Below are 43,731 nucleotides of genomic sequence, written 5' to 3'. Positions count from 1 at the left end.
AGGTAGGACTGTTTCATTTCATCTTCGATACTGATCGAGTCCAGTTCCAGAGCAATCTCAGACATTTAATATTCTTCCAAAATGAACAAAAGCAAGCCTAGCTTGTTGAAGTTTCAGGCAAAAAATTTTGCTGAGAAAACTTAAACAGAAGCTAACCATAACAAAGCAGTAATCCTACCACTCTGAGCGATTTCCTGCACGTTTATAAGATACTGCTAGGGTGTACCCGCTTTATCGAAATAATCGCTTAAATCCTGCTCCAAAGTCGCGAGAATTTCTTCCAGCGCATTTTGCCAGCCGGTTACAACGTTTTGCGGGGTGGTTTGATCAATTGAGGCATCTACTCTGAAGCCCGTTTGAAATAGCATCTTGCTCCGATCTGCATCACCTGGACTCATAAAAAATTGCATTTCCAAAACAGCTTGCGGTGAATGGCCAGCGCGATTATCACCATAGAGTTTGGTCACGGCAGCTTCCAGGACCAGATCGGCAGGTTGGGAATCATCGGTAATGACATCACTGAATAAACCGCTTTTAGCTAACCAGCGTTGTAACTGCGAGGTAAACATCACTTGAGGGTCAGTTAACAGCAGATGGCCCGCTTGCGGCTGGTATTCACTCTCGCCTACCCGAAACACAATATTTTCGGTGCGATAATGGGGTGCAATACGAATAGGTTTAATGCGTAACACTCGATTCTGAGCAAACTGTGCGGCAACATTACCTCGGTCTACATCAACTATATAAAAGCGTGGATCAACATTTTCCGCTTTTTTATCACCACCACCAAAACCGAAACAACCGGTCAAAAAACTAAACAGAACAATAACCAGCACTCTCTGCCATCTGTTAATCACGAAATGTTGTACTCCTGAATATTCCTGAAAATTTGCCGTTATAATAGCTGTGGTGACCATCCCTTCTCAAATAAATAAGGCGTCTGATGGACGAGATTAAAACCAAGATCCGCGATATTGCAGATTTTCCCGAACCCGGCATTTTATTTAAAGACATTACCCCACTTATGCAATCCCCTGTCTTACTGCGGCAGGCCGTTGAATTACTGATTTCCCCCTACCGAAACTCCAACATTACAGCCGTTGCCGGTATGGAGGCGCGAGGTTTTATTTTTGGTTCACTTGCCGCATCGATGTTAGGCGTTGGTTTCATACCACTGCGCAAACCTGGCAAGCTCCCGCATACAACGCATAAAGTCGAATATCAACTGGAATACGGTGAAGCTGGCCTGGAAATCCACGCCGATGCCGTGGCAGAAAATGACAATATTTTAATTGTTGACGATGTACTGGCAACGGGCGGAACTGCCAAGGCCAGCTGCGAATTAATTCAACTACTGGGTGGTAATGTGATTGCCTGTGTGTTTCTGATGGAACTTACCGCGCTTAAAGGCCGTTCTCTACTGACTAATTTTAATGTACACAGCGTAATTCAATACTGATGAAATTTTTACTTTTTTTGTTATTCACCACAGCTACCAGTGCCAACACGGTTTATCAATCTGCCGTTCATGAAGCAAATTGGCAGATAGACCAATCACCACTGTCCTGCACCTTAAAACATGATGTTACTGATTTTGGTCAGGCAGTGTTCCATCGTGAAAACGGTGAAGCATTGCAACTGTCGATTGCTACTCAGGATCATCCTGCCTCGCAGTCCAGTGCCGAGCTGGTAATTATTAATACACCCTGGCAAAACGATATTGTCAGTCAAAAATTAATGACCTTGCCGGTAATCTATGGCCAACGCCAGTTTAAGGTGGAAGGTAATGCGGCGAGAAAAGCCCTGTCAGCCCTGCAACAGGGCCAGTTTGTGCAACTGCAGTATGCCTCTCAAAGCAGCACTCAACCAGTCAGTGTCATTCTGTCAAATGTGCAATTTCTGCCAGCTATGCGAGAGTTTCAGGAATGCTCAGACAAAATGCATCCAGACAGCTTTGTCGATTTACAGTATTTCAATGTGTATTTTGAATCGGAAAAAGCCATTCTCGACAATACAGCCTCACAACGTATGAAACGTCTGGCGGAATATCTGAAAGTTGATAACAGTATCTCGCGCATTATTATCGAATCACACACCGACAGTTTCGGCCGTAAAGAGCTGAATACCGAACTCTCAGAAAAGCGCGCCGAAGTCGTCAAAACATTCTTGATACAGCAGGCCGAAGTTGATGAGGGAATTATCGAAACCCATTCTTATCGTGATAACAAACCTGTTGCTGATAATAAAACACCGGAAGGCCGTGCTAAAAACCGCCGTACTGAATTACGGTTAATCCGCTAAAGTTGATCTTTCATATCCACCACTGCTGGAGGCCATGAAAGATCAACTGGCCCTAGTGCCAGATTGATAGTAACTCCTGGGTTACCTGCTGATAATCAGACGCTTTGGTAATTGCCGAAATCATCGCTACCGATCCAACACCGGTTGAATGTAGTGCTCTGGCGCGTGGCACATCGATTCCGCCAATCGCCACCAGTGGCGTATGTCCGTCTAATAAACGTATCCACTCGGCTAAGCGGTCAAATCCCTGTGGTTGCCATGGCATCTGTTTGCTGTCGGTTTCAAAAATCGGACCCAATGCAATATAACTTGGGTTTACGGCCAAAGCCCTAGCCAATTCCCAATAGGAATGGGTGGAAATCCCCAATCTCAATCCAGCCTGTTCGATTTCCAGCAAATCAGCATCATGCAAATCTTCCTGCCCCAGATGCACGCCATAAGCACCGTTATTAATCGCCAGTCGCCAGTGATCATTTACAAAAAACTGAATGTCGCTATGTTGGCCAACGATATCAACCGCATTGGCAATTTCCATATTGAGAAACTCATTGTCAGTTTGTTTTAAGCGTAATTGGAGGGTCTTAATGCCAATGGTTAATAAACGATTAACCCAGTCCGCACTGTCGACCACTGGATAAATTCCCAGTCGATCCGGACATTCCGGGAAACTGAAACTCTTGCCAATCAGATCCGGTGTATAACTCAACCTGGGAATATCACGAAGCTCAAACGGTTGTCGTTGATGGGAGAACAACTTATAAGGCCCCAATGACTGTGATTCACGAATTCCGCGATTGATATAACTACGCGACAGAATCACTGCATCACGAATATCCGCACCTTGCGCCAGATAGCAGGCCAGACTGGATGCCAGTACACAGCCGGTGCCACGAACATTTTTCTTCAGTCTTTGCTGATAACAATAAAAATGGCTAAAGGCACTAGCAAAATAATCCGACACAAAACTTTGGTCACCATGCCCTCCTTTCACCAGACAAGCCGAAAGCCCCTCCTCAATCAACTCGCGCACCTGTTTTTCCACTGACCAGTCCGGGTTATCTGTAATGAAATTCATCTCAGGCAGATTAGGCGTTAGCAAAGTGATTTTGGGCAATACTGCTTTACGAACAAATTCAAGCACTTCAGGGGCTGCCTGCTGTCCGCCGCTGGTGGCTGCCATTACCGGATCCATCACTACTGGCACATCATGCAGCGTGAGAATTTTTTCAATGACTTTGGCAATTTCCAGATTGGGGATCAAACCAATTTTGATCGCCGCTATCTCAAAGTCAGCAATGCAACTTTCATATTGTTTAAGAAATTTATCCGCAGTTAACGGATTGAAAGCTCGCATGCCATTATGTGTTTGCTCGGTCAGGCAAGTCACCAGCGGCACCGGATGACAATCATGATGACTGACCGTCTGAATATCTGCTGTCAGCCCAGCACACCCCTGAGGATCCATACCGCCTATTAATAAGATTGCAGTTTTGTTTGTTTGCTCAAGCATGTTGTTGCCAGATGGGTTGATCCAGCGTCGGTGTACTGGGTTTGGCAAAATCGCGTTTTGGCATAATGCCCGCTTCAAATGCCAATCGTCCGGCATTAATGGATTGCTTAAAGGCTTCAGCCATTAACGCTGGTTCAAGCGCTTCGGCAACAGCCGTATTTAACAAAATTCCGTCATAACCCAGCTCCATGGCCTGCACTGCATCAGAAGGTTTGCCAATGCCCGCATCGACCAGTAAAGTCATGTGTGGCAGGCGTTCTCTTAATGTTCTCAAAGCATAAGGATTTAATAATCCCTGTCCAGTTCCAATCGGTGCGCCCCATGGCATTAACACTTCACAACCGGCTTCTGCCAGTTTCTGGCATAACACCAAATCATCCGTGCAATACGGAAACACCTTAAAACCATCAGCAATCAGGGTTTTAGTCGCTTCCAGCAAGGCAAACGGATCGGGTTGCAGATTAAAGCTGTCACCCAACACTTCCAGCTTGATCCAGTCGGTTTCAAATAACTCACGTGCCATATGTGCGGTTTTAATCGCTTCGGCCGCACTGTAACAGCCTGCTGTATTGGGTAATAAATGACAGCCTAAGGCTTCAATCATCTTCCAGAATTGCTGCCCGCTATTGGCCTGGCTGGCACTTTGCCGGCGCAGCGACACGGTAATCACTTGTGCACCTGATGCTTTAATCGCATCACACATCACCTGTGGCGAGGGATATAACGCCGTGCCAATAAACAAACGGCTGCTTAGGGTTTGGCCGTAAACTGTCCAGTCAGATGCCTGCATGTCAGCCTCCACTGATTGGCGACAGCACATCAATGCTATCGCCTGCTGATAATTGATAAGTTGCATGTGCAGATTTGGCGATAATGGTGTCGTTAATCACCACCACAAAACGCCCTTCTTGCCAGCCATGTTCGGCCAGGAATTTCTGCAAGTTGCTATGTGTGGTTAGCACTGGCTGTTCATTCAATGTGAGTTGAATGGGTTTGATCGACTCAGCTTGCATAACGCACTCCCGAATCTGTTTGTTCTGATAATTTTGTGAGTAATTGGTCAACCATCACCGGCCCCAGCAAATAACCATGCCGATAAAAGCCATTAAGCTGATAGCCCCACTCCTGCTGACGAATCGTCGGTAAATGATCCGGTAACGCCGGACGACAATGCGCCTGCATTTCCAATACCCGCGCTTCGGCAAAACCTTTATGAATGCTGTACAGCGCGGATAACAACTCCATTGCACTGCGCACACTGACCGGCGATCTATCTTCCGATTCAATGACCGTCGCACCAATCACATATTGATGATCCGGTCTGGGTGCCAGATATAGCGGATAACGCGGATGCATTAACCGCACGCACTGTTGCAAATTCACCTCCGGCGCATAAACACGCAGCACTTCACCACGCACACCCCGTAAATCACTTATATCCGCTTTGCTGCCATTACCCCGGCAATCAATCACCGAGCTAAATTGATCCAGTGAATAGCCCAGCGTTTGCTTACATAAAATCTCAAGCGTTTCTGTTGTCAGCGACTCAATCGGTTCAATGGTTTTCCAATCAGCATGTTCGGTCAGAAACTCCCCGACCTGCTGATAAAATTGCCGGTTATCCAGACAACTCTCCTCTGCAAAATACAAAGCTGAACTGAATTTCTCTGCTAATTCTGGTGACAGGTTCTGTAACTGCTGACGATCAATCTGCTGATAATCTGCCGGTTCCAGAATATGTTCTGCACGGCGTTGATAACGTGCCAATTCCGCTTTATCGCCCTCATGTGCCACGACTAAGGTGCCGGTTTTGGGATAAAAAACTGGTGTATCCAATTCGGCCAGCCACTTATTCCACATTGCCTGACTTTGAATCCCCATATCCCGAATGGATCTATCTGCAGTGACCGCTTCAGTAAACGGCGCAATCATTGACGCGGCAATAAAACCGGCACTATCTGTACCGACTTTATTATCTGCTGACAAAATCGTCACCGCATGGCCAGCCTGAATCAGCCGCCATGCCGTTAAACGACCTATCAGACCGCTGCCAATAATTAAAAACCGCTGCATAAAAGCGTGTTAAACCTGATGATAGATTTTGCTGCCACCGGCCTTAAACTCTTCTGACTTCTCGGCAAAGGCTTCTTTCACATCATGTGAAATCTTCATCGAGCAGAATTTCGGCCCACACATGGAACAGAAATGCGCCACTTTGGCACTCGGTTTTGGCAGGGTTTCATCATGGAAAGCACGTGCGGTATCCGGATCCAGACCCAGATTAAATTGATCTTCCCAACGGAATTCAAAACGCGCTTTGGAAATCGCATCATCACGCTCATGCGCACCCGGATGACCTTTGGCCAAATCGGCTGCGTGGGCAGCAATTTTGTAGGTAATAATGCCGACTTTGACATCGTCTTTATTCGGCAAACCCAGATGCTCTTTGGGTGTGACATAACACAGCATCGCCGTACCAAACCAACCAATCATCGCCGCACCAATGCCTGAGGTAATATGGTCATAACCCGGTGCAATATCAGTAACCAAAGGCCCTAAGGTATAAAACGGCGCTTCATGGCAGACTTCCAATTGCAGATCCATATTTTCTTTGATCTTATGCATTGGCACATGACCCGGTCCTTCAATCATGACCTGCACATCATGTTTCCAGGCAATATGGGTTAATTCACCCAAAGTACGCAGTTCGGCAAACTGGGCTTCATCATTGGCATCAGCTTGTGAACCCGGACGTAAACCATCACCCAAAGAAAACGATACATCGTAGGCTTTCATGATTTCGCAGATATCTTCAAAGTGCGTATACAAAAAGCTTTCTTCATGATGCGCCAGACACCAGGCCGCCATAATCGAACCACCTCGCGACACAATGCCGGTAGTACGATTAACAGTCAGTGGAATATGCGCCAGACGAATACCGGCATGAATCGTAAAGTAACTGACGCCCTGCTCGGCTTGCTCAATCAAGGTGTCACGGAAGACTTCCCAAGTCAGATCTTCGGCAATACCGTTTACTTTTTCCAGTGCCTGATACAAAGGAACAGTACCGATTGGCACAGGTGAATTACGGATAATCCATTCACGGGTTTGGTGAATATGTTTACCGGTGGACAAATCCATCACGGTATCGCCACCCCAACGGGTGCTCCACACCATTTTTTCAACTTCTTCTTCAATAGAAGATGTGGTGGCTGAGTTACCGATATTGGCGTTGATTTTTACCAGAAAGTTACGGCCGATAATCATCGGCTCGGCTTCAGGATGATTGATATTGGCAGGGATAATCGCCCGGCCTTCAGCCACTTCCTTACGGACAAATTCCGGGGTAATGTGATTAGGCTTATCGGCTGGCAGCTCGCCTTTGGCTTGCAAGGCTGCACGGCCCATGCTTTCACGAATGGCGATATATTCCATTTCAGGTGTAATCATGCCTTGACGTGCGTAATACATCTGGCTGACATTTTTACCGGGTTTCGCTTTACGTGGCAGACGGCGATTGGTGAACAACGGAATATCAAATTCCTGACCATCCTGATCGCGGGTAAAGTTAGAACTGAAAGCCGGTAAAACTTCGGTATCGTCACGCTCTTCAATCCACTTTTGACGAATCGGCGTTAAGCCTTTTTCCAAATCAATGGTTTCAGTCGGATCAGTGAAAATGCCCGAAGTGTCATACACCATAATCGGATCATTCGGCACACCCGGCAATTTGGGATCACGGTTCGGCGTATCAGTCAGGGAAATTTCGCGAAATGGCACCCGGATATCTTCACGGCTACCGGTAATATAGATTTTTTTAGAACCTGGCAGTGGCTTGGTTGTAATGCCGCTACGGTCTTTAATATCAATAACTTTTGGATTGGCTGCTGACATCTGATTTCCCCTTTTTGAATAAAAAAGTCGGGGGAAATGAAAGTGTTGCGCTTACGCGAACAAGGTGATGGAGATACACGGCGGCTACAGTTAGACATCAACGTACCGGTATTCCGGCTTGTTTCCTACGGAGGTTCTAGCCTCTTCAGGTTCAACGGGTTTCATCTCAGCCATTTCCGAAAATTCAGAGTGGCACCCCGACAAGTGGAAATTATCTTAATCCACTAAATTGCCATTAAGCAAATCAGTGAATTCAAAAATCAGAGCATGGGATAGAGAAAAAAGCCCGCACAGCCTAAGGCCACCAGAATAAAAAAGAATTTTCCAAACGAGATTCTGGACATCATCTCCAGCAAATCCGGCGGTTGGTTTGCTGAGTACAAAGGCTTGATATCGCGTTTAATCCGCGAAGATTTGGCTTTGGCATTGGTTTGTGGCTTTTCCCAGTAATAATCTCGATCCTGTAAACCCATCGTCAATTCCTCATGCCAGCCCGTTAAATTAACAATCTATTCAGGTCACCATCCTATGCCTAATGGTATGATTTTGATGTAGGCAATTTGGCTAATTAACGAACCGTTTCTCAAAACACAGATATTGATATGAGCAAAGACAAAAACATCGATGAGGAACTGGAATTATTTCGTAATGAAATGAGTGATGCCGAGCCAATCAAACACGACAAATTACTGCACATAAAACCACCGCCCCAACCTAAGATCCGAAAACACAACCCGGCCGATCTGCCAAACGATCAAAGTGAATTTTCCAGCCTGTTTGCCCCCGAAACAGTTGGTAATGAAGAATATCTGGAATACCGCGGCGACGGCATTCAAAACCGCCAATTTGCCAAACTCAAAAACGGCAAAGTGCATCTAGAAGCCGAACTCGACTTACACGGTCTCACCCTTGCCAAAGCCGAACCCACCCTCTCGCATTTTCTCGAACAATGCCAAGAGCAAAAGATTCGTTGCGTACGAATCATCCACGGCAAAGGCTGGGGATCACGCGATAACAAACCGGTGTTAAAAAGCAAACTGAATCACTGGCTCAGACAAAGTGATGCTGTGCTGGCATTTTGCAGTGCAACGATTGAGGATGGTGGGACTGGGGCATTGTATGTTTTGTTGAAACGGCAGTTTGAAAGGTGAGTATTTAATTGGCCGTTTATATATAGATATTTCAGACCATTGGCTTTTTAATTGTAATTTAACTTACTAACTATCTATTAATCAGTTTTATATGCTCAGAATTACATGGCTGCCCGATAATAATTATGAGGCCAACGACCTCATCAACATACTGTTATATGGAATCACAAGGGGTGAGCAATGTTTGAAGATTTAAATAAGGCTTTAGAGAAGTTGACTTCAGTTTCGATACCTATTGAAAGCGATAGAAAAGGCTTTATCGACAAACAGTGTCCAAATGAGGCATGCGAGTTCCTGTTTAAAGTCCACCATGAAGATTGGTCCAACCTGTTCAAGGATGAAGCTGTATGGTGTCCCTTATGCAGGCATCAAGATCCAGCTGATCAATGGTTTACCAAAGCCCAAGTTGAACACTCTGTTGGTCAGGCAAAAAAAGTTGTTGAAAATACTATCCATAATGCACTCATATCTGGTGCTGATAAATTCAACAGAAAACAAAGTAAGCATCAGTTTCTATCTGTTTCAATGAAAGTCACAGGCGGAAAGAAAAGCATATATGCTCTGCCCGCAGAAGCAGTTGAAGAAATGGAGTTGGAAATTGAATGTGAGAGCTGCAACGCACATTTCTCAGTAATAGGAAATGCCTTTTTCTGTCCATGTTGTGGAGAGAACTCTGTCACTCAATGCTACTCTGATGCTATCCGTAAGATTAGAAGCAAGAAAAATAACATAGAAATCATAAAGGCTGCATTAACGGATGTTGCTGGATTGGATGAAGCTGAGATTACATGTCGTTCTATATTGGAAAGCTGTATTTTGGATGGTGTCACCGCCTTTCAGAAGTATTGTGAAGGCCTTTATTCAAAATATGGCAAGCCGCCATTTAATGCTTTTCAACGCTTAGACCAAGGTAGCAGACTTTGGAAGGATGCTGTTAACTGCGATTATGATGATTGGCTGACCAATAAAGAGCTTGAGCTACTTAATGTTTTATTTCAAAAAAGGCACTTATTAGTTCATAGTGATGGAATAGTGGACTCGAAATATATCCAAAAATCAAAAGATAATTCTTATGTGGTAGGACAAAGAATTGTTATAAAAAATGATGATGTTGATTTATTACTCGGTTGCCTTATAAAACTCGGAGATAGCTTGATTGACACTGTTAAATCCGTATAACAAGTCAATTAAATATGCACCTTTGGTGCCTGACCCAACAACACTGTGTTTAAGATCTTATGGGTCTGACACGATTTAAACTTAAGAATCATAAAGGATTTCTGAGTAAAAGTTATGGCAAAAAAAATCAACATAAAAGATATTTTCAATGGACTTGGAATGCCAGATATAACTTATGTCGCACAAGAAAATGGAGAATATGAAGAAGACTTGAAACTTGGGATTGAAGAACGTGGGACTTTATGTCTTTTAACTGGCTCATCAAAAACTGGTAAAACAACTCTATACAAAAGAGTTTTTTCCATGATGAAAAAAGAGCCACTTATAGTACGATGTGACTCAACGATAAATGCAGAAGAGTTCTGGAAAAGACCACTAGAGAGAATAGATTTTGATAGATTAACGTCTCTTCAGCAAACAGATTTAACCGAGGTGTCCGCTGGCGGAAAAATAGGTGGGAATATTGGTTGGGCTTGGTTAGCAGGGCTTATTGGTGAAGTTTCATTAGGCATCAAAAAGTCCAGTTCTGAAACCGAAATACGGGAAAAAATTGTATCAAAACCTTCACCCGCCCACCTCATTCCATTATTAAAATTTTCAAATGCTGTCTTAGTTGTCGAGGATTTTCATTATCTCGATGAAAACGTTCAAAAAGAAATATTTCAACAGTGGAAAGCGTTCACCGATGAGGAGGTTTCTGTTCTAGTTGTTGGAACAACACATCATGGTGTTGATCTGGCTTATGCTAACTCCGACCTTGTCGGCAGAATTCAACAAATCGATTTGGGTCGATGGTCTGAATCTGATTTACTTCAGATTGCAAATAAAGGTTTTGACACACTGGATGTTAAAGCACCTAGTAGTGTGCTTAGTTTAATTGCCAAAGAATCATCTGGTCTTCCTATTATTACTCAGCAGACATGCGCACAGTTATTCTCCGACAAAAAGATATTCGAATTTAAGGTTGGAGCTAAAGTTGAATTTAATGAACAAGATGCTTTCGATGCTTTAAACAAAATTGCCTCAACGAAGTACAAACAATTTGATTCTTGGTATTCAAGACTAACTATAGGGCCAAGAAAACGAGCACGAAAGTACGACACCTATGAGATTCTGTTATTAGTATTTACGCTCGATCCTCTCAAATATGAATTAAAGCGACATGAAATAGATGACAGGATTAAAGAGTTAAACTTGTCATTTTTAAAAGTCCCTCCTGCACCGTCAATAAATAGTACTTTATCGGCTCTAGGGAAATTTCAAAAAAACAATGGGTTTGAACTTTTTGAATGGAGCAAGCGTGATCAAGTTATCTATGTTTTAGAACCAGCTTTTTTATTCTTTCTTCGTTGGAGAAATCCGAGAAATAGCCTTCCTAGTTTGATTGACATTATTGATGTTTTGTTAAAAAACTTTTCCAAGTAATTATTACTCAAGAAGAATCGGTTTAACAAAATCAAGGCGTCAAATCAAAAAGGGTCAGAGTAGATTGAAATTCCAGAAACAATGAATCAATGGGGTCAGAGTGTTTGATTTTGGGTGTCGAAATATGAAAGACGAATGAAGAAATTATCACGACCAATTGAGATCCGAAATGACGAGGAAACTGTTCAATCGGTTCGGCAGTGGGTTAACACTTTTGTGATGGAAATGAATCTTTGCCCGTTTGCAAAGTATGAGATGCTGAACAATCGGGTGCGCTTTGCTACCACAAGCGCGATAACGGAAGAGCAATTGTTGATGTCACTGCAAGACGAGCTGGAACTGCTCAATAGTGATCCGTCAGTTGAAACTACTCTGCTGATTCACTCAAATGTATTGCAGGACTTTTATGACTACAATCAGTTTTTGAGTAATGCCGATAACCTTCTTGTGGAAATGGGACTGGAAGGTACCTATCAAGTAGCCAGTTTTCATCCAAACTACCAATTTGGCGGTACAAATCTGGACGATGCAGAGAATTATACAAACCGCTCACCTTATCCCTTGTTGCATCTTATTCGGGAGGCGAGTCTTGAGCGAGCTATTGTGGAATATCCTGATGTCGATCAAATTCCAATACGAAACGTGGCGTTAATGAATAGTCTGGGACACAATAAGCTGCAGGCACTATTTGAGAGCCTATTTAAGCTTTAGGGAGCAGCAGTACTTTAGGGAAATCAAGCGGTTTGCAAACTTGAAAATATTCAAATCAAAAGGGTCAGATTCAATTGATACTCCACGCTTGATTAATTACTCACGAGATTGTTGGGTTTCGTAAACTCAACCCAACCTACCCTATTTTTAAAAATCCAGAGAGATCAAAGGGATCAAACTCGATTGAAATTCAATTCACAACAATCAATGGTATCTGACGTCATTAATTTCAATTTTTGTCCTCGCAACAGACATTAAGCATCATGGAATATTTCTCAGAACTGGGACATATTGGTCTTTTCATCTCGGCATTTTTAGCCGCAACGATTTTACCTTTAAGCTCAGAAATTGTTTTGAGTGCTTTATTGCTGAGTGGTTTATCACCTACGACGCTAGTAATCGTTGCAACAACAGGAAATGTTTTGGGTTCACTCACCAACTATGCTCTAGGTTACTGGGCTAGCTTGGTTGTGGTAAAAAAGTGGTTAAGAATGTCGGAAGATGATTTCGTGCGAGCAGAACAGCGCTTTGTTAAATACGGCATGTTTTCGTTGTGTTTTGCCTGGGTTCCAATAATCGGTGACCCATTAACCGTTATGGCAGGTGTTTTGCGGGTTCGCTTAAAGTGGTTTCTTATATTGGTTACTGCGGGTAAATTTCTGCGGTATGTCGTCATTAGTTACATGGTATTGAAAGTAAATTGAGCTAATAGAGTGCTTCAAGGGGTCAGCAAACTTTATATTTTCAAACTAAGGGCCGCTTCTGTTTAAATCCCTTTTACATCAACTACCAGGATTTTTGAGTGGTGCAACAATAGCCGCCACCCGATTGGGTTGGCAGTTGAGATAAGGTGAAGATGCGAGCCATTGATCATCGGGATAATAAGAGAAGACGAACTGACCGTCCTTGAGAATATCCACCACCTGGTTGGCGACATCCCTGTTTACCGCCGGGCAACCATGACTACGGCCGATGCGGCCATGTTGTTCAATCCATTGGTTGTTTACATAATCAGCGCCGTGAATAACGATTGCCCGCTCTCTGGCGCGATCATTTATACCGGGTTCCAGGCCATCCATACGCAAGGAATAGCCATGTCGACCGATGTAACTCTCTGAAGCTCTGAACAGACCGATGCTGGACTGATGGCTGCCTTGCTCGTTGGAAAAACTGGTGGCCACGTTGTCACCTGAGTTGCGACCGTGGGCTACCAGCTCCTCAAGAACCAGTGAACGGCTGTCCAGATCAAAAATCCATAGGCGTGGTTCGGATGATGGCAAGGAAAAGTCGATGACCGCCAATCGTGCCGCCTCTTCAACTCCGTGATTCACTGCGCAAGTCATCGCGGCAATGGCCTTGTCCAGTACGGCCCGATTCAGGTTTGGGGCTTGCATGGCCAAATCTTCAGTGAGTGGGGACAGGTCTGGATTGAAGTCTGTTGATTTGCTGTTTTTGTCTGATGCAAAAGACGGGATAGAAAGGACAAGCAATATGCTAAAGACGGAGGCTGCCGTCAGGTGCCGGGATGTGGGCTGTTGCATAGATGTTTTCCCCTAATAGTCTTCTGGTGCCCTATCAGGGCCGAATCAATATGCCAGAACCGGAATAATGGTGCGAACAGCACAATTAGTCCGCATCCCGAATCAACAATGTTATGGTTAGGGGGAATTCTAACAGGCTTGGTGAAGGGAGCAAGAAGGTTGTACATTTTGTTACAGAAGTGGTGTGCTTTGATTGCATGTCTTTTTGCCGCCACGGTATTGCCCAGCCATGTGTTGGCAGTGAGCAATCCCCAAAGCGATCTTGCTCAGATTATGTCAGACGGCGGACTTTGTCGCGTTCCGGATTCCAGCAAATCAAAATCCCAGGAAGAATGGTTGCAGAGCCTCTACGGCAATGGTTTCTCCGTCCTGTTGTGGACCGATCGTGATCGCTATGATTCTCTGCTCACTGCCCTTGCGGATCTAAAATGGGATGGTCTGGATCCAAGCATGTATGCCATCTTGCAGTTGGATGAATGGCGCTCAATCAGAACCACAGATGGCAAAACTCTGGCCTGTCGTGACTTATTGGCATCCACGGCCTATCTGGCCGCTCTCTATCACTTGCAATATGGTCTTCTCGATCGCGCAGATATCGCTCCACTCTGGCGTCTCGTTGAAAATGAAAGCACTGACAACGGAGCTAAGTTACTTGAAGACCTTGGTGTTATCGCACGCCGGGGCTTGCAAAATATCGCTGCCACCATTGATCGTGCCCGGCCAGAATCTCCGGCTTACCGCCAATTACGCTCCGCATACAGAGTGTGGCACCGACAACAGCGTGACATACACTGGCCATATGTGCCCGATGGCCCCTTGCTAAGGCCTGGCATGGAGGACACCAGGATACCGGTTTTGCGTCAACGGCTTTTGCCACAGAGCAGTTGTGATGTTGAGCAGCACGATTGCGATTCCCAAAGTTCTGATCACTACGATGCGGTACTGGTAAAGACAGTGGAGGAATTTCAGTCTCTCCATCACTTGAAGATAGACGGTGTCGTGGGTCCCGAAACATTAGCCGCTCTCAATCTTTCACGCAATTTCCGTGAAGAGCAGATAAGGATAAATCTGGAGCGCATGCGCTGGCTGGAACGGGAAATCTCGCCCACCTTGTTGCTGGTAGATATTGCTGGTGCCCAGGCTACTTTTACCCGCGATGGGCAGATCGTTTGGCAAGGCAGAGTGCAGGTAGGTACTGCCCGCCGCACGACACCCACCCTCAGCTCAACCGTGACCCATCTCACCTTCAGTCCCACTTGGACAGTGCCTCCCACCATTTACCGCCAGGATAAGCTGCCGGAGATCCGGCGGAATATAGCCTATCTCGCTAATAATCGACTCAAAGTGCTGGATCGTGATGGACGCGAGCTAAATCCCGCCACTATTGACTGGCAAAATCCAGGGCCAATTAAACTACGCCAGGATCCGGGACCGGATAATGCTCTGGGCCTGATAGTGTTCCGTTTTCCGAATCCTTTTTCCGTATACCTGCACGACACTCCCAGTCAAAGTCTGTTTGCCAGTCACAGACGTAACTATAGCTCCGGCTGTGTGCGCGTCGAAGGGGCAAAACAACTAGCGGATGAACTCTTCGCTGGCGCAAGTCAGGAAACCCATAACGCGATAACCGACTCAATTAAGCGTAGGCTGACACGCAATATCCCCTTGCCTGTCAAAGTACCTATTTTGATGGACTATTGGACAGCTGCAGCATATGAAGATGGCTGGGTGGAATTCAGACCTGATGTCTATGGCCGTGATGAAGAATTGATGGCGGCCCTGAAAGCACAGGAGAGAAGAATAAATGCCTTTTTCACTGATGTATCCCCCTGAAGATCACCCGGCATTTCAACATAAATATTTCTTGGATCAGATTTCTTAAATTTCACTCTATGCTGTAAACCAACAGGCGAATTTGGTGAAATTTTGGTCCACTTAATCGAATTAAAAAATAAAGGGGCTGCGCATTACCCTTTCTGGTCGATCTCGTGAAGTCTCATTCGACAATTCAGTAGCGGCAGATCTTCCACAGCTCCATGCTGGAAGTTCTGTTTCACTGCAATTAATAATCGATGTGAATGCATCAAATTAAGGAGATTATTATGTCGAATGAAACAGCTACCGTTCGATTACACCGGGTTTTGCGAGCTAAGGCTGAGCGAATTTATAAGGCGTTTACCGATAAAGGTGCTTTGGAACGTTGGCTGCCTCCCTATGGATTTATCGGGACCGTTCATGAAATCGATGTCCGGGTTGGTGGTGGCTACAGAATGTCTTTCACAAACTTTGGTTCCGGAAACAGTCATACGTTCACGGTCAATTTCACAGAACTAGTGGCGAATGAACGTATTGTGCACACTGATCGTTTTGATGATGAAAATCTTGCCGGTGAAATGGTGGTTACCATCGATCTTAAACCAGTGAGCTGTGGAACGGATATCAATATCGTCCAATCAGGGATTCCGTCGCTCATTCCAGTTGAAATGTGCTATTTGGGATGGCAAGAGTCGCTTCAGCAACTGGCCAAACTGGTTGAAGCCGATATTCCTGATTAGTTGCTTAAGTAGATAGCAAGGCTGATATCAATGTACTCGTTCCCGCGCAGGATCATAGGAATAGGTTGCCGACATACAAAGGAGCTCGCAGGCCCTAGCTTTATTACGGAGTCTGATGTTCTACTTTAGGATCTGGTGCATTTTTTTCATCGCCAATGCAATGCCATTATCTCGACCAGAAACCGATTGGTAACTTTGGCTGATGCCCTTAACTTGATGATTGCCAGCTTTCAGTGTGAAGGAAAATTTACCGCCTGCTGAACACTATCAAAAATTGCATTTATTACAGCTTCCACTCTAAGCACTCAGCAATAATTTCTAGTGAATTTATCTTGAAATTATTGAGCGAGATATAGACTGGAGTGGTATCACATCATCCACGGCCCCTAGATTTATTGCAGCTTTTGGCATTCCAAACACGACACAGCTATTTTCATCTTGTGCAATCGTATGTGCTCCAACGTCATGCATCTCTTTTAGCCCTCTAGCGCCGTCATCCCCCATTCCTGTCATAATGACACCTAACGCATTTTTACCTGCACACTGGGCGACAGATCGAAATAACACATCGACGGATGGTCGATGACGGCTTACCAGTGGGCCATCTATGATTTCGACATGATACTGAGCACCACTTCTCTTTAGCAGCATATGACGCCCGCCCGGGGCGATTAAAGCCCGTCCAGGCACTACACGATCACCAGTTTTGGCTTCCTTTACTTCAATCTGACATAAACCGTCGAGGCGTTTTGCAAATGCCTCTGTAAACTTTTCGGGCATATGTTGCACGACCACAATGCCTGGACTGACTCTTGGAAGCTCCGTCAGGATAAGTTCTAAGGCCTGAGTACCGCCTGTTGATGTCCCGATAGCAACGATCTTTTCCGTGGTCTGGGCCATTGCACGGACATTATTTGGGATGATTTCATCTGCAGTTAATTTGGGTTGTACAGGCAGTGGAGCTAAATTAGTGGGTTTTGCTAAACGTTTGATATTTGCTTTTGCAGCGGCTTTTACCACTGATATCAGATTATCTGACTCATCATGTAGATGTTGTTTAAGACCAATTGTGGGTTTTGTCACAATAGCAAAAGCACCAGCAGCTAATGCCTGAACTGTGGTTTCTGCACCTTTCAATGTTAACGTTGAACAAATTATTACAGGTGTCGGATGCTCGCTCATGAGTTTGTTCAAAAAAGTAATGCCATCCATACGCGGCATTTCTACATCAAGAATGATAACGTCAGGCCAACCACGCTTCATTTTATCCATTGCAAAAATCGGGTCAGATGCTGCTCCAATGACCTCTATTTCTTTATCTTTCGCTAGCAACTCACTTAGAACCATTCTTACGACTGCTGAGTCGTCAACTATCATTACTTTTATTGTTGCTGACATTTCAAACCTTATTTTATTACAGCCAGTTCAGCTCTCATAATCATACTGAATAGCCGAATGCGATATCCATACATGATTTAATGTTACTCAGAGAGCGCTATGCTTAAATTTAAGAAAGAGAAAGCAAGATTTTTTTACCACATTTCTATCCTTCATATCCGTCTAATGATTTCAATAATTCAGTCTGAAAATTTGGATGTGAATCCATCTGTTCAGAAATGCATCAGTTGCTACTAGTTTATTAGACTTAATAATCTTTACTTTAGCTTGCCATGCACCTTATACAATTAGTCAAAACTCCATATTGATGAATGACTAGCTTTGCTTTCCCCATGGTTGTGACGCATCCAAACATCACCATTCCAAACATTAAAAATGACATTTCTATGGCCATATCCGCCTAAATGATGGGCAATACAATCAAAGCCATGTCCTATTATCAACTTTTTCGCTGCTTCAATATTCTGCTGACCAATGTCAAGACCTGACGGCATATTTAAAGTTGAAAACATATCACCACCGCCAAAGATCTTAGCCTTGTACTCAGTATGAGGAGCCCCATGTTTTTTCATTTCGTGCATCAAAAGTAAAACCGCTTCATCTGCATAACGTCCATCTAGTTTTTGAGTTGGCTTACGTGCTCCTGAAGTGGGCAACATAAAATGACACATGCCGCCTAAACATAAGCGTTGGTGCCAAAATACAATTGCAACACAGGAGCCAAGCATTGTTCGGATTCGATGATTACGATTGCCAAAATAAGTGTCACCTGGTCGTAAAAAGATATCAATTATCTCCGATGGTATATTCGTCATCTAAGCTCTGGTGTAGATTGAAGGGGCTATCGCTTTTAAAGAATCACAAACACCTCCAAGCGTTTCTGAGTGCCCTACGATAAAAAAACCATCAGGGCGTAAATGTGGAAGCATACGTTCAACTACTTGTCTCTTGGTATCCAAATCAAAATAGATCATCACGTTTCGCAGAAAGATAACATCGAATAAGCCAATATTCTGGGGCAAAGACTTATTCAAATTAAGATATTGAAACTGTACTTTTTTACGAAGCTGCTCAGTAACCATCATGGAATTGTCGTACTTACCGACCCCTTTGAGGCAGTATGCTCGTAACAATCGTTCGGGTAGATCTTTTATACGAGTCATCGGATAAATACCTGTTTTCGCCTTCTCAAGTACTCTATTACTGATATCAGTAGCCAGAACTTGCCAGTCTGACTGTCCAAGTAAATCGTCAAGAAGCATTGCCACACTATAAGGTTCTTCACCAGTTGAACATGCAGCACTCCAAACTCGGAAAGTCCTGCCATGCTCACGCGATGGCAAAATTTGTTTTTGTAAAAAGTCGAAATGTTTTATTTCTCGGAAAAAATATGTTTCGTTTGTCGTCAACAAATCAACAGCGTACTGTAATTGAGATTCATTGCCTTTTGAGGTTATAAAGTTGAAATAATCACTAAAGCTATGATGACTGGTTTCACGTAGGTGTTTACTCAAGCGACTAGAAACTAAAGTTTTTTTGACGGGTGCAAGGCTAATTCCAGCAATGTCGTAAATCAAGTCTCTAATCTTGTTGAACTCACTATCTTTCAGTACCAAAACATTTGTAATAGCTGGCCGCGATTGTAGAGGTTCTCTTGATTGCATTTTATTTGTCACAACAATCCCTAAGAATCTGAAGTTTGTATTAAAAGTTTAAATTTTATAAAAAGATACAGACACTATCCTTTGCCAATTCTCCGCCGCTGACACCCTCTTTTTCATATTCATGAACAAACGGTATTAAATAGCCTATTGGTTGAGAATCATGTACGAAATCAAATAGGCCTTATGATAAAAACGCCAATCATTCAGCACCCTCGCCAACTTGAGTTGCAACATCCAGTTCATCTTGTGACAGGACTTTGTCAACATCTAAAATAATGACAAAATTACCCTCTATCTTTCCCATACCTTTAATAAACTCAGCTCGGATTTTTGCACCAAAACTCGGAGCAGCTTCAATTTGATTGGAAGGTATTTCAAGAACAGCGTTGACTGCATCAACCATCACACCAATAACTTGCGTCGTTTGAGCGTTATTTACTTCAATAATGACAATACAGGTACGTCGACCAATTTCGGTGTTTGTTTTACCAAATCGTGCTGCCAGATCGACAACTGGAACCACAGCACCACGCAAATTAATAACCCCTCGGATAAAATCCGGCATGCTTGGCACTTCAGTCAATTTGCCATACTCAATAATCTCTTTGATCGACAATATGCCAATTGCAAATATTTCTCCCTTCAGCATAAAGGTCAAATATTGATGTTGTTCTTGCACTTCGGTCACATCTGAGTATTCATTTACTACAATTGGTGAACTCATTTGTTTGCTCCATAATCTACGCTAGCGTTATCTAATATGAACCTTGTGAAACTCTCTGCTAAATGATGCTCATTAATCAAGACAATAAACATCGTTTAAATAAAAAAGAGTTGTCTTAAAATTCACAAACCGCTTCAAAAAAAACCGATATAGCTCCTAGGATTGGAGCTATATCGGGGGATAACAATATTAGAATCGAACAAAGCCTGAGTTTTCTTCAGATGAAGCTGCTTTCGTTTCTTTATTGCTACGATTAGAAGCTGATAAATTATTTCGTCCAGATGTATTCTTACGACTCGTAGTAGATGAATTTCCGTTATCTACTGTGAAAAACTCCATCAACTCTTTAAGCATTTCAGCTTGGCTGCTCATTTCTTCGGCTGTTGATGCTAACTCTTCACTGCTTGATGCATTTTGTTGAGTGACTTGATTCAGTTGATCCATGGCCGAGTTAATCTGTGAAACGCCTGTGGCTTGTTCAGAAGACGCAGCTGTGATTTCTTGGACCAGCTCAGCTGTTTTAGTAATACCAGGAACAATTTCGTCAAGCAGCTTGCCAGCTTTTTCGGCAAGATTAACACTACTTTTTGCCGTTTCACCGATTTCTTGTGCAGCGACTTGTGAACGTTCAGCCAGCTTTCTGACCTCAGCTGCTACAACAGCAAAGCCTTTGCCATGTTCACCAGCACGTGCAGCTTCAATAGCGGCATTCAGCGCCAAAAGATTGGTTTGGTATGCAATATCATCAATGATGCCGATTTTTTCAGCGATTTGTTTCATTGCTAAAACAGTGTCAGTTACAGCTTGTCCGCCTTCCACAGCTTGCGATGCGGCTTGGCTAGACATACTGTCGGTTATCTTCGCATTTTCTGTATTTTGATTGACCGATGCAGACATCTGTTCAATTGAAGCTGAGGTTTCTTCGACACTTGCTGCCTGCTCGCTGGTGGCTTGTGACATGGTTTGGGCAGTGGAACTTATTTCTTCAGAAGCAGAAGATAAATTATCTGTCGCGCTGCTTACTCCGGAAACAACTTCTGATAACTTCTGAACCATATTGTCAACAGAAAACAGCATGCTACTGTTATCGCCTTTCTTAAGCTCAACTTGAACCGTAAGGTCACCGGCTGCCACTTTAGAAACAATATCGGTAACGTAAGCAGGTTCGCCACCTAACTGATTCAACAGGTTTCGTATAATAACGATTGCAATAATGGTTCCAAGCAGTGCACTAACGACAATTAAGATGATTGTGACTAATCGCGCCTCTTCAAAGACACTATCACCATATTCACTGGCAGCTTGAGCGCCTTGGATATTTAAATCCACTAAATTTGATAATTCTGTAGAAAACTCGTCAAAGTATTTTTTTGAATCACCGGCCATTAATTCCATTGCTTCTTCAGTTCTCATATCTCGCGAGAGTACAAACACCTTTTCACTGATACCTATATAAGCGTTGAAAGTATTCTGAAAATTTGTGAATAATCTCTTCTCTTCATCTGAGACCATTAAAGGTTCGTAGAGATCTTGATTTGCTTTAATAACAGCCCGAAGCTGCTCCATGTTTTTTTCACGTTCAACCATTTGAGAAGGGCTGGTAGATAATATATGCCTTAATTCTTCGATACGATAATCCGAAGTAGCTGTATTCATTGTATGAATAGCATCAATACTAGGTAACCAGTTTGTGCTTATGATGGTGGATTGGTCATTGACTTTATCCATTTCAAATAATGAAACAAAGCCCAATAACCCCATAAGCAGAATCAAGGTGAAAAATCCAAGACCCAGCTTCATACCTACTTTCATGTTATTTAACATACTCATACAACCACCCCTTGCGTAAAAGATTTTTTAATTTTAAATATTGTAAAAGCCATACTTATAAAACGCTTATAAACGGACTTTCCCTCATTAATTTCCTTAAAATGTTCGTTTATTGGGTATTTCCCAAAGAGAAATATCCTTGAAGATGGATAACTAACAAGCAATCCATTCAATCCATCATCTTCGAATGGTTGATTTAAGAGACTCATTTTGGACTGACTCCTTTGTCATGAGTTAAAGCTAATTTGTCGGTTTTACGAGGTTCTGTAAAAGTCTCAAAATTAATTTTTTCAGCATGCATGGTCTTTTTAATTAATTCAGCTGCATCTACTATCAATGCAACATCACCACTGCCTAAAATGGTAAATCCAGCCAATCCTTGTGTCCCTTGAAATATTTTTCCCAAAGGCTTTATAACGGTTTGTAGCTCTCCCATTAATCGGTCAACAACAAAACCGGCTTTTTTACCATTAACTTGAACAACCACTACATTTTCTCTTTTGGCTGGAGTACCGTGAATGCCAAAAATATCGCGCATTTTCACGTAAGGTAAGGCTTCACCACGCAAATTAAGAAAATCGCCGTCAGAATGGCTGTTACGCCAGGCAGACAATTCGACACATTCGTCAACAACATCCAGTGGAATCACATAACTCTGATCGCCAACCCCAACAAGGAAGCCATCAATAATCGCCAACGTTAGGGGTAAACGGATTTGTACAGTCGACCCGACGCCTTCTTTGCTCTTTAGATTTACTTCACCACGCAAGGCATGAATATTACGGCGGACGACATCCATACCAACACCACGGCCAGACAGGTTGGAAACGCTTTCAGCGGTTGAAAAGCCGGGCTCAAATATCAGGTTATATACTTCTTGCTCGGTCATACTCTGATCTGCACTAACGAGTCCACGATCCACCGCTTTATTAAAAATCTTGTCACGGTTCAGCCCACTACCATCATCAGAAACTTCAATAATTATGCTTCCGGAATCATGATATGCATTGAGATGAACGGTGCCTTTTGCTGGCTTACCTTTTCCCAACCTGATTTGTGGAGCTTCGATTCCATGATCGATAGCATTTCGTACGAGATGGGTTAGTGGATCGCCAATTTTTTCAACTACCGTCTTATCAAGCTCGGTATCAGCACCTGAAATTTTGAGACTGATCTCTTTTCCAATTTCCTGACTGACATCTCTAACTACTCGATTGAAACGATTAAATGTAGCGCCAATTTGCACCATTCTTAGGGTGAGTACAGAGTCACGGACTTCCTCAACCAATCTTGAAATAGTGGCATTGGCCTCTAATAATGGCTGGATACCGGTGTTCTGAGCAATCAGGCTGGCACCAGCACTGGCGACAATTAGTTCTCCCACCAAGTTGATCATGTGATCAAGTTTATCCGCCTCGACACGAATAGTGTCCTTGGTGGCGGCTATGTTACTTTTAACTTGTTTTTGTTTTTCAAGGGCTGCCTCTACAACAGGCGTTTCAACCATTTTCTGTGATTCAAGTACTTCACCCAAAGGTTCACCCTCGCCGCCTTGTTGCAACTGTAAGGCTTTCTCTAACTCTGACTCAGTCAGCGTGCCGCATCGCACCAAAATCTGGCCAAGCGGCAATTCTTCTTCAGGTAGCGCGTCGATGAGGTTGATATATTCGTTAATCTTACTGCGAGGGGGAATAATTCGAATATCGCTTTCATCCTGTACAAATTCGAAAACACCTTCAATCTCTGCCTTTGTGGCGTCACTTTTAAAAGCAACTTCGAACCCTAAGTAGCATAATTCCGGGTCCATTTCGCCGACTGCTGGCAATGCATCACTTAATGTGACTAGATTGACAACTCTGCCCAACGTATTGAGATAGTGAATAAAGGCAAAAGGATCCATGCCGTTACGAAGCACTTCCTTGTCAAAACGCAGAGAGATATGCCAATTATCAGTGGCTACAGTATTTACTGATTCTTGATAAGAAATATTATCGCTGTCTGATGTGGTTCGTTTTTCCGGAACTGTGATTTTATCGCTGGGAGTATTTTCCAAGTAGCAGTTTAGTGAATTTGCCAGCTCATCACTTTTCTGCTGAATTTCACTAGAGTCGGTGACAGCATTGGAGATATTTTCAATGAGAACATTCAACTGATCACAAACTAATAAAAATAGCGCGACTAAGTCTTTGTCCATTTGAATTTCGTTATCACGCACCTTATCTAGAACACTTTCGGCAACATGAGTAAACGCAACAATGTGATCGAGTCCAAAGAGTCCTGCAGAACCTTTAATAGTATGAGCGGCACGGAAAATCGCATTTATCAGATCATTATCTTTCGGTGTTTCTTCCAGTTTTAATAGCGACTCTTCCATATCCTGCAGAAGCTCTCTACTTTCTGTCAGAAAAGTCTGTAACGCTTCCTCCATACTCATAATTTTTTCTCACTTTTTTCAGCAGTTTGAGCGGAAAGTAACAACACCGGATCGCCAAAAAATTGGTTTAAATGACTTATCTCCAAGAGATCAACCACTGGTTGACTATGCTCAGCCAATACCAGTTTCTTTTTCTTTTTTGAAGCCTCATTTTTAAAAAGAATTAAAACCTGTAGACCTGCAGTGTCAATCTCGGATACCCCCGACAAATCAATCAGTAACTCATTGGCTTCATTAAACTGTTTTACTAGACTTTCTTTAATGTCATTGATGTGGAAAATTGTCATTTCCCCAATGAGGCACATTTTTGTTTGATCTGCATTGAGTTTATCTACCTCTATCTGCATGTAAGCTCCCCCCCATTGATAATTAGTGAAGTTTATTCATTAAGGCATTATCAATTTCGATACAGCGGCCAACATCTGTGAAGGCTGAAAAGGCTTAACCATCCATGCTTTGGCACCGGCAAGCTGTCCACGCTGTTTCATTTCATCGCTAGCTTCAGTGGTCAGCATAATGACTGGGGTAAATTTGTATTCAGGTTTTTGTTTTGCAGCTTTAACAAATGTGATGCCGTCCATGTTGGGCATGTTTACATCACTGACTATCAAATGAATTTTTTGACCAGTCAGTTTCGACAATGCATCCTGACCATCACAGGCTTCGATAACATCATAGCCGGCACCTTTTAAAGCAATACCCACTACCTGTCTCAATGAAGCTGAATCGTCTACTATCATGATGGTTTTTGCCATGTATATCTCTCCATGTATTAAAAAAATGTAACTTCTTGCTCGTCATTCTTGGTGGATACTGTCCCGCCCTTGTGGACGGCTATTTGTTCGGGCATCGTGTATGAATTTTCTAAATCTAATAACCACGCTTCATCAAAAATCTCTGAAACATTACTGCCATCATCTAATTCATTTTTCAGTCGATTAAGATTATTGCGAAGGTTGTCTAAAATTTGTGAAACACGATCTTGAAATTGAAAAGCCACTAATACACTGCCAATTTCTTCTTGAAGTGACTCAGCTTCTCGAAACATGTTTTCATTTTGTTGACGAAATGTTTCCGTTGTATTTCGAAATTTGTCGAGTACTGATCCAATCAGCTGCTCGGCGTGCCCCACCATGTCAGCATCTTGTTTGGCGAATTCATTTGAAATGGCCACAGTATTGGAAATTTTCTGATTAATTTCATCCATCTTTTGCAGGATAAGTCCTCCGCTACCGGCGGATTGAACAGATAAATTTCGTACTTCACCAGCAACTACAGCAAAACCTCGTCCATACTCTCCAGCACGAGCGGCCTCAATGGCAGCATTCAATGCCAATAAATTAGTTTGGCTTGCAATTTTCTCAACTTCTCCAGCCATACCGCTTAAATCTTTAGTCAATTGGGATAAATCGTTTATTTCTGCCAATAAATTATTTTTTGCTAATAAAGCTTGATGGAAAGATTCAACTACTGACTGCAGCTTTTGCTCACTGTCGTTAAAGAGCTCTATCAAAGAATTGCCACTTCCACCTTCTATGTGTTTGCTGTTATTTGTTGTCTCTGACAGCATCTGTGAAATACGCGAAAAACGCTCAACTAACGCAGTAACTTCCTGCTCAGTAATGCTGCTGGCAAGTTGAATCTGACCAGACCAGATTGGAAGCAAGTCTCGGCATAATTTTCTTAAATTATCTTCCTGTTCAGGTTGTTGTGACATGTTTGTAGATAATTGTTCAAGATCAGTAATGCGGTCTTTTGCCTGCTGATACTTTCGACTTATAACTAACGAAATAACAACGGTCACTATCCAGCACCCAAGAACCATTCCGTAGATCGAATATGAATTCAGATGACTCGCTAACCATATTGCTACTCCTGCAAAAAAGCCCAACGCTAGCACAGGTATAGCAGTGGGCTTTATCCAAATATTTTTTTTAATCATCACAACATTCCTTGATTCTTTACATCTACAAATCATCTATCGGACAAGGCGAGAACAAACTTTAGACTTTCCAGTAATGTTAGTTAAATAACTTCGGCTGCCTATGCAATAAAGAAATTAAAAGCCGAAGTAGTGACCAAAACTTTTGCCCAACAAAGTGAAAATGAAAGACTAAGTAACAGTAACTTATCCCAATCATCCTGTGAAGCTCAGTAGCTTTCTCAAGGACTTCTTCCCACTTTACTAGACATAGATTATCGATAAAAAACAGATCAAATATTCGAGAATCAAGTATCTCACTCTGTTTTTTTGATTCAAAAAATATCTCGTAAATTTTGAATATCATTTCAAATTCAATGGGTTAGGATAAACTTACGAGTGGACCCTCAGATAAAGTCAGTTAATGCAGATTACTGTTGTATCTAGGCCCGCCTATCAAATTTTGATTTAGCAATGAACATGAGCTCTTATCGATTGGGAAGTTTAAAGCTTTGTCGTTACATTTATCAAACTACTCGTTCACAGTTTGAAAACTCTCATGCCACTCCTGCCGACAAAAATAAACAGCGAAAATTTATTACGTAAAAAGGGGTTCTTTTTCCCGTAAAAGAGGTATATTTTAGTCTTCGCAGAATTGTTGACTAAATTAGTCATCAATTGCTGAGTAATGTGAAACTTTTGCTCTGCAAGGCCGCTCTGAAAAATATGGATGTTAAGGATGGTGAATGCAATGGAAGCCATATTCCGACATTTAGCGCTTGATGAGACGAGTTTTCAGGAACGTAAGAACTTAATTCGCTTACGCACTGAAGACATTGAGCTTCTTTGTGCATTACATCTCCCCCTGCAAAAATACGAAACCGAGTTAATAAACTCGTTTTACGATCATTTGATGTCATTCGATTTTGCCCAGGAATTACTGGCAGATCCTCAAGTCAGAACCCGGTTACAATCCACACAAAAAGTTTACTTCCGTAAACTGACAGCCGGTGAATACAATCTGGATTACGCAAAAGATCGTATTCGTGTTGGTATCGCTCATGAACGAGTGGGTCTAACCACACAGTGGTACATCGGCTCATATGCCGTCTATCTTGAGCTGACAAGTCATTACATCACTAAAATTCTCTTTCAGACACCTGCCTTAATCGAACCATCCATCCACGCTTTGTACAAGGTTGCCTTACTGGATATCACGTTGGCGTTTGATGCTTATATGTATGCCAGTCATGAGTCGATACAGGCGGCAAGACAAGAAGTATCTGATAAATATGATGATCAATTACGGCTCCAAAAAACCATCGATCTCATTCAAAAAGCGTTTATTCTGAATGCCTCATACGACAGTGCCTTGGAGTTGCTGTTAAATGAGCTGATAGCGTTTACCAATAGTGATTTTGGTTTGATTGGCGATGTTCTTCGTGATGAGAATGACGCGCCTTATCTGAAATTGCGTGCGTTAACCAATATCGCCTGGAATGATGAAACCCGGGCGTTATATGAATCAAATCAGGCAAACGGACTTGAGTTTCATAATCTCGATAATTTGCTTGGCAACGTAATGACTACCGGTAAACCTGTCATTACCAACGCCCCCAACACCGATAGCCGTTCAGGAGGCATCCCGGAAGGTCATCCTGCGCTGGACTCTTATCTCGGTCTTCCTTTTTACCATAATGGCAGTATCGTCGGCATGATTGGGCTTGCCAATGCTGAAGGTGGTTATAACGAGAATACTGTTGAACGTCTCACTCCGATTCTGGAAACACTTGAGAGTCTGTATGAGGCGAGAAAAATACGCGATCGATTAACCGAAACTCTGGTTGAAAATGATAGATTGCGTCAGCAAAACGAAAAACAGATTGCGATTTTATTGCAAAAATCATCCGATGCCATTGGCATCATCAGTAAGAAAATGGTCATTACTGAATGTAATGATGCTGCTGTCAAACTTTATGGGATGTCGTCTCGTCAAGATTTGATTGGCCTGTCTCCATTAGAAATTTCTCCTGTCAATCAACCTGGAGGCCCCAGTAAAGAGCTTGCGAAACACTATATCTCCAAGGCATTGACGGAGGGTTATCAACGATTTGAATGGCTTCAGAACACTACCCAAGGCGAAAATACTCCTACCGAAGTAACGTTGACCCCGGTCATCTTCCATGGTGAGGCTTGCATACAGGTAGTCTGGCGAGATTTGACGGATATCAAAGCCAAAGAACATAGGATCAAACAACTTGCCTATTTTGATGAATTAACCGGGCTTGCGAACAAAAACCTGTTTACTGATCGTGTTAAACATCTGCTCCAACTATCAAAACGCTACAACTACACCATTGCTGTTGTTTACCTTGATTTGGTCAATCATGAAGATGTTAAAGAAACACTCGGCTATCACGTTGGCGATAGCTTGTTACATGCTGTCGGTCAACGTATCTCCAGCACCATCCGAAGTGCCGATACACTGGCACGTTATGTCTTTAATGAGCATGGTAAAAATTTCGATATCGATCACAGGGCAATAGATCGTGAGTTTGACTCGCTTGCCAGAATCAATGGTGAAGTATTTGCTCTGGCAGCGGTAGTCAACTCGGTTGATGCCGCGGCAATGATGGTCACAAGATTGCAAGATACATTGAAAGCACCATTTATTATTGCTGACTCAAAAGTGATGGTGAACACGAGAACCGGAATTGCTTTGTATCCTCAGGATGCTGATACCTTTGAAACACTTACCAGAGGCGCTGCTATTGCACTGGATATGGCAAAAGAAAAATTGCAATCCAGTTACTTTTTCAATGTACAACTTGGCGAAGGAATACAGCGACGTTCGCTTATCGCGAAACGGATTGAATATTCTTTGAAATTTGACCCAAATAGCTTCTCAATCAGAATTCAGCCACAAGTAAATACCCAGACTCTGCAACTTTCCGGCGCTGAAATCCTGTTACGCTGGGATGACAGCTCTCTCGGCAGTATTCCACCCGGTGTTTTTATTCCAATTGCCGAAGAGCGTGGCTTAATCAATGAAGTTACCAAATTGGTGGTTAAAAAAACCAGCAAAGCGCTGTTATCCTGGAAACAACACGGTTATGCGTTGTTTACTGACCATGGGATCCGGATGGCGATAAATATCTCTGCGAAGAGCATTGATGATTTAGTTTTCATTGATGAGTTTATTGCGAAGGTAAAACAGTCTGGCCTAACACCTGAAGATTTTGAACTGGAACTTACCGAAACAGGGATCATGCATGATCCGGAAACTGCGATAGAAGTTATTAAAAAACTCAAGTTGGAAAATTTTGTTCTGGCGATAGATGACTTTGGTATGGGCCATTCCTCGCTTAGCTACCTGCGAAATATTGAAGCTGATATTTTAAAAATCGATATGTTCTACATTCGCAATATGCTCAATGACAGTAAAAATATGGCCATCGTTAAAACCATCATTTCAACAGCACAGATTTTTGGTATGAAAACCTTGGCTGAAGGTGTTGAAGATTTAGAAACAGCTAATGCATTGAAAGTATTAGGCTGTGATTATGCCCAGGGCTACTTCTTTTCGTATCCCCTCACCATCAATGAGTTTGAAGAAGAATGGATTAAACAGAATCGTTATTCTCAAGGCAGCCTGAAGCATTAAGAAATACAGTTTTTACCACGCTTTTTAGCCTTATACATTGCCTCATCGGCGGCAGCGATAAGTTGAGTGATTTGCTCGCCCTGCTCCGGAAACACAGAGATACCAATACTCACTGAAAGCTCTATTTCATGTCCTTGCCATTGGTAAGGTTCAGAAAGTACCAAGCGAATTTTTTCAGCAACATTGAATGCGCCTTGGCGGTTTTCAATGTTATCCAGCAGTACCACAAATTCATCACCACCAAATCGCACCACCGTATCGGTTTCACGTACACAAGCGGTGATACGCTGCGCCGCCTCCTTCAACAGATAATCTCCTGCCGCATGTCCAAAAGTATCGTTGGCCGCTTTGAATTTATCCAAATCCAGATACATCAGGGCAAAATGACTTTTTTCACGCTTGGCTCGTAATAAAGATCGTTGCACCCTATCCTGAAACAGTTCGCGATTGGGCAATCCGGTTAAAGTGTCATATAAAGCAAGATGTTGCAGTCGCTCAAAGCGCTGATGGCGTTCAATTGCGGTGGCAATCTGCAAAGCCGTAAAGGTTAGTAACGCCCGATCATTTTCATTGAGTGAATATTCCTCTTCCATTAACGCCAAAACGATAATCCCATGAGACTCATCATCAAAAATCAGTGGCACTAACAACATGAGTTTGTCGTCAACAGCTTCCAATGTGATTTCATTGTCAGCAATAAAGCGCTGCTTCAACTCTTTTGACAATATACTGGTACAGCCACCAACACTCTCAAAAACAGTTTGCCATCGCTCCCCATTCGCTGGAGAGGTAACAATGCCAAAAGTGGCAATAGCGAGATGGGTGTCGAGGTGAAATAAAATTTGCTGACAGATTTGTTTGATGCCATTGGTTCGATGTGCGGTATCCGAAATGGCAATCAAGGAATTTTGCATGGCCTCAGCGGCTTTGATACGAGTAATATCACGAGCAACACCAAGCCGCATTTTATGCTGATCAGACCAACTGGTTGACCAGAGTAAATGCACGACTTGACCGTCTTTGCGAATATAACGGTTCTCAAAATCCAGTACATGCTTGTCTTGCATGACTGTGTCGATGCTTTGCTGGGTTTTATCGTGATCATCCGGATGCAGAAAATCCAGCATTTTCTTGCCGATCAATTCTTCTGGTGAATAGCCAAAAACGCGATGCGCGCCATTGCTGACATAAATAATGCGACTGTGTTCGTCTACGACACAAATCGCATCAAGCAGTAGATGTACATATTCGCTAAAAGAATCTAATAAAGGTTTATCCATGGCACATTCTTACGTGTTGACGGGAATCTGACAAGCTTATTGGAATGTGTAAATCACATATCAATCCAACAGATTATCCGAATCGAGCCAGGAAATTATCCAGGACCGGATTCAATTTTTCACCTGTAAGTCAGGAAAAATCTCATGCAACCATCTGGATGCCTAATCGTCGTACCTATGACGTTTCAGTTTTTTCACTCCAGGAGGTACTCATGAAGCAGTCATTAACCACTGTATTTTTTGCTATTTTGTTTCTAGGTCTGGCAGCTTGCGCCAAAGACCATATTATCGCGACCAATGATGGTCAGATGATTGATAGCGCAACCAAACCTGAACTGAACAATGAAACCGGAATGGTGGAATACAAAGATAGTGAAGGTCGAGAAAACCAAATCCCAATTGAGGATGTAAGTTCGATCAAAGAGCGTTAATTCCTATGGCGGGCTTCGGACCCGCCACCTAATTCAGCTGATGAAAGGTTTTACATAGTTACTTATTTTTTATAGTCAAAGCGCTTTTCCACATCTTCATTCGACATCGGCTTGGCATACAGATAGCCCTGAATTTCATCACAACCATTTTGTTTGAGAAAATCACATTGCGCCTGAGTTTCCACGCCTTCGGCAAGCACATTTAAGCGTAATTGTCGGGCAAGAATGATGGTTGTCTGCACAATACTCATATCATCTGCATCTGTTGGAATACCATCAATAAATGAGCGATCAATCTTAAGTCGATCAAAGGGGAAACGTTTCAGATAGGCCAGGCTTGAATACCCCGTTCCATAATCATCCAGAGCCAGACATATGCCCATTTCATGCAACGAATTCAAAATCACAATCGCCTGCTCGGGATTTTGCATGGCACTGGATTCGGTCACTTCCAACTCAAGCAAATGTGCCGGACAATGTGTTTCATCAAGGATTTGTCTGATATCACTCGCTAAACCGGCATAATCCAACTGTCTGCGGGATAAATTGACTGCCATCCGGAAATTCGATTTACCGGCATCAAGCCACTTTTTGGCCTGGATACAAGCCGTACGTAAAACCCAGTTACCGATAGGTAAAATCAATCCGGTTTCTTCTGCTACAGGAATAAAGTCCACCGGCGAGATAATGCCAAGTTCTGGATGCGACCATCTCAGTAATGCTTCTGTGCCAATGCATTCTCCAGAAGCCAAATTCATCAGCGGCTGATAATGCAAATACAGCTGGTTGTTATCCAGTGCACTTCGTAGATCATTTTCCAGCTGCAAGCGCGCGTGCACACGATCATCCAGATCAGGACTGAAGAAACGATATATGCCACGTCCCTGCTCTTTTGCCAGATACAGTGCCGTATCAGCATATTTCATTAATATTTCAGTGTTATCCGCATCACGTGGACACAGGCTGATGCCAATACTGGCGTTTATATGAAGTTGACGTCCCAAAACGCTGAAAGGTGCTGAGAGAACTTCCAGCAGCTTGCTGGCAACATGAGCAGCATCTTCTGCTGAGTCCAGACTTGGCAACAGGATCAGGAATTCATCACCCCCAACCCGTCCAATCGTATCTTCATCCCGTAACACGCCGAGTAAGCGTGAACCGACTTGCTGTAACAATAAATCACCTGCCTGATGGCCGAGCGAGTCGTTGATGGTTTTGAAACGATCCAGATCCAGAAATAAAACAGCTAATATTTCAGGGTGGCGAATAGCATGAGTAATCGCATGCTCCAGACGATTCATCGTCAACAACCTGTTTGGTAAGGCCGTCAGTGAGTCATGATAGGCAAGATATTGGATATGCGCTTCTTGCTCTTTACGTTCGGTAATGTCCTGTGCGGTTCCGGCGATACGATAAATTTCTCCCCTATCATTTCTGATAGGGAATGCTTGTTGATGAATATGACGCATACTGCCATCTGGACGAACAATACGAAATTCAATATCAAATTCGCCAGAGAGTTTACCTTGCGAAATTGCGTCTTCAACGATTCCAAGATCGTCTGGAAGAATAGTTTCCAGCCATGCGGCGGGAGTATCGTACAAAGCGTCGCAACTGCGTCCCCAGATTGTTTGGTATGCCGGACTGATATAAAGGATTTTATCCATGGCAAGATTCGTCAGCCAAACCACTTCTTCAATATTGTCGGCTAACTGGCGGAAACGCTCCTCTTGCTCGCGCATGGCACTTTCGACCGCTTTTCTTTGGGTAATGTCATGTGTAAGTGCCAGATTGTAGCCAATACCATCATATTCAAAATAATTGGCATTCACTTCAACCGGAATGATCTTGCCCGCTTTGGTTTTGTGATGCGTTTCCAAACGAATGGAGCGTTGTTGTTTGAGTTCTTTCCAATGTTTCTTCCATTCCAATTGCTGAGTGTCCGGATCAACCTCAGGAACTGACATGGTAATTAACTCATCGTAACTGTATCCCAGAGATTTACAGGCTTCGGCATTGGCATAGCGTATGCGTCCCTTATGATCTAGCAGATAAATACATTCCGTTACCTGATTAATAGCAAAATTCAACAGGGCGATACTTTGTTGAGACTTTTTCTGCTCTTCAATACTTTCTATCTGCGAGACGAAATACAGCGGTTGATTGTTGATTCCTCTGACAATGCTGGTCGTCAGTCTTGCCCATAAATAGTGTCCGTTACGATGCCGGTAACGTTTCTCGATCTGCATAAATGGAATATCACCAGCAAGCAGTCGTTCCAGCTCATCTTTGCCTTTTTGCAAATCGGCGGGATGGCTCATTTCCTGATAGGTCAGTTGCAGTAATTCCGCTTCGGAATAGCCCAGCATTTCATAGATAGAATGATTGGCACGCAACCACTGACCACTTAGCGACAATATGCCCATGCCGATAGCAGCAAATTCAAAAGCCTGACGAAAACGTTCCTCACTCTCACATTGTTCGCGATAAATCAGCAAGCTGGTTAAAGCATCTGATAAACGATGACCAATTTCACTGAACAAGCGTTTTTCGTCGTTGGTCCACACCCGTGCATAGGAACACTGATGTAAACCAAACACCCACGGTTTGCCCAATTTAGGATAGATAGCCGTGCCCATTAACGACCGCACCTGATAATCCTTAACAACATCAGGTGAATCAGGTGTATCAATATCTAGCTGAAAGGTAACCGGCTCGCTTGATGACAAGAAAGTTGTCATGGTTTCAGCCATATGAGCAAACATTGGGTATTCTGCTCCGGGTACCATTCCTCCTGGATATTCAGGTGTTGTCTGCTCCATGGGGACACTCCATGTAGCACTAAGCGGGTCACAAGGATAAACCAGCCATGCCCGATCACAATCAAAACAGTTGAGGATCGCGTCAAGCGCATCGCTCATCATTTGTTCAAGGTTATTGGTGCCTTGAATGGCCCGGTTGACCTGATCCATACATTCGAGAAAATACAGATGCGCCTGATTCTCCTGCTCCGCACGCTTTATCTCGGTGATATTTTGAAAATACCCATGCCAGACGATGCCATTTTCTTCAACCGCTTCCGGCATGGCCCTGCAGTCCACCAAAACCTCACCTTTTTGAGGGTGTAAAACGCGCCACACAAGATTCAACGGCTGCATGGTTTTGGCTGATTCAACCATATTCTGTTGAATAGTCAATTGGTCATCGGCATGGATAAGTGCCCAGGCAAGCGAAGGCTTTTCGATTATCGATTCAGCATTCAAACCAAAAATATCGACTATCACCGTTGTACTATCAAGTATTACTAGCTGATCATTTTTCTGAAGGCAAAACTTCACAATTGCCACTGGTGAAGTATCGGCTAAACGACTATTCACAGTTGGATGTCTGATAAGTTTTGGCAGAGCTGTTCATCGGAAATTTTTTGACACCTTAATCAACAATAAAATATGTTATTGATTTTATTAAAAATTCCAGGATTATCCTGTTGAGGTTTTTATAATAAAAAGACTGTGGATTCATCTTTACTATTATTATCCCAAAATGTCGGGCATGTTAGGCGTATTACCATAATGTTACAAGGGATATTATTCACCTAAAAACGGGATGTTTACCCGAAGGGAAATTAACTCAAACTAATTGAATAACAATATGATTTTGCTATAGCGCACGTTTTTAAATTTTATACCCGATAGCCAGCAAAACTAAGTAAACCCATCACAGTATGGGAAATAACCACCGACTTTTCCTTGGTTTTTATTATCTACCTTAGGAAGACTTCATGCTCGAAATTTCATCGCAGGTTAACGTCGACTAGCTGGAGAGCAGGTTTTCAAACCGTTGCCGAGGTGGTTCAACCATAAAAACACTTGCATCCATTTCTTCTAAAAAACAGATGTTGACGATCACATTTTCGTAAAGCCAGTAAACAAAGCCACCTTCCTCTATCCGATAGCGCCATTGATACTGGCACTGTATCCAGCCGTCACCTAACTTAGATAGCAGTATGGGTGGTTCATCAGCCTGCAAGCGTGGTTTGAATTCAACTGTCTTGGCATTGAGATCAATACGGAATCTATCGATTAACAAAAATTCCGCTCCTGTGAGCTGATGGCGAACACGATTTCCTGATACATCATCACCATGCTGATCAAGCAATATCTTCCCATAAGATAGAACAAAAGCTGATGAACTGATCGGATATCGATCTGGTAAGTCCGCCCTTGACTGCTGATGTTGCTCTGAAAGTTGAGACTTATCCCATTGTCGGATGATGATCTGAAAAACCAGCTTATACATTAGTAGGTTACGAGCCTTAAATTAAGTTGTTTATTAAGTCTATTGGTACCAAAGTACACTAAAAATCACCTGAAAAAGGGTATATGGTCATTTGGTGCCTTGTGTATAAGACACTGTTTCTTTTAACTTTTGCCAAACTTAATGTGAGTTAAGGACGGAAAGCCACGGGTCTCATCTGAGATGGCTGGGCCGCAAAAATTAAGGATACAAAAAATGAAAAACATAATAAGACTTTTAGCTCTCTCAGCCGCGTTTTTTGCTCCAATATCACACGCTGCTTTCATTTCAACTTTACAGGATGGTTTTGAAGGAGAAGGACAAGCTGCTTCGGTACTGAACTATAACACTTTCATTAACTGGGACATTACTGACGGTACGGTCGATTTGATTCGCAATGGTAATCCATGGGGAATCGTATGTTCATCAGGTAGTTTCTGCGTAGATCTCGATGGTTCCTCTAGTAACGCAGGAGTTATGACCACTAAGGAGGGATTTGCAGCAGGTAAATATAAAGTAAGCTTTGATTTGTCAGGTAACCAACGTCAAGGCCCTTTTGATACCGTCACCGTTTTATTTGGTGCTGGTGCTCTATTAAACGCTCTCGTTATTGATTGGGATGCAGGCTGGACAACCTATAGCTTCCTGGTCGATTTAGTGGATGGCGATAAATTATCCTTCGCAAACGCCGGTGGCGATAATATAGGTGCGATTCTGGATAACGTTTCAGTCTCAGCAGTTCCTCTGCCAGCTGCTGTTTGGTTATTCGGTTCGGGCTTGATGGGTTTTATGGCATTGCGTAGAAGAGCAAAAAACCAACAAATCTAATTTTCTAATCTTCATTCAAAAAAGCCGTGACAGTTTCTGTCACGGCTTTTTAATTTCGGTTTCAAAGCCTGATTAATTCACCAGACTTTGAATCGGTGCCGGGATACGTCCGCCTAATCGAACAAAGCGGTTTTCATGACTGCCCATATTGACCGCCATTACTGGTCCTTCGCCTAAAAGACCACCAAAACGCACGATATCACCAGCCTTTTTGCCAGGTGCTGGAATCAGTCTCGCGGCAGTGGTTTTTTTGTTAATCACGCCAATCGCCATTTCATCGGCAATAACAGCTGAAATCATTTCCGCTGTGGTATCACCCGGTATGGCAACCATATCCAGTCCCACCGAACAGACGGCTGTCATAGCTTCGAGTTTTTCCAGACTTAACGTGCCATTGGCGGCAGATTCGGCAATAGTCAGATCTTCACAGACCGGAATAAATGCACCACTTAAACCGCCTACATGCGAGCTGGCAAAGGCGCCGCCTTTTTTCACTGCATCATTAAGCATTGATAAAAATGCGGTACTACCCGGTGCACCAAAAGCTGGTAAACCGATGGCTTCAAAGATTTCACCCACACTGTCATTACGATTGGGGGTTGGTGCCAGAGACAGATCAACAATGCCAAATGGCAGATTCAGTAATTGTGCTACTTCACGGCCAACCAATTCACCGGCACGCGTTAGTCTTGCAGCAGTTTGTTTGATAACATCGGCTGCACGACTGAGATCCATATTTTCATCTTCAGCAAGCGCTTTTTCCAAAGCTGCTTTGACTACGCCCGGTCCACTTACTCCGACACTGACCACAGCATCCGCTTCACCGATGCCCAAATAAGCACCCGCCATAAACGGTACATCCTGTGGAATATTGGCAAATACCACCAACTTGGCCGCCGCCAAACCATCGTCTGCTGCCGTCAGTTCAGCGGCTTGTTTAATGATCTGCCCCATACGCAGGATGGCATCCATATTGATACCAGCACGTGTACTGGCGACATTGACAGATGAACAGATACGTTGGGTTTGGGTTAATGCCTGTGGGATGGCTTCGATCAAGGCTTGATCACCTTTACTCATGCCCTTTTCCACCAGTGCACTGAAACCACCAATAAAATCGACCCCAAGTTCAATAGCGGCTTTGTCCAATGTGATGGCAACTTCGACTAACTGTTCAGAGCTGAAAGGTGCGCCGACCACACCAATGGGACTGATCGAAATACGTTTATTGGCAACTTCGATGCCGTAACGTCTTTCAATACGGTTACAGGAAGCCACTAACTGACCAGCGTAGCGAGTAATTTTGTCGTAAATTTTACGTTTAAATGTTTCCAGATCATCACTGACGCAATCGGTCAGATTGATACCAACGGTGACGGTGCGAAGGTCCAGGTTTTGTTCCCGCACCATCATCAGAGTTGAAATAATGTCTTTTTCGTTGAGCATGAGGGGTTCCTTAATTGCTGATGTTGCTCACGGATTCAAAAATCTTGCGATGTTGGGTATCGATTTCGATATCAAGGCGTTGCGAGACTTCCTGCAAATCATCACGTAAGTCCTGCATTACCGTTTCACGCGGCACATCGACCTCAAATACCATCAGATTATCCATCGGGTTTTTTCCGCCTTTAAATATCGCCTGAATATTGGTGATATTCACACCATGTTTTGCCAGATGGGTAGACACTTCTGCCACCAGGCCACGACGATCCGGACCAATCACGGTCAGAATATAAGGTTGCACTTCAGGTGGATTTTCCTGCCAAGCTGTTAATTGCTCATCCCAAGGGTCAACATGAATCGACAGACGCATTTTCTGGCCGACTTGCTGCAGAGCCTGATGTAATTCTTCACACTGAGCGTCTTCGGGCATCGAAACCATTAATAACGCACCGAATACCGATTGAAGCAATGTTTGACTGAGGTTTTCAATGTTACCGCCGTGTTCGGTGATGACTGTGGCAACCGCAGCCATGATGCCAGGTTGATCGGTGCCAAGAACCGAAATAAGTGCCTTATTCACGATGTCTCCTTGTATGAGATCGATGGATTAAAATCTAGTGGGTAATGCCAGTTATCAATGATGGCTACCGGAAGCTTAATAGACAACGGCTTTGCGACAATATCGCAGTGTGCATTGGATTTATAATGCCGTTTTTTATTAGGGGAACTCGGTAGGCAGATATTGATTTAGTCGGATAGCTTACCAAATGAGGTCAATTAGGCGTAATTCAATGGCGGCTGGACGAGAAATTATGGTTAGATAAAGGAGTTTATATTTTGACCAACAGTTGATGATGTCTGAGCTTGAGTTTGCTTATTAGCTGAGTCTGCTTGCTGTTGTGCACGTTGTTCATCTTGTATTTTTTGCTGTTTCAACGCTTCCAGTTGCATGATTTGAGCTTGAGTCACCTGGATTTGCATTTGTAGCATTTTGACTTTTTCTTCAGTATCTGGCGTTTGCTCTTTAACTGCTTGTTTAAGATCTTCAAACAGATCAGCCAGTTTTTGCTTTAACGCAGCGATCCTTGCATCTAAGGACTGTCCGCCACTTCGGGTGCCCGTTGAGGCACTGGATGCAGTGAAGGAACGCATATCAACAGAAATCGGATTACTCATGCTAAAGTTTCCACAAACACACTAATTCTATAGACGGCATTTATAACCATAACTTTAATTTTTCTCTACGTTTATAACCAAAAACATCTTTTAGCTCAGCCCCTGAAACGAGTTTATTTATGGCCATTCAATTTATACCGATTATTAAGGCTGTAGCACCTTATGTTGCACAAGTTGCTGCCTATGCTATTCCGGCATTTACTGCCAAGCCTGAAGCAGTTAAAGCCGATCCGGTGCTGGTAAAACAAATCGAAGAGCTGCAAACAGCAGCGACACAAAATGCCAAATCCATTCATCTGCTGGCCGAAAATATGCAGCAAGCAATAACAGGCTTTGAAACCGCAGCCGAACAAGCCAAAAAACAGATCACAACCTATCGAAATCTATTATTTCTCTCACTAGGACTGTCTGCAGTGTCGGTACTGATTTGTATTTATCTGTTACTCAGATAACAAACTTAAAAGGGAATCTTGTGCCACATTGCATTATTGAGTATTCAAACACACTTGATATCAACCCTGCCCGGCTGGTTGAAGCGGTACATCAAGCGGTTGTTGAATCAGATTTATTTGATGCTTCTCATATCAAAACACGCGCCGTGGCTTATGAGCATTTTCGGTTGGCTGACAATTCCAGGGACTTTATTCATGTGACAATACGTCTGCATGGCGGCCGAACAGCTCAACAAAAACAGCACTTAACGGCGAGTATTTTGCAGGCTCTGCATAAGCTCAGATTGACGGTTATTACCATCACTGCGGAAGCCGTTGATATTGATAGTGATAGTTATGCCAAGCTTGTTATTACCTAATACTATTACTCACTGCTTTAGCCGGTGCAGCCTGCTGATGACGTAATGCTGTAACTGACGGGTTTTCACCAAACAGACTGGTGTAGTCATGAGTGAATTGCCCAGCATGAAAAAAGCCCCTTTGCTGGGCGATCATTGAAATCGTTTCATCTGCCTTTAAACCGTTTATCAACACCCGTCGAACGGCATTAAGTCTGGAAATTCGCATACATTTAAGCGGACTGATTCCTAACACATCTTCAAAACAGTATTGCAAGGTACGCCGACTCACATAAGCCAAAGCGCACATATCTGTAATGGTGATGGGTTTATCTGGATGAGCATCAAGATAGGCAGTCACTTTTTGCACCACCGCCCGACGTTTCACAAAGCTTGGTTTCTCGTGAATCTCATGCTCGTTCTGTTGCAAAATCTCCAGCACCGCCATCATTAATATATCTTCCTGATGATGTCTTATCAGATTGTCTGGCTGCGGTTTCAACACATCATTTAATAGATAACGCAATGAATTCAGTTTTTCGGAATGCCATAACCTTAATGGGGAATGAAATAGGCTTATATCCAGATCTATTCCATGCAAACGGGCGACTTCTTTTAAGATGTCCTGATTGATCACAATACCAAAAATATTGAATTGCTCCGGTGTCACCAATTCGAATTGCGTACTTCCAGGACGAATCATCAAGTGCTCACTGCTGACATGATGTCCATTGATGCGACAGGACTTATCGTCAGCTGAAAAACCCAGCCAAATGGCATTTGGCCAGACATTACATTGTTGTCTTACCGTTTGGCTGGTGTGCTCACGAAAAGCATGTATCGACTCAAACATCACCTCTTCAATCTTGCCGTAAAAACGGCCATTGCTTATCTGATCATACTGCTGCTGCCAGTTTTTCAGATTATGTGCCTGCTCATCCGCATCGTTGGCTTCCAAAACGCACCATTTGGATACAGTCTCGCTTTGTTTAGGTGCAAATTCTTTCAATTTATCTGTCATTTGCTTTACCTGTTTTAGTAATAATGCCAATGTCGGCTAAGTAAGTAACTGAATATAAACCCAATATTTTTTTGCCGATTTTCGATATTGGCTGGGTATAGATATCGCATTCATAGTTAGTAAACTTTGTTTATTCAGGTGCAATATTTATTCCATCTAATTGGATTTAAAGCAATTTATGGGTCAAAGCTATCGTTATCAGTTGGGCAGCAAAACCTATCAATTTGCAGATTTAGCAGATTTGATGGCAAAGGCGACCCCTTCCCGCTCGGGAGATCGTCTGGCCGGTGTCATTGCTGACACGGCTGAACAACGGGCTGTAGCACAATTACTGTTAGCTGAGGTCCCGTTAAAAACTTTTTTAAATGAAGCATTAGTGCCATATGAAGATGATGAAATCACTCGTTTGATTATGGATGAACACGATGTTGATGCGTTCTCGGTTATTTCGCATTTAACAGTGGGTGATTTTCGCAACTGGCTGCTGAGCGATGAAGCCAGTTCCGAAATGCTTAAACAAGTCAGTCCTGGCATCACACCTGAAATGGCTGCAGCAGTCAGCAAAATCATGCGTAATCAGGATTTGATTCTGGTTGCCCAGAAATGTCGTGTCGTCACCTCGTTTCGTAACACCATTGGCTTACCTAAACGCCTTTCTACCCGATTACAACCCAACCACCCGACCGATGATGTCAATGGCATTGCGGCTAGCATGCTGGATGGTCTGTTGTACGGTTCAGGGGATGCGGTTATCGGTATTAATCCGGCAACCGATAATGTCACGCAAGCCACACGGCTAATGAATCTAATGGATGAAGTGATTTCTTTATATGAAATCCCTACTCAATCCTGCGTACTCACGCATGTCACCAACACATTGGAATGCATTGAAAATGGCGCGCCAGTAGATCTGGTATTTCAATCCATCGGCGGGACTGAAAAAACCAATAGCAGTTTTGGTTTTAATCTGGCGATCTTGGCTGAAGCCCAACAAGCCGCTTTATCCCTTAAGCGTGGCACTGTCGGCCAGAATGTTATGTATTTTGAAACCGGGCAAGGTAGTTCCCTGTCCGCCAATGCCCATCACGGTCTGGATCAACAAACCTGCGAAGCTCGCGCTTATGCTGTGGCCCGTAAATTCAGTCCATTGCTGGTTAACACTGTAGTGGGTTTTATCGGTCCCGAATATCTGTTTGATGGCAAAGAAATCACCCGCGCCGGACTGGAAGATCATTTCTGTGGCAAGTTACTGGGTCTGCCGATGGGGTGTGATGTTTGTTACACCAACCATGCCGAAGCCGATCAGAATGATATGGATAACCTGCTAACACTGCTTGGCACAGCGGGATGCTCATTTGTAATGGGAATTCCTGGCTCTGATGACATTATGCTCAATTATCAGACCACTTCGTTTCACGATGCTTTGTATGCCCGTCGAGTTTTGGGTTTAGGCGCTGCACCGGAATTTGAAGCCTGGCTGGAAAAAATGCAGATTATGAGCAATGCGGGGTTGGCACAATTAACTAATCATTTACCACCCGCCTTTGCCGGTACGCTCAGCAGTTCTGCCGTGAAGCATTACCATGGTTGAAGATGCGGATATGTTGATTGTTGAAGAACACCTTGCAGACGACAGCATGGTTATCCATAACCCATGGCGTCAACTCAGACAATTTACTGCAGCTAGAATTGGTATCGGCCGGGCCGGTGTCAGTACCCCGACTCGTGAAACCCTTGAATTTCAATTAGCCCATGCACAAGCGCGTGATGCAGTGCATACCGAACTGGATGTCGAAACCCTGCAACAACAGCTGCTCCAGCTGAAGCAGGAAATTCCACAAATCCCTTCACAAAAGCCACTGGTGTTACACAGTCGAGCGATTGATCGCGTGAACTATCTGCAACGTCCCGACTATGGCCGCCAGTTAGATGATGCAGGTTTTGCCAGTCTGAAACCTTTTTCTACGAACCAACCTTATGACTTGGCACTGGTGATTGCCGATGGTTTATCTGCCACTGCCATTCACCAAAATGCCGTAGCGTTTATTTCCAGCTTATTGCCTTTATTGCTGAAAGAAATTCCAGACTTCTCACTGGCACCGATCAGCCTGGTCAATCAAGGTCGGGTGGCCATTGGTGATGATATTGGCGAAGCATTAAACGCCAGAGCGGTATTGATTCTGATCGGCGAACGTCCCGGTCTCAGCTCACCGGACAGCCTGGGTTTATATCTGACATGGTCACCAAAACGTGGCCTGACTGACGACAAACGTAACTGTATTTCAAATGTGCGACTGGCCGGACTTTCCTACGCCGCTGCCGCACACAAATGTCTTTATCTGCTGAGTGAAGCTCGCAGACTCCAGTGTTCTGGTGTTGCTATCAAGGATCGTTCAACTGAGAAGATCATTGATAACAGCGCAGTTCAAACCAGCTTTTTGCTGGACAGCAAAGTTGACCGAAAAGGGGTGGACGGGAAATGACTTTAACTAAAATGAGGATAGTAAGATGGAAAACTCGCCAACACTAGAATCCTTGCAGGCAGCATTGGATGCCCAGCAAGC

Annotated in this window: 42 protein-coding genes and 2 riboswitches; of the genes, 16 read left to right on the top strand and 26 right to left on the bottom strand. The window is 43.4% G+C overall.

What is annotated here, in order from left to right; translation table 11 throughout:
* Positions 1-215: 215 nt before the first annotated feature.
* On the bottom strand, positions 216-857 hold the full coding sequence (locus Q7V21_RS17385; RefSeq protein WP_304918497.1) for an ABC-type transport auxiliary lipoprotein family protein: 642 nt from the start codon (positions 855-857) through the stop codon (positions 216-218).
* An 86-nt stretch (positions 858-943) separates the two neighbouring features.
* On the opposite strand from Q7V21_RS17385, the gene Q7V21_RS17380 reads away from it, so the two are divergent.
* Positions 944-1,459 (top strand): adenine phosphoribosyltransferase, encoded by a 516-nt coding sequence (locus tag Q7V21_RS17380; protein ID WP_304918496.1) that lies wholly within the window; start codon positions 944-946, stop codon positions 1,457-1,459.
* Positions 1,459-2,301 carry an OmpA family protein gene (locus tag Q7V21_RS17375; protein ID WP_304918495.1) on the top strand — a complete coding sequence of 281 codons (843 nt, stop codon included), beginning with the start codon at positions 1,459-1,461 and terminating at the stop codon, positions 2,299-2,301. Before Q7V21_RS17380 ends, Q7V21_RS17375 begins: the two co-directional genes overlap by 1 nt.
* A 52-nt stretch (positions 2,302-2,353) precedes the next feature.
* Here Q7V21_RS17375 and thiE read toward each other — a convergent pair whose 3' ends face one another.
* The 6 genes from thiE to Q7V21_RS17345 form a co-directional block, all read right to left on the bottom strand.
* A complete protein-coding gene (gene thiE / locus Q7V21_RS17370; RefSeq protein WP_304918494.1) occupies positions 2,354-3,811 on the bottom strand; it encodes a thiamine phosphate synthase in 1,458 nt (485 codons plus the stop codon).
* Entirely contained in the window at positions 3,804-4,601 is a 798-nt protein-coding gene (locus Q7V21_RS17365; RefSeq protein WP_304918493.1) for a thiazole synthase, read from the bottom strand. Before Q7V21_RS17365 ends, thiE begins: the two co-directional genes overlap by 8 nt.
* A 1-nt stretch (position 4,602) precedes the next feature.
* The gene (thiS, locus tag Q7V21_RS17360) at positions 4,603-4,824 is read right to left on the bottom strand and encodes a sulfur carrier protein ThiS (RefSeq protein WP_304918492.1); all 222 of its coding nucleotides are present in this window, start codon (positions 4,822-4,824) and stop codon (positions 4,603-4,605) included.
* Positions 4,814-5,884 (bottom strand): FAD-binding oxidoreductase, encoded by a 1,071-nt coding sequence (locus Q7V21_RS17355; RefSeq protein ID WP_304918491.1) that lies wholly within the window; start codon positions 5,882-5,884, stop codon positions 4,814-4,816. Before Q7V21_RS17355 ends, thiS begins: the two co-directional genes overlap by 11 nt.
* 9 nt (positions 5,885-5,893) lie before the next feature.
* The gene (gene thiC, locus Q7V21_RS17350) at positions 5,894-7,705 is read right to left on the bottom strand and encodes a phosphomethylpyrimidine synthase ThiC (protein WP_304918490.1); all 1,812 of its coding nucleotides are present in this window, start codon (positions 7,703-7,705) and stop codon (positions 5,894-5,896) included.
* Positions 7,706-7,810: 105 nt separating this feature from the next.
* Positions 7,811-7,915, bottom strand: a riboswitch (TPP riboswitch).
* Between the two features lie 50 nt (positions 7,916-7,965).
* Positions 7,966-8,178 (bottom strand): hypothetical protein, encoded by a 213-nt coding sequence (locus Q7V21_RS17345; RefSeq protein WP_304918489.1) that lies wholly within the window; start codon positions 8,176-8,178, stop codon positions 7,966-7,968.
* 129 nt (positions 8,179-8,307) lie between these two features.
* Between Q7V21_RS17345 and Q7V21_RS17340 the strand changes: the two genes are divergently transcribed.
* The 5 genes from Q7V21_RS17340 (at position 8,308) to Q7V21_RS17320 (ending at position 12,875) form a co-directional block, all read left to right on the top strand.
* A complete protein-coding gene (locus Q7V21_RS17340) occupies positions 8,308-8,856 on the top strand; it encodes a Smr/MutS family protein (RefSeq protein WP_304918488.1) in 549 nt (182 codons plus the stop codon).
* A 180-nt stretch (positions 8,857-9,036) separates the two neighbouring features.
* The gene (locus tag Q7V21_RS17335; protein WP_304918487.1) at positions 9,037-10,035 is read left to right on the top strand and encodes a hypothetical protein; all 999 of its coding nucleotides are present in this window, start codon (positions 9,037-9,039) and stop codon (positions 10,033-10,035) included.
* 114 nt (positions 10,036-10,149) lie between these two features.
* Positions 10,150-11,460: a hypothetical protein gene (locus tag Q7V21_RS17330; protein ID WP_304918486.1), complete on the top strand. Its 1,311-nt coding sequence runs from the start codon at positions 10,150-10,152 to the stop codon at positions 11,458-11,460.
* 135 nt (positions 11,461-11,595) lie between these two features.
* Positions 11,596-12,171 (top strand): DUF1415 domain-containing protein, encoded by a 576-nt coding sequence (locus Q7V21_RS17325; protein ID WP_304918485.1) that lies wholly within the window; start codon positions 11,596-11,598, stop codon positions 12,169-12,171.
* Positions 12,172-12,434: 263 nt separating this feature from the next.
* On the top strand, positions 12,435-12,875 hold the full coding sequence (locus Q7V21_RS17320; protein ID WP_304918484.1) for a YqaA family protein: 441 nt from the start codon (positions 12,435-12,437) through the stop codon (positions 12,873-12,875).
* A 78-nt stretch (positions 12,876-12,953) separates the two neighbouring features.
* Here Q7V21_RS17320 and Q7V21_RS17315 read toward each other — a convergent pair whose 3' ends face one another.
* Positions 12,954-13,565: a murein L,D-transpeptidase catalytic domain family protein gene (locus tag Q7V21_RS17315; RefSeq protein ID WP_304918483.1), complete on the bottom strand. Its 612-nt coding sequence runs from the start codon at positions 13,563-13,565 to the stop codon at positions 12,954-12,956.
* Positions 13,566-13,871: 306 nt separating this feature from the next.
* On the opposite strand from Q7V21_RS17315, the gene Q7V21_RS17310 reads away from it, so the two are divergent.
* Together Q7V21_RS17310 and Q7V21_RS17305 are read left to right on the top strand one after the other, a co-directional pair.
* A complete protein-coding gene (locus Q7V21_RS17310) occupies positions 13,872-15,545 on the top strand; it encodes a murein L,D-transpeptidase (RefSeq protein ID WP_304918482.1) in 1,674 nt (557 codons plus the stop codon).
* Positions 15,546-15,814: 269 nt separating this feature from the next.
* A complete protein-coding gene (locus tag Q7V21_RS17305) occupies positions 15,815-16,267 on the top strand; it encodes an SRPBCC family protein (protein WP_304918481.1) in 453 nt (150 codons plus the stop codon).
* A gap of 120 nt (positions 16,268-16,387) precedes the next feature.
* Here Q7V21_RS17305 and Q7V21_RS17980 read toward each other — a convergent pair whose 3' ends face one another.
* From Q7V21_RS17980 to Q7V21_RS17255, 11 genes are all read right to left on the bottom strand, one after another.
* A complete protein-coding gene (locus Q7V21_RS17980; protein ID WP_370654083.1) occupies positions 16,388-16,471 on the bottom strand; it encodes a hypothetical protein in 84 nt (27 codons plus the stop codon).
* 123 nt (positions 16,472-16,594) lie between these two features.
* Entirely contained in the window at positions 16,595-17,665 is a 1,071-nt protein-coding gene (locus tag Q7V21_RS17300) for a chemotaxis response regulator protein-glutamate methylesterase (protein ID WP_304918480.1), read from the bottom strand.
* A 287-nt stretch (positions 17,666-17,952) separates the two neighbouring features.
* Positions 17,953-18,480 (bottom strand): chemotaxis protein CheD, encoded by a 528-nt coding sequence (locus Q7V21_RS17295; RefSeq protein ID WP_304918479.1) that lies wholly within the window; start codon positions 18,478-18,480, stop codon positions 17,953-17,955.
* On the bottom strand, positions 18,481-19,329 hold the full coding sequence (locus Q7V21_RS17290; RefSeq protein WP_304918478.1) for a protein-glutamate O-methyltransferase CheR: 849 nt from the start codon (positions 19,327-19,329) through the stop codon (positions 18,481-18,483).
* Between the two features lie 199 nt (positions 19,330-19,528).
* Positions 19,529-20,053: a chemotaxis protein CheW gene (locus Q7V21_RS17285; RefSeq protein ID WP_304918477.1), complete on the bottom strand. Its 525-nt coding sequence runs from the start codon at positions 20,051-20,053 to the stop codon at positions 19,529-19,531.
* Positions 20,054-20,242: 189 nt separating this feature from the next.
* Positions 20,243-21,883 carry a methyl-accepting chemotaxis protein gene (locus tag Q7V21_RS17280; RefSeq protein WP_304918476.1) on the bottom strand — a complete coding sequence of 547 codons (1,641 nt, stop codon included), beginning with the start codon at positions 21,881-21,883 and terminating at the stop codon, positions 20,243-20,245.
* Positions 21,880-22,092: a hypothetical protein gene (locus Q7V21_RS17275; protein ID WP_304918475.1), complete on the bottom strand. Its 213-nt coding sequence runs from the start codon at positions 22,090-22,092 to the stop codon at positions 21,880-21,882. The genes Q7V21_RS17280 and Q7V21_RS17275 overlap by 4 nt, the downstream gene beginning before the upstream one ends.
* Positions 22,089-24,317, bottom strand: a complete 2,229-nt coding sequence (locus Q7V21_RS17270) for a chemotaxis protein CheA (protein ID WP_304918474.1) — start codon at positions 24,315-24,317, stop codon at positions 22,089-22,091. The genes Q7V21_RS17275 and Q7V21_RS17270 overlap by 4 nt, the downstream gene beginning before the upstream one ends.
* On the bottom strand, positions 24,314-24,664 hold the full coding sequence (locus Q7V21_RS17265; protein WP_304918473.1) for a lipid asymmetry maintenance protein MlaB: 351 nt from the start codon (positions 24,662-24,664) through the stop codon (positions 24,314-24,316). The genes Q7V21_RS17270 and Q7V21_RS17265 overlap by 4 nt, the downstream gene beginning before the upstream one ends.
* A 39-nt stretch (positions 24,665-24,703) precedes the next feature.
* Complete coding sequence (locus tag Q7V21_RS17260; RefSeq protein ID WP_304918472.1) at positions 24,704-25,072, bottom strand: response regulator; 369 nt, start codon at positions 25,070-25,072, stop codon at positions 24,704-24,706.
* A 17-nt stretch (positions 25,073-25,089) separates the two neighbouring features.
* Positions 25,090-26,259 (bottom strand): methyl-accepting chemotaxis protein, encoded by a 1,170-nt coding sequence (locus tag Q7V21_RS17255; RefSeq protein ID WP_304918471.1) that lies wholly within the window; start codon positions 26,257-26,259, stop codon positions 25,090-25,092.
* A gap of 730 nt (positions 26,260-26,989) precedes the next feature.
* On the opposite strand from Q7V21_RS17255, the gene Q7V21_RS17250 reads away from it, so the two are divergent.
* On the top strand, positions 26,990-29,902 hold the full coding sequence (locus tag Q7V21_RS17250) for an EAL domain-containing protein (protein WP_304918470.1): 2,913 nt from the start codon (positions 26,990-26,992) through the stop codon (positions 29,900-29,902).
* Here the strand turns inward: Q7V21_RS17250 and Q7V21_RS17245 are convergent.
* On the bottom strand, positions 29,899-31,182 hold the full coding sequence (locus tag Q7V21_RS17245; RefSeq protein WP_304918469.1) for a GGDEF domain-containing protein: 1,284 nt from the start codon (positions 31,180-31,182) through the stop codon (positions 29,899-29,901). The genes Q7V21_RS17250 and Q7V21_RS17245 overlap by 4 nt on opposite strands.
* Before the next feature lie 212 nt (positions 31,183-31,394).
* Here Q7V21_RS17245 and Q7V21_RS17240 point away from each other — a divergent pair, with 212 nt between their 5' ends.
* Positions 31,395-31,613, top strand: a complete 219-nt coding sequence (locus tag Q7V21_RS17240) for a YgdI/YgdR family lipoprotein (RefSeq protein ID WP_304918468.1) — start codon at positions 31,395-31,397, stop codon at positions 31,611-31,613.
* Between the two features lie 62 nt (positions 31,614-31,675).
* Here the strand turns inward: Q7V21_RS17240 and Q7V21_RS17235 are convergent, their stop codons facing one another.
* Positions 31,676-34,990: an EAL domain-containing protein gene (locus Q7V21_RS17235; RefSeq protein WP_304918467.1), complete on the bottom strand. Its 3,315-nt coding sequence runs from the start codon at positions 34,988-34,990 to the stop codon at positions 31,676-31,678.
* Between the two features lie 436 nt (positions 34,991-35,426).
* Positions 35,427-35,912 (bottom strand): hypothetical protein, encoded by a 486-nt coding sequence (locus Q7V21_RS17230; protein WP_304918466.1) that lies wholly within the window; start codon positions 35,910-35,912, stop codon positions 35,427-35,429.
* Positions 35,913-36,033: 121 nt separating this feature from the next.
* Positions 36,034-36,109, top strand: a riboswitch (cyclic di-GMP riboswitch).
* A 16-nt stretch (positions 36,110-36,125) separates the two neighbouring features.
* Between Q7V21_RS17230 and Q7V21_RS17225 the strand changes: the two genes are divergently transcribed.
* A complete protein-coding gene (locus Q7V21_RS17225) occupies positions 36,126-36,737 on the top strand; it encodes a VPLPA-CTERM sorting domain-containing protein (protein ID WP_304918465.1) in 612 nt (203 codons plus the stop codon).
* 72 nt (positions 36,738-36,809) lie between these two features.
* Here Q7V21_RS17225 and Q7V21_RS17220 read toward each other — a convergent pair whose 3' ends face one another.
* The 3 genes from Q7V21_RS17220 to Q7V21_RS17210 all read right to left on the bottom strand — a co-directional run bounded on the left by Q7V21_RS17220 (position 36,810) and on the right by Q7V21_RS17210 (position 39,356).
* A complete protein-coding gene (locus tag Q7V21_RS17220; protein ID WP_304918464.1) occupies positions 36,810-38,183 on the bottom strand; it encodes a PFL family protein in 1,374 nt (457 codons plus the stop codon).
* 10 nt (positions 38,184-38,193) lie between these two features.
* A complete protein-coding gene (locus Q7V21_RS17215; RefSeq protein ID WP_304918463.1) occupies positions 38,194-38,760 on the bottom strand; it encodes a glycine cleavage system protein R in 567 nt (188 codons plus the stop codon).
* Between the two features lie 236 nt (positions 38,761-38,996).
* Entirely contained in the window at positions 38,997-39,356 is a 360-nt protein-coding gene (locus tag Q7V21_RS17210) for a FlxA-like family protein (protein ID WP_304918462.1), read from the bottom strand.
* Positions 39,357-39,475: 119 nt separating this feature from the next.
* On the opposite strand from Q7V21_RS17210, the gene Q7V21_RS17205 reads away from it, so the two are divergent.
* Together Q7V21_RS17205 and Q7V21_RS17200 are read left to right on the top strand one after the other, a co-directional pair.
* Positions 39,476-39,808, top strand: coding sequence for a hypothetical protein (locus Q7V21_RS17205; protein WP_304918461.1), 333 nt, complete (start codon positions 39,476-39,478; stop codon positions 39,806-39,808).
* 20 nt (positions 39,809-39,828) lie between these two features.
* On the top strand, positions 39,829-40,167 hold the full coding sequence (locus tag Q7V21_RS17200; protein ID WP_304918460.1) for a 5-carboxymethyl-2-hydroxymuconate Delta-isomerase: 339 nt from the start codon (positions 39,829-39,831) through the stop codon (positions 40,165-40,167).
* On the opposite strand, the gene Q7V21_RS17195 is transcribed toward Q7V21_RS17200, so the two are convergent.
* Positions 40,160-41,167, bottom strand: a complete 1,008-nt coding sequence (locus Q7V21_RS17195; protein ID WP_304918459.1) for a helix-turn-helix domain-containing protein — start codon at positions 41,165-41,167, stop codon at positions 40,160-40,162. The genes Q7V21_RS17200 and Q7V21_RS17195 overlap by 8 nt on opposite strands.
* A 178-nt stretch (positions 41,168-41,345) precedes the next feature.
* Between Q7V21_RS17195 and Q7V21_RS17190 the strand changes: the two genes are divergently transcribed.
* A complete protein-coding gene (locus Q7V21_RS17190; RefSeq protein WP_304918458.1) occupies positions 41,346-42,758 on the top strand; it encodes an ethanolamine ammonia-lyase subunit EutB in 1,413 nt (470 codons plus the stop codon).
* Entirely contained in the window at positions 42,751-43,650 is a 900-nt protein-coding gene (eutC, locus tag Q7V21_RS17185) for an ethanolamine ammonia-lyase subunit EutC (RefSeq protein WP_304918457.1), read from the top strand. The genes Q7V21_RS17190 and eutC overlap by 8 nt, the downstream gene beginning before the upstream one ends.
* The last annotated feature ends 81 nt before the right edge of the window (positions 43,651-43,731 follow it).

Source organism: Methylophaga sp. (assembly GCF_030651745.1).
The sequence above is the reverse complement of the archived record's forward strand: the minus strand, read 5'-3'. Positions and strand labels throughout refer to the sequence as shown.

Coding starts and splice junctions, on each gene's coding strand:
- Q7V21_RS17380 (WP_304918496.1), top strand. CDS start 944: ATGGACGAGATTAAAACCAAGATCCGCGATATTGCAGATTTTCCCGAA.
- Q7V21_RS17375 (WP_304918495.1), top strand. CDS start 1,459: ATGAAATTTTTACTTTTTTTGTTATTCACCACAGCTACCAGTGCCAAC.
- thiE (WP_304918494.1), bottom strand. CDS start 3,811: ATGCTTGAGCAAACAAACAAAACTGCAATCTTATTAATAGGCGGTATG.
- Q7V21_RS17365 (WP_304918493.1), bottom strand. CDS start 4,601: ATGCAGGCATCTGACTGGACAGTTTACGGCCAAACCCTAAGCAGCCGT.
- thiS (WP_304918492.1), bottom strand. CDS start 4,824: ATGCAAGCTGAGTCGATCAAACCCATTCAACTCACATTGAATGAACAG.
- Q7V21_RS17355 (WP_304918491.1), bottom strand. CDS start 5,884: ATGCAGCGGTTTTTAATTATTGGCAGCGGTCTGATAGGTCGTTTAACG.
- thiC (WP_304918490.1), bottom strand. CDS start 7,705: ATGTCAGCAGCCAATCCAAAAGTTATTGATATTAAAGACCGTAGCGGC.
- Q7V21_RS17345 (WP_304918489.1), bottom strand. CDS start 8,178: ATGGGTTTACAGGATCGAGATTATTACTGGGAAAAGCCACAAACCAAT.
- Q7V21_RS17340 (WP_304918488.1), top strand. CDS start 8,308: ATGAGCAAAGACAAAAACATCGATGAGGAACTGGAATTATTTCGTAAT.
- Q7V21_RS17335 (WP_304918487.1), top strand. CDS start 9,037: ATGTTTGAAGATTTAAATAAGGCTTTAGAGAAGTTGACTTCAGTTTCG.
- Q7V21_RS17330 (WP_304918486.1), top strand. CDS start 10,150: ATGGCAAAAAAAATCAACATAAAAGATATTTTCAATGGACTTGGAATG.
- Q7V21_RS17325 (WP_304918485.1), top strand. CDS start 11,596: ATGAAGAAATTATCACGACCAATTGAGATCCGAAATGACGAGGAAACT.
- Q7V21_RS17320 (WP_304918484.1), top strand. CDS start 12,435: ATGGAATATTTCTCAGAACTGGGACATATTGGTCTTTTCATCTCGGCA.
- Q7V21_RS17315 (WP_304918483.1), bottom strand. CDS start 13,565: ATGCAAGCCCCAAACCTGAATCGGGCCGTACTGGACAAGGCCATTGCC.
- Q7V21_RS17305 (WP_304918481.1), top strand. CDS start 15,815: ATGTCGAATGAAACAGCTACCGTTCGATTACACCGGGTTTTGCGAGCT.
- Q7V21_RS17300 (WP_304918480.1), bottom strand. CDS start 17,665: ATGTCAGCAACAATAAAAGTAATGATAGTTGACGACTCAGCAGTCGTA.
- Q7V21_RS17295 (WP_304918479.1), bottom strand. CDS start 18,480: ATGACGAATATACCATCGGAGATAATTGATATCTTTTTACGACCAGGT.
- Q7V21_RS17290 (WP_304918478.1), bottom strand. CDS start 19,329: ATGCAATCAAGAGAACCTCTACAATCGCGGCCAGCTATTACAAATGTT.
- Q7V21_RS17285 (WP_304918477.1), bottom strand. CDS start 20,053: ATGAGTTCACCAATTGTAGTAAATGAATACTCAGATGTGACCGAAGTG.
- Q7V21_RS17280 (WP_304918476.1), bottom strand. CDS start 21,883: ATGAGTATGTTAAATAACATGAAAGTAGGTATGAAGCTGGGTCTTGGA.
- Q7V21_RS17275 (WP_304918475.1), bottom strand. CDS start 22,092: ATGAGTCTCTTAAATCAACCATTCGAAGATGATGGATTGAATGGATTG.
- Q7V21_RS17270 (WP_304918474.1), bottom strand. CDS start 24,317: ATGAGTATGGAGGAAGCGTTACAGACTTTTCTGACAGAAAGTAGAGAG.
- Q7V21_RS17265 (WP_304918473.1), bottom strand. CDS start 24,664: ATGCAGATAGAGGTAGATAAACTCAATGCAGATCAAACAAAAATGTGC.
- Q7V21_RS17260 (WP_304918472.1), bottom strand. CDS start 25,072: ATGGCAAAAACCATCATGATAGTAGACGATTCAGCTTCATTGAGACAG.
- Q7V21_RS17255 (WP_304918471.1), bottom strand. CDS start 26,259: ATGATTAAAAAAAATATTTGGATAAAGCCCACTGCTATACCTGTGCTA.
- Q7V21_RS17250 (WP_304918470.1), top strand. CDS start 26,990: ATGGAAGCCATATTCCGACATTTAGCGCTTGATGAGACGAGTTTTCAG.
- Q7V21_RS17245 (WP_304918469.1), bottom strand. CDS start 31,182: ATGGATAAACCTTTATTAGATTCTTTTAGCGAATATGTACATCTACTG.
- Q7V21_RS17240 (WP_304918468.1), top strand. CDS start 31,395: ATGAAGCAGTCATTAACCACTGTATTTTTTGCTATTTTGTTTCTAGGT.
- Q7V21_RS17230 (WP_304918466.1), bottom strand. CDS start 35,912: ATGTATAAGCTGGTTTTTCAGATCATCATCCGACAATGGGATAAGTCT.
- Q7V21_RS17225 (WP_304918465.1), top strand. CDS start 36,126: ATGAAAAACATAATAAGACTTTTAGCTCTCTCAGCCGCGTTTTTTGCT.
- Q7V21_RS17220 (WP_304918464.1), bottom strand. CDS start 38,183: ATGCTCAACGAAAAAGACATTATTTCAACTCTGATGATGGTGCGGGAA.
- Q7V21_RS17210 (WP_304918462.1), bottom strand. CDS start 39,356: ATGAGTAATCCGATTTCTGTTGATATGCGTTCCTTCACTGCATCCAGT.
- Q7V21_RS17205 (WP_304918461.1), top strand. CDS start 39,476: ATGGCCATTCAATTTATACCGATTATTAAGGCTGTAGCACCTTATGTT.
- Q7V21_RS17195 (WP_304918459.1), bottom strand. CDS start 41,167: ATGACAGATAAATTGAAAGAATTTGCACCTAAACAAAGCGAGACTGTA.
- Q7V21_RS17190 (WP_304918458.1), top strand. CDS start 41,346: ATGGGTCAAAGCTATCGTTATCAGTTGGGCAGCAAAACCTATCAATTT.
- eutC (WP_304918457.1), top strand. CDS start 42,751: ATGGTTGAAGATGCGGATATGTTGATTGTTGAAGAACACCTTGCAGAC.